Raw genomic sequence first — 53409 nt, 5'->3', positions numbered from 1 at the left:
ACTCTCCTACTTGTTAAAAATTTCATCCTGATAATTTTAAAATTATTAGGATGGATGTTTTTAAGGTTGTTAAACTCTTTTTAGATTGCAATCATTCTTTTAAAGTATTTTAAAAACTCAGCTAAGATTAACAATACAATCATTTTAAATTATTTTAATACAATTAAAAAGAAGTGAAGAGGATTGAAGATTAATACATTTGGTTGCGAAGGGGAGATTTGAACTCCCGACCTTCGGGTTATGAGCCCGACGAGCTAACCACTGCTCTACTTCGCGGCATATAAGATATTTGAAATATAAAATAAGAAGTGGATGGGGTAAAGGGATTCGAACCCCTGAATGACAGGACCAAAACCTGTTGCCTTACCGCTTGGCGATACCCCAATAAATATTTTTTAAAAGTGTAATTATAGTGAATTTTAATTTATTTGTCAAGCAATTTAAGTTATAATTTTAAAAATTTTAAGGAAATAAAGATGAAATTTGTTAACGTAGAACAAGCGATTAGGGATTTACAAGCAGGGAAAATGCTTGTAATGGTAGATGCAGAAGATAGAGAAAATGAAGGCGATTTAATCTTTCCTGCGCAATTTAGCACTCAAGAAAAAGTAAATTTCATGATAAAAGAAGCTCGTGGTGTGGTTTGCGTAGCTTTAGATGAAACTTTGGCAAAAAAATTTGAACTTCCTTTAATGGTGCCTAAAAATACTTCAAACCACGAAACCGCTTTTACCATAACCGTAGATGCAAAAGATGCTACAACGGGAGTTAGTGCTTATGAAAGAAATATGACTATACAAATTTTTGCTGATGATAATGCTAAAGCGAGTGATTTTGTAAGACCAGGACATATCAATCCTTTAATCGCAAAAAAAGGCGGAGTTTTAGAACGCACAGGTCATACAGAAGGTACGGTTGATCTTTGTAAATTAGCAGGATTAAAAGGTGCTTGTGTGATTTGTGAAATCGTAAAAGATGATGGAGATATGGCAAGAAGAGAAGATCTAGAATTTTTTTGCCAAAAGCATGATTTAAACATGATAGCCGTAAGTGATCTTATAGAATATCGCCTAAAACATGAAAGCCTTATTAAGCTTGAAGAAAAAAGTCAAAGTGTTTTAGCAGGCTTTAAAGCAGAAAAATTTATCTTTAGCGATCATAATCAAACCCAACATATAGCTTTTTGCTTTAAAGATATAAAAAAATGTGAAAATGTTAAATTTCATATCAGTGGTAGTGATTTTGAGCTTTTAACTTCAGATAAATTTTCAAAACTTTTAGAGCAAATCAAATTTCTTAGTGAAAATGGTGGCGTTATAGTTTTCATGCAAGGAGAAAAATCCAGTACCACTCAATACAAAAACTATGGTATAGGAGCACAGATTTTAAGATATTTTGGTATAGAAGAAATTAAACTTTTATCTCAAAGTTGTGATAAAGACTATATAGGCTTAGAAGGTTTTGGTTTAAATCTTAAAGCTTGTAATTTTAACTAAAAAGGAAAAAAATGACTTTAAAAGAACAAATTTTAAACGATATCAAAGAGGCAATGAAACAAAAAGATGATTTTAAAAGAGATAGTTTAAGAACTCTAAATGCAGCTTTTAAGCAAATAGAAGTGGATGAAAGAATAGAATTAGATAATGAAAGAATTTATAAAATCATTGCAAGTGAAATCAAAAAACGCAAAGACGCAATCGAACTTTATCTTAAGGCAAATCGTGAAGATTTAGCACAAAAAGAACAAAATGAAATAAGTCTTTTTGAAATTTATCTGCCTAAACAACTAAGTGATGAGGAGTTAACTTTAGCCTTAAAACAACTTATAGAAGAATTGGGTGTAAGTTCACTAAAAGAACAAGGTTTGGTAATGAAAGAAGCTAAAATAAAATTAGGTGCGAGTGTTGATGGCAAAAGACTTAATTTAGCACTTAAAGAGCTTTTACAATAATTTTTTGGAGTGTTATTATGAAAGAGTTAAGCGGTTCAGCAATGATTTGCGAGGCTTTAAAAGAAGAAAATGTTAAAATTGTTTTTGGTTATCCTGGAGGCGCTGCGCTTAATATTTATGATGAAATTTACAATCAAAAGTATTTTAAACATATTTTAGTGCGTCATGAACAAGCGGCTTTGCATGCTGCTGATGCTTACGCAAGAATGAGTGGAGAAGTGGGTGTAGCCATAGTTACAAGTGGACCAGGTTTTACAAATACTATTACAGGCTTAGCTACGGCTTATAGTGATTCTATCCCTTTGGTGTTGATTTCAGGACAGGTGGCAAATTCTCTTATTGGTACAGATGCTTTTCAAGAAATTGATGCAGTAGGTATTTCAAGACCTTGTGTAAAGCATAATTATTTAGTTACTTGCATAGAAGAGTTTCCACGCATTTTAAAAGAGGCTTTTTATATAGCAAGAAGTGGTAGACCTGGGCCTGTGCATATAGATGTGCCAAAAGATATAAGTGCAACTTTGGGACTTTGGGAATATCCTAAAGAAATTTCTATGAAAACTTATAAGCCTGTTTATAAGGGTAACTCAAAGCAAATTAAAAAATTTGCAGAGCTTTTAAAAGAAGCAAAAAGACCTTTATTTTACTTGGGTGGAGGTTGTATCAGTTCTAATGCAAGTGAGCAAATCAGAGAGCTTGTAAAATTTACAAAAATTCCAGCAGTTGAAACCTTGATGGCGCTTGGAACTTTAAGAAGTGATGATGTTTTTAATCTCAAAATGGCAGGCATGCATGGAAGCTATGTCGCTAATATGGCTTTAAGTGAGTGTGATTTGCTTGTGAGTGTAGGAGCGAGATTTGATGATAGGATTACAGGAAAAACAAGTGAATTTGCCAAACATGCGACTATAGTTCATGTTGATATTGATCCTAGTTCTATTTCAAAGATTATCAATGCGCATTATCCTATAGTAGGAGATATTAAAGAAGTTCTTAAAGAGCTTTTAGAAGAGCTTAAAAAGGAAAATTTCAACACAACTTTTAAAGAATGGCACGAAACTTTAAAGCGTTATAATGAACTTTATCCACTTTCTTATGAAGATAGCAATGAAGTTTTAAAACCGCAATGGGTGATTGAAGAATGTGCGAAGATGGCTCCTGATGCAAGGATTATTACCGATGTGGGTCAGCATCAAATGTGGGTAGCACAGTTTTATCCTTTTAATTATCCAAGACAGCTTGCAACAAGTGGAGGGCAAGGAACTATGGGATATTCTTTGCCTGCTGCTTTGGGTGCAAAGCTTGCTGTGGATGAAGAAGTGGTGATTAATTTCGTAGGTGATGGATCGGTTTTAATGAATATCCAAGAGCTTATGACTGCTCGTGAGTATGGTATAAAAACTATAAATATTATTTTAAATAATGCCTTTTTAGGTATGGTAAGACAATGGCAAAGTATGTTTTATAAAGAGCATTTTTCACAAACAGATTTAAGCACTCAGCCTGATTTTATCAAAATTGCTCAAGGCTTTGGTTGCGAAGGTTATGAAATTTCAAGCAAAGAAGAATTCATTCAAGCTTTTAACCAAGCTTTAAAAAGTGATAAAACCTCTCTTTTAAATGTAAAAATTGATCGCTTTGAAGATGTTTTACCTATGGTGCCTGCAGGAAGTGCGATTTATAATATGATTTTACCAAAGGCAAAGGATAGACAATGAGAAGGGTTTTATCGGTAATTGTTTTAAATGAGCATGGGGTTTTATCTCGTATAGTAGGACTTTTTTCAGGAAGAGGTTATAATATTGACTCGCTCACAGTAGCACCTTTGGAAAATAAAGAATTTTCGCGTATTAATATAGTCACTTCAGGAAATGAAAGAACTTTTGAGCAGATAGTCAAACAACTTCATAAGCTTATTCCTACTTATAAAGTGATAGAAAGTGAAGAATTTATTGACAAAGAAATGGCTTTGGTGAAAATTCCTTTAAATGAAAATTTAGGTGGACTTGATGCCGTTTTGAAAGCTTATAATGGTACTATTGCAAATAGTAATGAGAATTTTTTGTTTTTAATGGTTGCTGATGATGCAAATCGCATTGATAATTTTTTAAAAACAATTAAAAAATACAATCCTAGTGATATAGTTCGCAGTGGATCTGTTTTGATGGAGATTAAATGAAATTAAGTGAAATAGCAGAATTTTTAAGCTTGGAGTATAAAGGTGAGGATATAGAAATCAGTGCTTTAAATTCTTTATTGAAAGCAAATTTTACAGAGCTTACTTATTGTGATGGTGAGAAAAATACCAAAGATATACCTCACACAGGAGCTGCTGCTATTTTAGTATCTAAAGAATATGAAAATTTAGTACCTAAAGATACTAAAGCTTTGATTACTCAAAATCCACATTTGAATTTTGCTTTTTTAAGCAAGCTTTTTGCTAAGCCTTTGATAAGCACAGTTAAAGAAAAAATACAAAATATCGCAAAAAGCGCAAGAATCATGCCTAATGTTTATATAGGTGATAATGTAAATATAGGTGAAAATGTAATCATTATGGCAGGAGCTTATATAGGCGATAATGTCAGCATTGGTGATGAGAGTATTATCCATCCTAATGTAGTGATTTATAATGACACTAAAATTGGTAAAAAATGTCATTTGCTTGCTAATTGTGTAATAGGAAGCGATGGTTTTGGTTATGCGCACAATAAAAACGGCGAACATTATAAAATTTATCATAATGGCAATGTGATTTTAGAAGATTTTGTAGAAGTGGGGGCTTGTACAACTATAGATAGAGCAGTTTTTGATAGTACTATTATCAAAGCAGGTACTAAGGTAGACAATCTAGTTCAAATCGGACATAATTGCAATATAGGTCAAAATTGTATCATTGTAGCACAAACTGGAATTTCAGGTTCAAGTGAGTTAGGACGCAATGTTATTATGGGTGGTCAAAGTGCAACGAGTGGACATTTAAAAATAGGCGATTTTAGTACTATAGCTGCAAGAGGCGGTGTGAGTAAAAATTTAGAAGGCGGGCGCGTTTATGGTGGTTTTCCTATCATGCTTCAAAAAGATTGGCTAAAACTTCAAGCTAAAATAGCAATAAATTTTAAAGAAAAATCACAAGATTAGCATCGCATCGCCATAAGAGTAAAAGCGATATTTTTCTTTTATGGCAAGTTCATAAAGTTTTAAACACTGTTCTCTACCGATAAAAGCTGAAACTAGCATGATAAGAGTAGATTTTGGTAAATGAAAATTGGTCAAAAGATGATTTTGTCTTATAGGTGGATTTTGCGGGTGTAAAAAAAGATCACAAAAACCATTTTTTGTTTTAGTTCTTACGTAATATTCTATAGTTCTTGTTACCGTTGTTCCTATGCCTAAAATAGCTTGTTTTGAATCTATAATTTCACATGCTTGCTGCGGAATGTTAAAAAATTCGCTATGCATTTTATGCTCTTGTATATTTTCACATTCTACGCTTTTAAAGGTTCCAGCTCCTACATGTAAGGTTAAATGGTAAATTTCGTGTTTTTTTCTTAAATTTTCAAGCATAGTCTCACTAAAATGTAAACTTGCAGTCGGAGCAGCCACTGCGCCTAAATTTTTTGCAAAGATACTTTGATAATCTTTCAAATCACTTTTTTCATCCTCCCTTTTAATATAAGGAGGCAAGGGTATATGTCCTATCTTGTCAAGCAGGTTGTAAAGATTTGAGGTGTCTAAGGTTTTATCATTTTGAAAAAATTGAACTTTTCGAAGACCATCATCTAAAAGTTCTACAACGTGCGCTTTTAAATCCTCTCTAAAATATAAGATTTCATCTTTTTTAACACGCCCTTTAATTTGAGCTAGAAAAAGTGGATTGTGAGAATTTAAAAAAGGTTGATGCAAGAAAAGCTCTATTTTTCCTCCGCTTGCTTTATTGCCATAAATTCTTGCTTTAATAACTTTAGTATCATTGAAAAAAATCGCGCAGTTGGGTAAAAAGTCTTGTAAATTTTTAAAAGTAGTGTGAAAAATTTCTTTGTTTTTGCGATCAAAAACCAAAAGCCTAGCATTTTCTTTTGGATTTGCAGGATAGTTAGCTATGAGTTCATTAGCTAGAGTGTAATCATAGCTTGAAAGAAGTAAGTCTTTATTCATCACTTTCTTTATCTTTTGGGGCAGGATTTACCTTTTGAACAATTAAAATAGAAAGTCCATAAAGTCCGCAAAGTGGTCCTGCCATTAAAAATTGAGATAAAACATCAGGTGGAGTCATAAAGGCTGAAAAAACAAAAATAACTAAAACAGCTATGCGAAAATGGCGTTTTAAAAAACTATCATCTATAAGCCCGATTTTAGCAAAGAAAAAGGCAATTACAGGCATTTCAAAAGCTAAACCAAAAGCCACAACAACTTTTGTAAAAAAATCTACATAAGTTCCTATGGTAATCACAGGATTAAAATCTTCATTTAAACCAAAATTAATCAAAAATTTAAAAGCCAAAGGCACTACAACAAAATAGCAAAAACAAGCCCCTAAGGCGAACATAATGCTTGCAAAGCTAACAAAAGGCACCACAAGGCGTTTTTCATTATCATAAAGTCCTGGAGCTACAAATTTCCAAAATTGCCAAAAAATTACAGGTAAAGAAAAGATAAAGGCTGCAAAAAAACTAACTTTCATTGCAGTAAATAAGGCTTCTTGTACTTCAATTACATTCACATGTTTGGCTACTTCGGGCAAAACAGCTATAAGTGGAGCTTTTAGAATATCTAAGATATAGCTTCGTAGAGCAAAACATACAATAAACATAACTACAATGCAAGCAACGCTTATAAAAAGGCGTTTTCTAAGTTCTATTAAATGAGGTCTTAATTCTTCAAACATTTATTTTTCCGTTTTATCTTGTGTTTCTAATTTGCTAAGATTTGGTTTTTCTTCTGTATTTAAATTTTGTCCGCTAAGGTTATTTTTTGTGTTATCATCTCTGCTATCAAAGGTTAAATCTACCTTTGTTTTATCTAAAATATCTCTTTTAAGGTCATCAAATTCTTCAAAACTGAGTTTTTTGCGTATGTTTTCATTAGTGCTTGAAAATTCATCTTTGTATTTCTTAGCTTCTTCTTTTAAGTCATTGATGCGTATTTCTTTTTCTATGCTTGATTTTGCATCATCTATGTTGCGTTTTACAGCCTTTAGAATTTTTGCTATTTGTACTATAGCTTCTGGAAGTTTATCAGGCCCTAAGACTAAAATCGCTACAACTAAAATAACTATAATTTCACCAAAACTCATTAATCATTACTCTTTGATTTGATATTTTAAATAAATATTTTACTTAAAAAACTTAAATTTAAGATGAGAGATATAAAGCAAGTTCGTCGCTAATGAGAAAATTAGGATTAAAATATCTTTTATTTTTGTAAAAAAGTTTTTTTTCTTTTAATAATATATTTATTTTGTTTTTTTGCCATTGATTGAGTTTTGTTTCATCAATCCCTACTATACTTCTAAGTCCTAAAAATAGGTGTTCTAAATTCAAGTCTTTAGAACTTAGCTGCTCTATAGATCTAAAAGTGGGATTTTCTATGTAATTTTTTAAATTTTTTGCTGTATAAAAACGCTTGTTTTCATAAAATCCTACCGCACTTAATCCACAAGCTAGGTAGTTTTTTCCTTGCCAATAAGCAAGATTATGTTTGCAAATTTGGGCTTTGGTTTTTGAAAAATTACTGATTTCATATTGAAAAAAGTCAAGTTCTAGGAGTTGTTTGATGAAAAATTTCATTAAATTAGGAGCATTTTTTTTGAAATGTTCTTTTTTGGCAAAGGCTGTGTTTGATTCTATGGTTAAATTATAAGCACTAAGGTGTGTGATTAAAGCCTTGATTTGTTTTAAGTGTAAGAGTTCAAATTCAAGCATTTTTTTATTGTCTAATTTTGTATCATAAATAAGATCTAAATTGATATTTTTAAAACCTACTTTATTTGCGTTTTCTAATGCTTTGATAATCATTTCTTGATTATGAATTCTTCCAAGAAAGTGAAGTTTTTTAGGATGAAAACTTTGAGCTCCAAAAGAAATGCGATTAACTCCTAGATTTTTCATATTTTTAAGCCAATTTAATGTTGCTGAGTTGGGATTAGCTTCGCATGAAATTTCTACATTTTTATCTAGTAAAGGATATAAAATTTTAAAAATATCTTCATAATTATACGCATCAACACAACTTGGTGTTCCTCCGCCTATGAATAAGGTTTTAATTTGATTTGATTGAATGTTAAATTGTTTTAATTGAAAAATAATATCTTCTTTTAAAGCCTTAAAATAGGCTTTTTCATAATCATTTTTTTTCAAACTTGTAAAAGCACAATAATTACATTTGCTTTCACAAAATGGAATATGGATATAAAAATGCATAAAAACCCTAAAATATTTTATTAAATTTTTTAATGTATTTTAATAAAAATTTGATTTGATTTAGGTTAAAATTATTTCCTTTAAAATTAAGGAAAAATATTGTGGAAAACGAGAAAAATTATAGACCAAATGTTGCAGCTATTGTTTTATCAAGTTCTTATCCTTTTGAGTGTAAGATTTTTATAGCTAGAAGAAGTGATATGGATAATATTTGGCAATTTCCACAAGGAGGTATTGATAAGGGTGAAAGTGTCAAAAACGCTTTATTTAGAGAACTAAAAGAAGAAATAGGTACTGATGAGGTTGAAATCATTGCTGAGTATCCAGAATGGTTGAGTTATGATTTTCCGAGTAAAATTGTTAAAAAAATGTATCCTTATGATGGGCAGATTCAAAAATATTTTTTAGTGCGTTTAAAGCACGGTGCTACAATCAATATCAATACCAAGCATCCTGAATTTGATGATTATCAATTTGTGAGTGTTAAACAAATTTTTGAAATGATTAATCATTTCAAAAAAAATATTTATGTTAAAGTGATCAAATATTTTGAAGAGAAAGGTTATATCTAAAATGCTTATAGTTCAAAAATATGGTGGAACAAGCGTTGGAACACTTGAGCGTATCGAAGCAGTAGCCAATAGGGTTATTCAGAGTGCGCAACAGGGTAATCAACTTGTTGTTGTAGTATCTGCAATGAGTGGGGTGACAAATACTCTTATCGAGCAAGCTGAATATTTTAGTAAAACTCCTAATGGTAAAGATATGGATATGCTTTTAAGTAGCGGAGAGCGTGTAACAAGCGCTTTAGTTTCTATTGCTTTAAATGAAAAGGGTTATTCTGCTATATCATTTTCTGGGAGAAAAGCAGGAATTATTACAGATAGTGTTTTTACAAAGGCAAGAATTCATCATATTGATACAAAAGCGATAAAATCAGAACTTCAAAATGGTAAAATAGTCGTTATAGCGGGTTTTCAAGGTGTAGATGAGGAAGGTAATGTAACTACTTTAGGGCGTGGCGGAAGCGATTTAAGTGCTGTGGCAGTAGCAGGTGCCTTAAATGCGGATTTGTGTGAAATTTATACCGATGTTGATGGGGTCTATACAACAGATCCAAGAATTGAACCAAAGGCAAAGAAATTGGATAAAATTTCTTATGAAGAAATGCTTGAACTTGCAAGTTTGGGTGCAAAAGTTTTGCAAAATCGTTCTGTAGAGCTTGCAAAAAAATTAAATGTTAACTTAGTAACCAGAAGTAGTTTTAACAATAACGAAGGAACAATGATAACAAAGGAAGATGGAATGGAACAAGCTTTAGTAAGTGGTATTGCTTTAGATAAAAATCAAGCAAGAGTGACTTTAAGAAATGTAGAAGATAAACCTGGAATCGCAGCTGAAATTTTTTCTGTTTTAGCAAATGAAAATATTAATGTAGATATGATTATACAAAATGTTGGAGTTGATGGTGCTACAAATTTAGGTTTTACAGTTCCTCAAAATGAACTTGAATTAGTCAAAAATGCTATGCAAAAAATTTTAAGTCCAAAAACAACCATAGAAAGCGATAGCGCTGTGGTAAAAGTTTCCATAGTGGGTGTAGGTATGAAATCACATTCAGGAGTGGCAAGTAAAGCTTTTAAAGCTTTAGCTGATGAGGGGATTAATATCGGTATGATTTCTACTAGCGAAATTAAAATTTCGATGATAGTTCATGAAAAATACGGAGAACTTGCAGTTAGAGCACTACATGAGTGCTATGGACTTGATAAATAAATGAGTGATTTTTTAAGTTTTACTCTTGAAAATATCCGCAATGGCGGAGCTTTTATGGCATGGTTGGAGTCGCGTCGTTTAGAATGGGCTCCTTTGATGGCTGCAAGACTTAAATATCTTTTAGAAGGACGCACTTTTGTCTTAATGTGTGATGAACAAAGATCTTGGTATGAAGAGTATTTTTTAAAAAATATAAATTCAAAAGCCGCTCGTCCTATGCTTCCTTTTGTGTCGTTAAATTCTTTATGCAAGAAGAAAGTACAAAGTTCAGAAGATATAGCTTTACTTAATGACTTGCTTGACATTTCTTTTCCTAATGGTTATGTGTATTTTTATGTAGGAAGTGCTTCTGATAATAAATCTTTAATCGCTAAATCAAGAGATGATAGTTTATTGTGGCTTTTTGATGAGCAGTTACAAGATAGTTTTTATTTAAATTCTAAAGATAAAGACTTGGATATCAAGCTTATTAGTTTATATCAACTTTTTGATGTAAGTTTGGATGCAATATTATTTTCCAAGGTGCAATTAGGATAAATATTTTGTTTATTAGTAAGATTATTATCAGTGAAGATTTTTTAGGTATTAAAGAAGAAATGATTAATAATTTTGGTATTAAAAAATTAAGATTTTTTATGCCACAAAATGAATTTTTACTTGATGATGCAAGAGCAGTTGAAAAAGAAAGCTATATCGCAGAAACCGAAGAAAAAATTATTGTTTTAATGGCGGATTCTTATAGGATAGAAGCACAAAATTTTTTACTTAAACTTCTTGAAGAACCTCCAAAAAATATTAAATTTCTTATTGTGGTACCTTCTAAAAATTTACTTTTACCTACTATAAAATCACGTCTTATTTGTGAAAAAAGAAAAGTTGAAAAGGAAGTTAAAAAACTTGATTTAGATCTTAAAAGAATGGATTTAAGAATGCTTTTTGATTTTTTGCAAAAAAATGAAAATTTGGATAAAAATGAACTTATGGATCAAATCGCATTGCTTGCTAAAGAATGTGTGAAATATAAAGATTTTAACGCTGAAGAATTAGAGTTTTTTTATGAAAGTTATGAGCTTGCAAAATTAAATTCTAAAAGCGGGGTACTTTTGGCTACTCTTTTATTAAATTACTATACAAAGAAATAAAATGAAATTTTTTAAAATCAATCCAAATACCGATTTTAATTTACTTTGCTCTTTTATAAATCCTCATAAAATGGGACAAAAGATTATGAGTGAAAAAACAAAAATTCATTTTATTTTTATCAAAGATATTTCTACTCCTGCGGCAAATATTTTAAAACAAGATGCTTTAAGAGTAGGAGCTGAACTTATTACTCATAAAGAAGTAATTACTGCAAAAATCACTCATTCAAATGCGCTTTTAATGGCAAGTAAAGAGCAAATTCAAAAACTTATTGCTAAAGAAAAACTTCAAGATTTTGGACTTAAAAATTTGGCTCTTTTTTTGCAAAAAGATTTTTTAAAAACAAAAAAAGCTGAGCTTATGGCAGTGATTAATGTTAATGAAGACAGTTTTAATGCAAAAAGTCGTGTGAGTGAAGAAGACTTTGAAAAAAGGCTTAATGACTTTCTTGCTTTAAGGCCTGAGTATATCGATATAGGTGCGGTTAGTTCAAGACCTGGGAGTGAGTATTGTGGCAAGGAAGAGGAATTTAAAAGACTAAAAAAAGTACTTGACTTAATTTATGAGAAAAATTATCATGAAAAAGCGATTTTTAGTTTAGATAGTTTTGATGAATATTGTCTAGAATATGCTTTAAATAAGGGTTTTAAACTTATAAATGATATTACAAGTTTAAGAAATCTTAATCTGGCTAAACTTGCAAGTAAATATGAGGCAAAATATTGCTTAATGCACATGCAAAACAATCCAAATAACATGCAAGATAATCCTTTTTATGAAGATTTACTCGATGAGATGACTTTGTTTTTTAAAGAAAAACTTGAACTTTTAGAAAGTTTTGGAGTAAAAGAAAGTATTTTAGATGTAGGTATTGGTTTTGGAAAGAGTGCGGAGCATAATATGATTTTAATCAAACACTTAGAACATTTTTTGCAATTTAATAAACCTTTACTTATAGGTGCGAGTCGCAAAAGTGTGATTAATGCGTATTTTCAAAGCGAGATTAAAGATCGTTTAGCAGGAACTTTGTATTTGCATTTAAAGGCTTTTGAAAATGGTGCTAGTATTATAAGAGTGCATGATTTATACGAGCACAAACAACTTTTTGCTTTAGCACAGGCAATGGACAATATAGGAGTTTAGATGAAAAAAGAAGAGTATTTAGAAAAAGTTGCTTTAGCAAATTTGTGGATGAGGGCATATTATGAAAAAGATGAACCCTTGGCTAGCGATGAAGAATACGATGCTTTAATCAGAGAATTAAGAGTTTTTGAAGAACAAAATAAAGATGAAATTTCAAAAGACTCTCCAACGCAAAAAATAGCTCCTACTATACAAAGCGAGTTTAAAAAAATAGCTCATTTAAAGCGTATGTGGTCGATGGAAGATGTGTTTGATGAGAGTGAGCTTAGGGCTTGGGCAAAACGCACAAAATGTGAAAAAAACTTTTTTATAGAGCCTAAATTTGACGGAGCGAGTTTAAATTTACTTTATGAAAATGGTAAATTAGTAAGCGGTGCCACTAGAGGTGATGGCGAAGTGGGCGAGGATATAACACTTAATGTTTTTGAGATAGAAAATATACCTAAAAATATAGCCTATAAAGAAAGGATAGAAATTCGTGGAGAAGTGGTGATTTTAAAAGATGATTTTGAGAAAATCAACGAAAAAAGAGCTCTTTTAAATCAAAGTTTATTTGCTAATCCACGCAATGCTGCAAGCGGGAGTTTAAGGCAGCTTGATACAAGCATCACTAAAGAAAGAAATTTGAAATTTTATCCTTGGGGAGTAGGGGAAAATACCTTAAATTTTACTAAACACAGCGAGGTGATGCAATTTATCAGAGAGCTTGGTTTTTTAAAGGATGATTTTGTAAGACTTTGCGCTAATTTAGATGAGGTTTTAAAAGCTTATGATGAGCTTTTAGCTTTAAGAGAAAAAAAGTCTATGATGATGGATGGAATGGTGGTAAGAGTTGATGATCTTGCGCTTTGTGAAGAATTAGGCTATACGGTAAAATTTCCAAAATTTATGGCAGCTTTTAAATTTCCTGCACTTGAAAAAACCACGCGTTTAATAGGGGTAAATTTACAAGTAGGAAGAAGTGGGGTGATCACTCCTGTGGCGGTTTTAGAGCCTGTAAATTTAGATGGGGTTGTAGTAAAATCAGCCACCCTTCATAATTTTGATGAGATTGCAAGACTTGATGTTAAAATCAATGATTTTGTAAGCGTGATAAGAAGTGGCGATGTTATCCCTAAAATTACTAAGGTTTTTAAAGAGCGTAGAGAAGGTTTAGAGATGGAAATTTTACGCCCTAAACTTTGTCCTACTTGCCAAAGTGAGCTTTTAGATGAAGGAACTTTAATAAAATGTCAAAATATAGACTGTGAAGATAGACTTGTAAATTCTATCATTCATTTTGTTTCTAAAAAATGTCTTAATATCGACGGACTTGGAGAAAATATAGTAGAACTTTTATATAAACACAAAAAAATCACTACACTTGAGAGTATTTTTCATTTAAAATTTAGTGATTTTGAAGGTTTGGAAGGCTTTAAAGAAAAGAAAATCAACAATCTTTTAAATGCTATAGAACAAGCAAGAGAATGTGAGCTTTTTCGTTTTATCACAGCTTTAGGGATAGATCATATTGGCGAGGTTGCGGCTAAAAAATTAAGCTTAAGTTTTGGTAAAGAGTGGCACAAGCAAAGCTTTGAAGCTTATGCCAATTTAGAAGGTTTTGGGGAGCAAATGGCTTTAAGTCTTTGCGAATTTACGCGTGTTAATCATACAAGAATTGATGAGTTTTACAGGCTTTTAAATTTGAAAATAGAAAAACTTGAAATCAAAAGCGATGGTGTGATTTTTGGTAAAACTTTTGTGATTACAGGAACTCTTTCACGACCAAGAGATGAGTTTAAGGCTTTAATAGAAAAGCTTGGAGGTAAGGTAAGTGGTTCGGTTTCTAAAAAGACTGACTATGTGCTTTTTGGAGAAGAGGCAGGTTCTAAGCTGAGTAAGGCTAAAGAGCTTGAAGTAAAATGTATAGATGAAAGTGCTTTTAATGAACTTGTTAAAGAATAGTTCTTATATTTTAACACTTTTAAGCCTTTTTGGATTTTTGCTAACTTGGCAAAGGAGTGCTTTTTCTCTGTTTTTTTTAATTCCTATTTTCTTAACACTTTTTTGGGAATTCTTTTTATTTTTAAAGCTTAGAAAAAATATTATAAAAGAAGCTACTTTGATTAAGGGAAGTTTGTTTTATCGTATTAGTATGGGGGATTTTTATCTTTATATTTTTAGTTTTTTCTTGGCGATTTTTGGACTTGTTTCTTTATTTTTAAATTTTTTAAATCTTGAAAAAATTGATTTAGTTTTTATATTTATAATTTTGCCTTTATTGATGATATTTTTAAAAAAAGAATTGCATTTGCAATTTGTAAATAATGCTTATAATGATTTTAGAATAGTTGTTATCGCTAGTTTTTTTACCGCTTTATTTTATGCATTTTATGGGCTTTTTTTTACTTACAATGAGCTTTTAAATTTAGAACTTTTTTCTAGGAAAATCATTGCTTATAAGAGTGCTTCTTTTGTTTATTTTGATTTTTTATCTGAATTTTTGTATTTTGTTTCAAATTTAAAACTTTTTATTTTTTCTCATTTTGGATATTTGAGCTTTAGAGCTTTAAATTTTATTTTTGATTTTTTTAATTTTTTTATGTTTTGCTCTCTTTTGGCTTTTGTTTTTAATTTTGTTTTGAAAATAAACATAAAAATAATTGTTTTATTTTTATGTTTTATCATGGTTTTAGGAAGTTATTTTTTAAAAGAGCAAAGAAATAATGCCTTAAAATCTGAACAAGAACAAATACTTTTATGGATGAATAATTTTAATTTTTTAAAAGATAATAACTTAAGTTTAATTCAAAAAGAAAAAGATCTTTTTGAAAAAGATCTTAAAGATCTTAGAGAAATTTTTAAAAAAAATGCTTTTGAAATAGGAATTTGGTGGTTTTCTAAAGAAAAAGAAGACTTGGAAAAAAGAATAAATGAGAGTTTAAAATGAGATTTGATTTTTTTGTTTCAAAGCGTTTAAATATCAGTAGAAATAAAGCTTTAGAGCTTATAGAAAATGAAGAGATTTTACTTAATGGTAAAAGTTTTAAAGCTTCTTTTGATGTGAAAAATTTTTTAGAAAATTTAAAAAAAACGCAAGATTTAAATCTTGAAGATATACTTTTAGCCAATGAGTTAAAATTGGATCTTTTAAGTGAAATTTATGTTTCAAGAGCAGCTTTGAAATTAAAAAATTTTTTAGAAGAAAATGATATTGAAATAAAACATAAAAATTGTCTTGATATAGGATCTAGCACGGGCGGTTTTGTGCAAATTTTACTTGAAAATCAGGCTTTAAAAATCACTACTCTTGATGTGGGTAGTAATCAACTCCATCCAAGTTTAAGAGCAAATGAAATAATTATCTTGCATGAAAATACAGATCTTAGAGCCTTTAAAAGTGAAGAAAAATTTGAACTTGTTACTTGTGATGTGAGTTTTATTTCTCTTATTAATTTACTTTATTATATCGATAATTTAGCTTTAAAGGAAATTATTTTACTTTTTAAACCTCAGTTTGAAGTGGGAAAAAATATCAAAAGAGATAAAAAAGGTGTTTTAAAAGATGACAAGGCAATCTTAAAGGCAAGAATGGATTTTGAAAAAGCATGTGCTAAGTTAGGTTGGCTTTTAAAAAATACGCAAAAATCAAGCATTAAAGGAAAGGAAGGTAATGTTGAATATTTTTACTACTATATCAAAAATTAATATTACTTCTTTAGCTATAGGTTGTTTTGATGGTATACATTTAGGGCATCTAAAACTTGTAAAATGTTTAGATGAGAATGGGGCTTTGTTGGTTATTAATAAATTTAAGGGTCAATTTCTTTGTTCAAATCGTCAAAAAGAAGAAATTTCAGGAAAAAAAGTTATAGAAGTGGATTTTGAAAGTATAAAATCTTTAGATGGTAAAGATTTTTTAAGCTTTTTGAAAAAAGAATTTATCAATTTGAAATTTATAGTAGTGGGATATGATTTTTCTTTCGGGAAAAATAGGGCTTATAGTGCTAAAGATATTGAGTCTTTAAGTGGGATAAAAACTATAATAGTTGATGAATTTAGTATAGGCGGAGTAGGTGTTCATGCAAGTTTAATTAAGGATTTTTTATCAAAAGCAAATTTACAAAAAGCAAAAGAATTTTTAGGAAGAGATTATAGTATTAAAGGAAAGTTGATTAAAGGACAAGGTTTGGGCTCTAAAGAACTTTTTGCGACTATAAATTTAGATTGTAAAGGCTATTTTTTGCCTCAAAATGGTGTTTATGCTACTTTGTTAAAAAGCCAAAAAAATATTTATAAAAGTGTGAGTTTTTTAGGTGTAAGATCAAGCGATGAAAATTTTGCCATAGAAAGTCATATTTTAGAGGAATTGGGTGAAAATTTCACACAAGGGGAGTTTTTCGAACTTGAGTTTATATCTTTTCTAAGAGAGAATCAGAAATTTCAAGATCTAAAAAAACTTAAAAATCAAATTGCCAAAGACATAGAACAAGCTAGAGAATTATTAAGGAAAAATGATGAAAGATGAACTTTTTAAACAAAGCCCTAAAAAACAATTTGAATTTGATAAAAGCGTGGCTAGTGTTTTTGATGATATGATTAATCGTTCTGTACCATTTTATAGGGAAAATTTAGAACTTTGTGCTAATTTATTGGCTAAAATTTTACTTGCAAATGCAAGTATTTGTGATTTGGGCTGTTCAAGTGCTAATTTTTTGATTTTGTTGGCAAATCTAAGAAAGGATTTTAAACTTTTTGGCGTGGATAATTCTGCTTCTATGCTTGAAGTTGCAAAGTCAAAAACTAAAGCTTATGGACTTGATATAAGTTTTTTTGAAGCTAATTTATGCGAATTTGATTTTTTTACTTGCGATGTTTTTGTGGCAAATTATACCATGCAGTTTATTCGTCCTCCTAAAAGACAGGAATTGCTTGATAAAATTTATAAAAATTTAAATCCTAAAGGCATTTTGATTATGAGTGAAAAAATCCTTTATGAAGATGCTTTTTTGTCTAAAAATATCATAGAACTTTATGCAGACTACAAAGAAAAACAAGGCTATTCTAAATTTGAAATTGCAGCTAAAAGAGAAGCCTTAGAAAATGTTTTAATTCCTTATAGTCAAAAAGAAAATTTAAACATGCTAGAAAAGGCAGGTTTTAAGAAAATAGAAAGTATTTTTAAATGGGCAAATTTTGAAACTTTTATAGCTTTTAAGGATTAGAGATATTTTCATTTTCCCATTCATCTTTTGGAAAACCTACCTTATACGCATTAACACAATCTTGACTGATGATAGCTTTGTGCCTGCATTCTAAACTTCTTTTTTTTGCTTCTTCAGGGTGATTTTGATAATATTCTACACTTTTGGTTTGTTCGCATGCTGCAAAAAATATACCAATAAGGCTTAAAAAAAGAGTTATTTTCATGGTAATTTTTCCTGTGTTATATTAATATCATCACTAAAGATAGAACTTTGATTGTTTTCTGTTGTTTTGGAAGGATAAATTTCAGAAGGTGTTTCTGCTATGGGCGGCATTATAATACTTTCATTATTTTCTGAACTTTGGTTAATATCTTTTGTGATTTTTTCTTTTTTTAAATCATTTTGCTTTAAAGCTTCTGATATCTGATTATCAGATTTTTTTGGTGTGTTTGGACTGTATTTACTCTCTTCATTTGTTGGCTTAATACCAACTTTTAATGCATTAATACAATCTTCGCTAAGAGTTCCGCTTTCTTTGCATTCTTTTGCTTTTTCTTTTGCTTCGCTAGGATGATTTTTGTAGTAATTTTCTGTTTTGCTATCGCAAGCTGTTATATTAATAATTATTAAAATTGTAAGTAAAATACTTAGTCTTTGCATTTATCAATCTCCTAAAATTTCTAATATCTTAGCAAACTTGCATAAAGCAACGATAAATTATTTTTCTTCATTGTAAGAAAAAATAGGTAAAGACCATTGATATTTGATAGCTAAAAGTCTTGCAATAACTCCTATAAAAAGAGTTAAAAGTGTGCAAACTAGAGCATTAAGCTCAAGCCAAATTATTAGAGAGTAATAGATTGTTCCTGCAATTATGGCGATTCCTGCATAAATTTCTTTTTGAAATACCAAAGGGATTCTCATACATAAAATATCTCTTAAAATTCCACCAAAAACACCCGTAATTACAGCAGCAGCAACGGCTATGATAAACCCATGATTTTGATCTATGGCTATTTGAGCTCCAAGTATGCTAAAAACAACAAGTCCTATAGCATCAAGAGTTAGAAATAAAGTTTCAAGCTTGGTTACTACACGTGGAATTTTTGTGGCTATAAGGGCGCAAAAACAGATTAAAATAATATATTCAGGATGTTTAACCCAAGTTAAAGGATAATGTCCTAAAAGCACATCTCGTATGCTTCCGCCTCCAATTGCTGTTACGAGAGCAATAAAAATAACTCCAAAAAGATCCATTTTATGGCGTCCTGCAGCTAAAGCCCCTGTCATTCCTTCTGCGGAAATACCTATGATATAAAGAGTGGTTATTGTAAGAGCATTTATCTCCATAATTTATACCTTAAAATTTATCACAATTTATTTGATACTGTTTAATATTTTCATCATTTACTTCGTGGTTTGGTACTTGATAGCATTCTTTAAATTTCGGAGTTTTAATAATTTTTACATAAAAACTTGGTATAGCAATACGGTTTTTAATGTATTGTGGTTCTTTATCGTAAAGTACTAAATTTAAAACTTCAATACTTTGAAATTTTAAAGCCAAATTTCTTTCTCTTTGTTCGATTTCATTCCAAATTTTATTATTTATTTGCGCATTTTGTGGGGTAATATTACTCATTAAAAATACTGAATTTTGAGCAGCTTTACTAAAGCTAAAAGAAGCATTGGGTGCAGTGTGTCCTCGCGTGTAGCCGCTGTTTTTATAATCACTCCAAGTAGTGCGGTATTTTTTAGGAATATTTGTATCATCTTCAAAGCGAGGGCGTTTTTTAATTTGTTTATTTTTTAAATTTGAAGCTTCTGCTTTATAAGCAATGGCTTTTGTACCTTTGAGTTTATAATCATAGCAATTTAGATAAAAAAACTTATCTAAGATTTGCGAGCAGTTTATGTTGTTAAAATAAGAAGAAAAAACAGCACTAGGCTTGTAAGATTCTAAGGCGAAAATATTAAGAAATATAGCGAGTAAAAAGATGAAAATTTTCATTTAAGTTCCTTATCTTTACTTTTGCAAAGATGATTTAAAAAACATTCTTTACATAAAGGTTTTTTAGCTTTACAAGTGTAGCGTCCAAAAAGAACCATGGCTTGATGAAGATAGTTAAGATTATCTTTAAATATGCGTGTTAAATCTTCTTCTGTAGCTTCTGGAGTTTTTGCTTTGCTAAGTCCTAAGCGGTGAGAAACTCTAAAAACATGAGTATCTACAGCCATGAAATTTGCTCCACACCATTCTATTAAAACCACATGGGCGGTTTTTTGTCCCACGCCTGCTAAGGATTTTAATTTCTCTTCTTCAAGGGGAATTTCTCCGTCAAAATTTTCACAAACTGATTTTGCCATTTTTATAAGATTTTGTGCTTTATTATTAAAAAATGAACAAGTTTGTATGTAGGTTTTAAGGCTTGATAAATTTGCATTTGCAAGAGATTTGATATCAGGATAAGCTTTAAAAAGATCAGGAGTGATGAGATTAACTCTTTTATCAGTGCATTGGGCTGAAAGCATCACACAGACTAATAGTTCGTATAAATTTGAAAATTTAAGTTCTGTTACAGGTTTCTCAAAATGTTTTAAAAAAAGCTCTTTGATTTCTAAATTTCTTTTCATTTTTTAATTTTAGTTAATTAGCTTTAAACCAAGTTTAGATATAATCGATTTTATATACATTTTATTAAAAAGGAAACCCAATGAAAAAAATTTCTTTAGTTGCAGCAGCTTTGATTGCAGGTGTAGCTTTAAATGTAAATGCAGCTACAGTAGCCACTGTTAATGGCAAGAGCATTAGTGATACAGAAGTAAGTGAATTTTTTGCCCCTATGCTTAGAGGACAGGATTTTAAAACTTTGCCAGATAATCAAAAAAAAGCTCTTATTCAGCAGTATATTATGCAAGACTTAATTTTACAAGATGCTAAAAAACAAAATTTAGAAAAAGATCCTTTATACACAAAAGAACTTGATCGTGCAAAAGATGCAATACTTGTTAATGTTTATCAAGAGAAAATTTTAAATACAATTAAAATTGATGCGGCTAAAGTTAAAGCTTTTTATGAACAAAATAAAGACAAATATGTAAAACCTGCAAGAGTGCAAGCAAAACATATCTTAGTAGCGACAGAAAAAGAAGCTAAGGATATTATTAACGAACTTAAAGGTTTAAAAGGTAAAGAGCTAGATGCTAAATTTAGTGAGCTTGCTAAAGAGAAATCAATTGATCCAGGTTCAAAAAACCAAGGTGGTGAGCTTGGTTGGTTTGATCAATCAACTATGGTAAAGCCTTTTACAGATGCTGCTTTCGCACTTAAAAATGGTACTATTACTACAACTCCGATAAAAACGAATTTTGGCTATCATGTAATCTTAAAAGAAAATTCGCAGGCTAAAGGTCAAATCAAATTTGATGAAGTGAAACAAGGTATTGAAAACGGACTTAAATTTGAAGAATTTAAAAAAGTTATCAATCAAAAAGGCCAAGATCTTTTAAATAGTGCTAAAGTGGAATATAAATAATGGGTGTTTTAGACATTGTAAAAGCAGGAGTGATTAGCGGAGATGAGCTTAATAAAGTTTATGACTATGCTAAAGCAGAGGGTTTTGCTATTCCTGCTGTTAATGTTGTAGGAACTGATTCTATTAATGCAGTTTTAGAAGCTGCAAAAAAAGTTAACTCTCCAGTTATTATCCAGTTTTCAAATGGTGGGGCAAAATTTTATGCAGGGAAAAATTGTCCTAATGGAGAAGTTTTAGGTGCAATTAGTGGGGCTAAACATGTACATTTACTTGCTAAAGCTTATGGTGTGCCTGTGATTTTACACACTGATCATGCCGCAAGAAAACTTTTACCTTGGATTGATGGGCTTATTGAGGCAAATGCACAATATAAAAAAACCCATGGACAAACTTTATTTAGTTCTCATATGCTTGATCTTAGCGAAGAAAGTTTAGAAGAAAATCTTAACACATGTGAAGTTTATCTTCAAAAACTTGATGCTTTAGGTGTCGCGCTTGAAATAGAACTAGGTTGTACAGGTGGCGAAGAAGATGGAGTGGATAATACAGGTATTGATAATTCTAAGCTTTATACCCAACCAGAAGATGTAGCACTTGCATATGAAAGACTTGGAAAAATTAGTGATAAATTTTCAATTGCAGCAAGCTTTGGAAATGTACATGGAGTTTACAAACCAGGAAATGTTAGCTTACAACCTGAAATTTTAAAAAATTCGCAAAAATTTGTCAAAGATAAATTTGCTTTAAAAAATGATAAGCCTATAAATTTTGTATTTCATGGTGGTAGCGGTAGCGAGCTAAAAGATATTAAAAATGCAGTAAGTTATGGCGTAATTAAGATGAATATTGACACAGATACCCAGTGGGCTTTTTGGGATGGGGTACGTGAATATGAACTTAAAAATAGGGCTTATTTGCAAGGACAAATTGGAAATCCAGAAGGTGATGACAAGCCAAATAAAAAATACTATGATCCGCGTGTTTGGTTAAGGAGTGGTGAAGAAAGCATGATAAAGCGTCTTGAAGTCGCTTTTGAAGATTTAAACTGTATAAACAAAAACTAAGCATTTTAAAGGCTTAGTTTTATTTTGTTTTAAAAATTTTTATCAAATTAAGTAGCAATCTTTAAAATAAAATTTTTATTGAGGTATTGGTTTCATGGAGATTAAATCAGATGAAATTTCAGAACTTGTTTTGCCTGAAGGCAAAGATGCAAGAGGTTCTTTGGTTTATTTTAAAATTATTTTTATTCCAGCTTTTCTTTATATTTTGATTTTATTAGGTTATTTTAATGTAATTGACTTTAAGGTTGAATTACATACGGTTATTATGACAGGTGTGATTTTTTTTACAGCATTGATTTTTGCTAGACATAGTGCTGAGTATGCGTATAGTATTTTTGAACAACAAAAAGATGAATTTAAACAGGCTTTAAAAAGACATATTATGAGGCATTTTCTTGCCATAGGGAAAGACACGAAATCAAATGCCAATTTTGATGACTTTGCTTATACATATATTAAAGGTGCAAGAAATGAGAATTTTGCTAGTATAGGTTCGGCAATTTTTCCAATGATGGGAATTTTAGGAACTTTTATCAGCATAGCTTTTTCAATGCCAAATTTTAGTTCTAGTGATACAGCCGCTTTAGAACAAGAAATTGCAGATTTGTTAAGTGGAGTAGGAACTGCTTTTTATGTTTCAATTTATGGAATTTTTCTTGCATTATGGTGGATGTTTTTTGAAAAATATGGTAAAAGTAAAATAGATCGTTTACTAAATCGTCAAAAAAACGCTACAAGTGGATTTTTTTGGACAAAAGAAGAGCTTGATCAAAGATATTTAACTGAGAGTTTGCAACATTTTGAAAAAATTGGAGCAATTTTTAAACAAGTTAGCAATGATGATTTTTTTGCAGAGCTTGATCATGCTATTGATAGAAAATTTGGCATTTTTCAAGATATGCTAAATGTAGAAGAAAAAGCTATTAGATTAAGTAGTGAACACATCAAACAAACCATGAGTGAGCTTAGTAAAGCACAAAGAGATCAACGCGATCTTGGAAAGCTTTATAGTGAAATGTTAAATGGCATAGGTTTGCTCAATCAAAATTTGAAAGAAATCAATACAAGAATGTCAGAACAATATAATCGCTTGCTCGATATCAGTAGTGATAAAATTCATCATCTTGATAAGACGCTAAGTGCATTCGATGAAAAAGTAGAGCGTTTTGGCAAAAATTTTGAACTTTATGAAAAAGCAATGTTGGAAAGTCAAGAAAAGGTTTTTGAGGGATTTAAAGCAAGCTTGTTTGAAGGTATGCATAAATTTAAGGAAGTATATGAAGAAGAAAAAAGTATCGATGCTAAAATCAAAATGATGGATGAGCTTAAAAAAGAAATGAAAGCACTTGATGAAGAAACAAGTCAAATGATGAGTAAGCTTTCTGGGGATGGAAATCAAAATAAAGAAAATGAAACCAAACAAATAGAAGATTTTTCAGAGTCTAAGACTGAAGAAAATCAAGATGAAATTCAAGCAGAAATATCTAAGCAAGAAAGCAATGATGAGTTAAAAAATGAAGATAAAGAAAATAAATGAAAAATGAGTCAAAAGAAGATAGCAATTTTTGGATAGCTTATGCTGATTTAATGGCAGGATTGCTGTTTGTTTTTATTTTGCTAATAGGTGCTATTGTTGTAAAATATGTTTTAACTCAAAGTGATTTAAAAGAAATTAAAGACAATCTCAATAAACAAGAGGCACGCTTAGAGGAGAGCAAAGAAGAGCTTAGAAATAAAGAAGCTATAGTGTTTAAACTAAGTTCTGATTTAAACAATGCTTCTAGTGCTTTAAATCTTGCTAATTCTCAAAAAGCAGAATTAGAGGCTAATATTACAAATTACAAGCAGTTAAGTAAAGATTTGAACTCAACTTTAGATAATAAAGATAAGCAAATTTTGATTTTACTAGGTCAATTAGAGAAAAAAGATGAAGAGCTTAAAAATTTACAAGAAGATTTTCAAAAAGCTAAAGAAAAGGTGCAAAATCTTGGTTTGATTCGTGAAAATTTAAGCAAGGAATTGCAAAGCAAACTTGATAATAATATCACTATAGATGAAAAGACAGGATCTATTTCTTTGCCTGCTGAAGTACTTTTTGATAAAGATTCTTATGTGTTAAAAAATGAAGCAAAGGCAAGTTTGAGAAAAATCTTAAGCGAATATTTTGATGCTATTCTTGAAGATCCAAAAATTTTTTCTAACATTGAAAATATCATTATTGAAGGACATACTGATAGTGATGGATCTTATATTTATAATTTAGATTTGTCGCAAAAAAGAGCTTATGAGGTGATGAATTTTATCTATACTTTTTATAAGAGTGATAAGCTTCAAAAGCTTTTAATGGCAAGTGGACGTTCTTTTTCAGATCCTGTGTTTGTCAACGGAGTTGAAGATAAGGATAAGAGTCGTCGCATAGAGATAAAATTTAGCATTAAAAATGATAATGCTTTAAAAGATGTAGAAAAATTCTTTGAATTTCATTAAAACAATTAGTCCTATACAAAAAATCAATTTTAACGGATTTGAATTTTATATTAAAAGAGATGATTTATTAGGAGAAATTAATGGAAATAAAGCTAGGAAACTTGCTTTTTATATCCATCAAAGATATCCTAAAAATCAATCTTTTATAAGTTATGGAGGAAGCCAAAGTAATGCTTTGGCGGCATTAAGTATTTTTGCTAAACAAAGATCATATAAGCTTGTTTTTGCTTGTGAAAAAATTTCTACTTTTCTTAAGAATAATCCTTGTGGAAACTATGCTTTAGCTTTAGAAAATGGTGTTGATTTTGTAGAAAATATCCATTCTTTATCCTTAAAGCAATTTGCCTTGTCTTTGTGTAAAAAAGATGATATTTTTATAGAACAAGGCATGGCTAATTTAGAAGCTCAATATGGCTATATGGAGCTTGCTCAAGAAATTCAAATGCAAAGTCAAAGTTTAAAGCTTGATTTTGATATTTTTTTACCTTCGGGTACAGGCACTTCGGCAGCTTTTTTGGCAAAGTATTCTAAATTTAAAGTATTTACTTGCGCTTGTGTAGGTGATATTAAATATCTTAAAAAACAAATTTTAACATTAGATCCAAGCTATGATTTTTCAAATTTAGAATTTTTAACAAGTGATAAAAAATATCACTTTGCTAGACCGTATAAAGAATTTTATGAGCTTTACATGGATTTAAAGTTAAAGTGCAATATAGAATTTGACTTGTTGTATGATATTTTAGGATTAAGTATAGCATTAAAACAAGAGTGGAAAAAACCATTGCTTTATATACATCAAGGTGGAATTTTAGGAAATTCCACTATGTTAGAGAGATATAAATTTAAAAAATTAGTTTAAAATTCCATAGATAAAAATGATTAAAATAATCAAAGGTACTATATATTTTACATAATAAAACCAAATTCCAAACCATGAACTTTTAAGTGTATTGTTATTGCTAAGTTCTTTTAGACTTTCTTGTTTGCCTAAAATCCAACCTACATAAATGCAGCAAAAAAATGCAGTTAAAACAAACAAAATATTTCCACTAATGAAATCAAAACTATCAAAAATGTTTTTTCCTTTGATGATAACAATATCACGCCAAGGCCCATAAGTTAGAATACAAGGAAGATTGCCAAGTATGAAGATAAACCCTAGAGTTAGGTTAATAGAAAGATTTTTAGAATATTTAAATTTTTCTTCTAATACGCTAATAATAACTTGATAAATTGGCAAGCTTGTGGTTAAAGCTGCAATCAAGAGTAAGACAAAAAATAAAATACACACAATGGTACCAAAATGGATATGAGAAAATGCTATAGGTAAAGTTTCAAAAACCAAAGAAGGCCCGCTATCTGGAGCAAGTCCTGCTGAGAAAAGTGCTGGAAAAATCATAAAACCAGCCAAAACAGCTATAATGGTATTTAAAACCCCTGTATAAATAGCGGTTTTTGCCATATTTTCATTTTTATTAAGATGAGATGAAAGTGTTATCATCACCCCAAAACCTAGGGATAAAGCAAAAAAGACTTGCCCTAAAACATCGATTAAAAGTTTTGATGATAAAATTTTACTAAAATCAGGTTCAAGATAAAATTTAACTCCAGCTATAGCTCCATCAAGGGTTAAATTGCGTCCCACAACAACAATAAGACAGATAAATAATAAGGGCATTAAAAATTTGACGGATTTTTCTATACCATCTATAATGCCTCTTTTTAAAATAATATAATTAATAATTACAAAAACAGTGGTAAAAATACCAACTCCTAAAGGATTGAAGGCTATTTTGTCGTTAAAAAACTGATGAGTAAATTCTTTGCTTACTACATTGGCAAGACTAAAATTCCCTAGGGTTAATTCCCAAATATAAACTAAAACCCATCCTCCAAGTACCATGTAGTAAGCCATTATGCCAAAGCTTCCTAAAAGTCCCATATATCCAATACTTTGCCATTTTTGTTTGAAAGCATCTACGCTATTTGTCATCGCTTTTCTGCCTATGACATTTTCAACTAAAATAACAGGAATGCCTATGATAATCATAGCTATACAAAAAACTAATACATAAGCACCGCCACCATTTTCTCCTACAAGATAGGGAAAACGCCAAGTTGCTCCAAATCCTATGGTTGCTCCAGCAACTGTTAGAATATAAGTTAGTGTGCTACTCCATGTTTGTCTTTGCATGATTATCCTTTCGAAAAAGAATTATTTTACCTAAAAATAACTTTAAAAACTTATAAGCTATCCATATAGCTTATATCGTAAGTATTTTTTAAGCGTTTGTGTATCGTTTCGTGCCAATTTTGAGATATGAGAGAGTTTAATTTTTCTAATTTATCTAATAAATTCAGATTTTGCTTAAGAATTTGATGCGGGGAGTAAAAAAGTTGATTGAGTTCAAATACACTAAGTGAAGTAGAATTTTTTTCTAAAATTTTAATATTTTCATGCTTTTGTATTTGTCCAACTTGTAAAACTTTATAATACCATCCACTCAAGCCCGTTTTAAAAATTTCATGTGTAAAATTTGGATTATTGTGAATTTTAGAAATTTTTACACAAGGTTTTCTAGGTTCGCTTACTTGCAGTATTGCATTTGAAATTTGATGTATATCACCTATGCAAACATTTTGTTCACAAAGCCCATCGATGCTCAAATTTTCACCCATTGAGCCAAAATTTAGCTTTTTATTAAGAAATCTTTCCCATATAGGATAGTTTTGACAAGAGTTGGCAAAAATAGCCTTATGGTAGCCTCCATGATGAATTTTATCAGCTATTTGATCATCTAAAATACCTAGAAAATCAATTTGTGTTTCTTCTAGGTAAGTATCTTTAATAAATGCGCTTTGGAAATTTTTATAGTTTTTAATTTTCCCTATTTGCAAACTTTGAATTTTCATGGTTCTAGTTTTTTTAATAAATCATCAGCACTGATAAAACCCGTGATTTTTAATTTTTCTTTTCCATTTTCAAAGAAAATTAAAACAGGTGGGCCAAAAACATTAAATTCTTTCATGGTTTTAATTTGTTCATTATTATTTTCGCTTACATCAACTTTGATAAGTTTGTAATTTTGCATTTTTTGTATGATTCTTTCATCGCTAAAGGTCAATTCATCTAAAAGTTTGCAATTTTCACACCAAGATGCAGTAAAATCAAGCATTATGGGCTTTGTATTTGTTTGTATTTCTTGCTTTAATTGTTCAAAATTGTTGATATAATCATAGCTTAAAGCAGGTTTTGAGGCAGATATAGTATTGAAATTTAAAGGATTTAAGAAATTTTTAGCCCCAAAAAGTCCCCCTAGGAAAATACTTAGAGAATAAGCTAAAATAAGAATTAAAATACTTTTTTTAATTTTAGAAATTATTGTAAAACTTTTTTCAAAAATTCCCATAAAAACACTAAAAAATACACCTAAAATTCCATAGGCAATTAAAATGTAATTTTCTTCAATAATTCTAGAAAGTATCCAAATAGCCATAGCCAACATAACAAAAGCAAAGAAAATTTTTACTTTTTCCATCCAAAAACTAGGTTTAATAAAACCTAATCCTAAGCCTATGAAAAGCAAAGGTATACCCATGCCAAAACTCATGATAAAAAGCGCACTACCACCTAATAAAGCATTGCCTGTATTGGCTATATAAATTAAAGCACCTGCTAAAGGGGCTGCTACGCAAGGACCTACTATTAAAGCAGATAAAAATCCCATAATAGCTATACCTACAACTCCCTTTCCTTTTTCGCTTTTTTTATGTATAAAGGTTTGAAATCTTAATGGTAATTCGAAACGAAAAGCTCCAAACATAGCAAAAGCAAAAGCTATGAAAATTAGAGCAAAAAGAATTAAAATAATAGGTTTTTGTAAAATTCCTTGAATACTTGCTCCTAGAAAACTTGCTATAACTCCAGCAATAGCGTAGGCTAAAGACATGAAAAAAACATAGATAAAAGAGAGAAAAAAACTATGTTTTTTTGAAAATTTAGCATTACTTTTTGCTATGATAAGAGAAGATAAAATCGGAATCATAGGTAAAATACAAGGTGTTAAGGAGAGTAAAAGTCCATAGCCAAAAAAACTTAGTAAAATCCAAAAAAAGTTATCTGTTGCTAAAAAATTTGCTATAGAGCTTTCTTCAGATTCAATTTTAGTTTTTTTATCTGTTTTTTGAGCTTTATAAGGTTTTGAAATTTCAAAAGTATCTTTTTTAGAAATGAGATCAAAGTACCAAGTTTGAGGATTATAACACAAGCCTTGTTCAGAACAACCTTGAAATTCGAGTTTGATTAAATTTGTAGTATTTTTTGCAAAGTGCTCTAGTAGTAAATTTGGCAAAGCTAAATTTAATTTTTGATAATAAACATTTTCATTGCCTCTTGTAGAGCTTTGAGGTAGATTAATCAAAGAACTTATATCTTTTTCATTTATATATAATTTAAGTTTATTAGAATAAAGATAAATATCTTTTCCAAGTTCAATATCAATTGAGATAGAACTATTATAAGAGTTTGATTTTACATTAAAAGCTTCATTTAAAGACAATATAGAAGCAAAACATAAGCAAAAACTTAATAAAATAATACCAAAAATACGCATAAATTTCCTAAAAACTTATTTTTCCTTTATCTTTAGCTTCAATTATAATTTATTATGATAAATTTACTTTAAATACTTTATAAAGGTTTGAAAATGCAAGAAAATAATTCTTCAAAAACACAAGGGGCTGTTAAAAAGAATGAAATTTATATTTCTGTTAAAAGAAAGAAAAGTACAATAGAATATGAAAAAGATTTAAAGAATTTGCAAATTGAGCTTTTGAAATTTCAAAATCATGTTAAAGCCAAGGGTTTAAAGGTTCTTATACTTATAGAAGGACGCGATGCAGCTGGAAAAGGTGGGGCGATTAAACGTTTGATTGAGCATTTAAACCCGCGTGGTTGCCGCGTTGTGGCTCTTGAAAAACCTAGTGATGTGGAAAAAACACAGTGGTATTTTCAGCGTTATATAGCACATTTGCCCTCGGCCGGTGAGATTGTGATTTTTGACAGATCTTGGTATAATCGTGCAGGAGTAGAACCGGTTATGGGTTTTTGTACACCGCAACAACATAAAGATTTTTTAAGAGAAGTGTCTTTGTTTGAAAATATGATTTCAAATAGTGATATTATTTTTTTTAAATTTTATTTTTCAGTATCAAAAGACGAGCAAAAAAAACGTTTTGAAAAACGCCGAAGTGATCCACTTAAACAATATAAATTATCTCCTGTAGATCAAAAATCACAAGAATTATGGGATAAATATACTTTAGCTAAATACTCTATGCTTTTAGCATCTAATACTCCAACTTGTCCTTGGACTATTATTTCTTCAGATGATAAGAAAAAAGCAAGATTAAATTTATTGCGTTTTATACTTTCTAAGGTAGAATATCCAAATAAAAAAACTGGAGATTTTTCCAAAATTGATGCAAAATTAGTGCGTAGTGGAGAAGAAGAAATACGAAAAATGGAGGCGAATTTGGAAAAACTTGACAGTAAAAAAGCAGATGAGAAAATAAAAGATTTAGATTAAGGAAAAGAATGCATAAGCTGGTTGAAAATTTAGCACTAAAGTACTATGATAAAGTAGTTGATTTAAGACATCAAATTCATATGCATCCTGAGCTTGAATTTGAAGAAGAAAATACAGCTCATTTAGTGTGTAAAATTTTAGATGAGTTTGGCATTAAATATCAAAAAAATATTGCAAAAACAGGAATTTTAGCTATTATAGAAGGAAAAAAGAAGAGTCAGAAAAAACCAAAATGCGTTCTTTTAAGAGCGGATATGGATGCTTTGCCTGTACAAGAAAAAACTAATCTAAGTTATGCTTCAAAAATTGATGGTAAGATGCACGCATGTGGACATGATGGACATACAGCAGGACTTTTGGGAGCTGCTTTGATATTAAATGAGCTCAAAGATGAATTTTGTGGCACGATTAAGTTTATGTTTCAGCCCGCAGAAGAGGGAAGCGGTGGAGCTAAACCTATGATAGAATCAGGTGTATTGGAAAATCCTTATGTTGATGCGGTTTTTGGTTGTCATTTATGGGGGTCTTTGCTTGAAAATACTGCTCAAATTGTAAGTGGTGAAATGATGGCTGGAACGGATATTTTTGATTTGGAATTTATTGGCAGAGGAGGGCATGGAGCTCATCCGCACACTTGTATAGATCCTATAATTATGGCAACGCAATTTGTAAATAATATACAAAGTGTTGTTTCTAGGCGTTTAGCCCCTTATGAAGCAGGGGTGATTACCGTAGGTCAAATTTGTGCAGGAACTACTTATAATGTTATTCCTGCAAATGCTTATTTAAAAGGAACTGTGCGCTTTTTAAATGATAAAACACAAGATATTTTAAAAAGTTCTCTAGAAGAAGTAGCTGCTGCTACAGCAAAATCTAATGGTGGAGATTATAAGCTTAAATATACTAAAGAATTTCCTCCATTGATTAATGATGAAAAAGCTGCTTTAATAGCAAGAAAAGCTTTTGCAAAGGTCTTAGGAGAAGAAAATATCATTGTTTCTTCTAAACCTGACATGGGGGCTGAAGATTTTGCTTTTTTAACACGAGAAAGAATGGGAGCTTATGTATTTGTTGGAATTTCAAAGGATTTAAATCATCCAGCTTTGCACCATAGTTCTACTTTTTGTTGGGATGATGAAAATTTAAAAGTTTTAATGCAGGGTGATGTGATGATGGCTTTAGAATTTTTAAATTTATAAAATAGAATTAAAAATTCACAAAAAATTCACAAAAAATGAGTAAAATTTAATCTTGATTTTTCTTTAGGATTTGTTATTATGAAAAAGAAGATTGTTTTAATCATTTTAATTGCAATACTTGGAAGTGTTGGGGCTTATTTTATTTTTTTTAATAATGATGAAAAAATCAGCTATTTAACTCAAAAAATACAAAAAAAAGATATATCTCAAACCATAGAGGCAGTAGGAAAGGTATATGCCAAAGATCAAGTCGATGTAGGTGCTCAAGTTAGCGGACAAATTATAAAACTTTATGTCGATGTGGGAACTCATGTAAAGCAAGGTGATTTGATCGCTCAAATTGACAAAGATAAACAACAAAACGATTTAGATATTACAAAAGCTCAGCTTGAAAGCGCTAAGGCTAATTTAGAGAGTAAAAAAGTTGCTCTTGAGATTGCAAGTAAGCAATATCAAAGAGAGCAAAAACTTTATGCAGCTAAAGCAAGTTCTCTTGAAAATTTAGAAACTCAAAAAAATAATTATTATACTTTAAAAGCCAATGTTGCAGAGCTTAATGCTCAAGTAGTTCAGCTTGAAATCACTCTTAAAAATGCACAAAAAGATTTAGGTTATACAACCATTACTGCTCCTATGGATGGTGTTGTGATTAATGTAGCTGTAGATGAAGGACAAACAGTTAATGCTAATCAAAACACTCCTACTATAGTCCGTATAGCTAATTTAGATGAAATGGAAGTAAGGATGGAAATAGCAGAGGCTGATGTGAGTAAGATAAAAGTAGGAACAGAGCTTGATTTTTCTTTGCTTAATGATCCTCAAAAAACTTATCATGCTAAGATTGCAAGTATAGATCCAGCTGATACTGAAGTGAGTGATTCTAGTACAAGCTCAAGCTCATCAAGTTCGAGTTCTTCAAGCTCAAGCTCATCAAATGCTATTTATTATTACGCAAAATTTTATGTAGCCAATAAAGATGATTTTTTGCGTATTGGTATGAGTATACAAAATGAAATTGTTGTAGCAAGTGCAAAGGCTGTTTTAGCAGTGCCAACTTATGCAATTAAAAGTGATCCAAAAGGCTATTATGTTGAAATTTTAGAAAATCAAAAAGCTGTTAAAAAATATGTTAAACTTGGTATTAAAGATTCTATCAATACTCAAATTTTAGAAGGTGTAAATGAAAATGAAGAATTGATAGTAAGCTCAAGTGCTGATGGCTTAGCTCCTAAAATGAAGTTGAGATTTTAATGATTTTTCTTAAAAATATTTGCAAAAATATAGGCGAAAATGCCATTTTAAAAAATGTAAGTTTAAGTATAGAAAAAGGTGAATTTGTTGCTATTATAGGACAAAGTGGAAGTGGTAAAACTTCACTTTTGAATATCATAGGAACATTAGATACGCCAAGTAGTGGAACTTATGTTTTTGATGAGTATGAAGTCACTAAACTTAATAACGATGAAAAAGCAAGATTAAGGCGTGAAAAAATAGGCTTTATATTTCAAAGATATAATCTTTTAAGCTTGCTTAGCGCTAAAGAAAATGTTTCTTTACCTGCAGTTTATGCGGGAAAAAATTTACAAGAAAGAAGTCAAAACGCTAAAAAACTTTTAAATGATTTAGAATTAGCTCACAAGTTAGATTCTAAACCGAATGAATTAAGCGGAGGGCAGCAACAACGCGTTTCTATAGCAAGAGCTTTAATCAATGGTGGAGAGCTTATTTTGGCTGATGAGCCAACGGGAGCTTTGGATAGTAAAAGCGGTATTATGGTGCTTGAAATTTTACAAAAACTTAACGCGCAAGGTCATACTATAGTCTTAGTAACTCATGATCCAAAAATTGCAGCACAAGCTAAAAGGGTTATAGAAATTAAAGATGGAGAAATTTTAAGCGATACTAAAAAGGAAAAAGCTCAAGAAAAACTCACTTTAAAAACAATGTCTAAAGAGAAAAAAACACTTACTTTGCTTAAAAATCAAGCCTTTGAGTGTTTTAAGATAGCTTATTCTTCCATACTTGCACACAAACTTCGTTCTATTTTAACTATGCTTGGAATCATCATAGGTATTGCTTCTGTAGTTTGTGTTGTAGCTTTGGGGTTGGGCTCTCAAGCTAAGGTGCTTGAATCCATTGCAAGACTTGGAACAAATACTATTGAAATTCGTCCTGGAAAAGGATTTGGGGATTTGCGTTCGGGTAAAACAAGGCTTAATTTTAGTGATTTAGAAACGCTAAGATCTTTAGAATATTTAGAAGCAGTTGATGCTCACTCAAATACTTCAGGTGTAGCAACTTATACCAATATTTCTTTAAGTGCAAGAGCTGAAGGAGTGGGGGTAAATAATTTTGCCATAGAAGGTTTAAGGATAGATGCGGGAAGAATTTTAAATAATGATGATGTAAAAAATAGTACCAATGTTGCTGTGTTAGATTTTAACGCTAAAAAAAATCTTTTTCCTGATGAAAAAAGTGAAAATATTTTAGGTCGTGTGGTACTTTTTAATTCTCAACCTTTTAAGATCATAGGAGTTTTGCAAAAAGATACAGACAAGCCTATAGAAGATAATGTAGTGCGTCTTTATATACCCTATACAACACTGATGAATAAGCTTACAGGAGATAGAAATTTGCGTGAAATCATAGTTAAGGTTAAAGATGATGTGAGTTCAACTTTGGCTGAAAATGCTATCATAAGAATTTTAGAAATTAAACGCGGACAAAAGGATTTTTTTACTTTTAATTCTGACACCTTTAAGCAAGCTATTACAGCAAATAAACGCACTACAACGATACTTACAGCTTGTGTGGCTGTGATTGCTTTGATTGTTGGGGGTATAGGAGTGATGAATATCATGCTTGTTTCTGTAAGTGAAAGAACAAGAGAAATAGGCATACGCATGGCTATAGGGGCTAGAAGAGAAGATATTATGATGCAGTTTTTAATCGAAGCGGTTATGATTTGTACTATAGGGGCGATTTTAGGTGTGATTTTATCGATTTTTGTTATTTTTGCTTTTAATACTTTAAGTACTGATTTTCCTATGATTTTAAATGCCTATTCTGTGCTTTTGGGACTTTTAAGTTCTATGTTTATCGGTGTGGTTTTTGGTTTTTTCCCTGCAAGAAATGCAGCAAATTTAAATCCTATTAGTGCATTATCAAAGGAATAAAGTGAAAATAATACTTAGCATTTTTTTAGCATTTTTCTTGAGCGCTTGTGGTGCAAAACTTAGCTTGCCTAAAGAAGTTGATTTAACTCAAGAACAAATGAAAGATTTAAATCTCACTTATGATTGGTATAGATCTTATGATAATGCAAAATTAAATGAATTTCTAAATTTTGTTTTATTAAATAATAGTGATATTAATATTGCTAGAAAAACTTTGCTTTCAGCTTTGGCTAGAGCCGATTTGATTAATTATGATTTATATCCGACTTTAAGTGGAAATTTGGGTTTTGGTGCGGATAAAGATTTAAATTCAGGCAAACAAAGTAAAAATTTCAATAATTCTTTAAATTTAAGCCATGAGCTTGATATTTATGGCAAATTAAGAGATAGCGCAAGTGCGAGTGAATTTAGTGCGAAAGCAAGTGCTTATGATCTTGAAAATTTAAAAATAAGCATGATCAATACAGCTTTAAATAATGTGTTTGAGCTGGCTTATTTTAACGATGTAGATAAATTGCTTCGAGTCTATCTTTCAAATTTAGAACAAATGAAAGAGCTTTATAGCTATAAATACAAACTTGGAAAAATAGAAGAATTAGATCTTTTAAACATAGAACAAAGTCTATTAAGAGCTAAACAAAATTTATTAAGCAATGATAAAAATCGTAATTTACTCATAAAAAATTTACAAGATTTATTGGCAAAGCAAGAAGGTTTTGCCTATATAGAGTATTTTAAAACTTTATCTTTAAATGATTTTAAAACCTTAAGTCCTGATTTTAACATACCTTTAAAAGCCTTAGCATACCGTGCAGATGTGAGGTCTAAACTTAATAGCTTAAAATCAGCTTTTAAGGATTATTCTTCCATACAAAAATCTATTTTGCCTAGCATTTCTTTAGGTGGAGCATTAAGTGGGAGTGATAAAAAAATTGATGATAGTTTTAAATTTGAAATTTTAAGTGGCAATGTTAAGATTTCTTTGCCTTTCTTAGATTATGGTAGAGTAAAGCAAAATATCAAAATTTCACAATTTGCTTATGAACAACTTTTAATTTCTTATGAGCAAGCTTTACAAAGTGCGATGAATGAATTTGCATTGAATTATAAAGACTATCAAAGCGACACCTTGCTTTTGCAAAATTTGCAAAATATTAACATTAAACAAGAGCTTATCGCTAAGGCGTATTATGAAAAATATATTTTAGGAAAAAGTGAATTAAAAGATTATTTGGATGCAAATAACACTTTAAATTCTACCCAGCAAGAATTTTTAAGAGCTAGATTTAATCTTTTAAAAACCATTAATTCTTACTATCAAATCACAGCTTTAAGTTTTAATGATGAAAACTTAGAATTTCCTAAGTATTAAATTTAATAATCGATGATATTTTTTAAATCCTCGAGTAACTTTTTAGCCATCAGCTCATAGCCTTTTATAGTAAGATGTACATCATTGAGCGAAAGCTTTTGTTCTATCCATTTGTTTTTTCCTCCGCTATCTTGCATAAACTGATGCATATCAAAGATAAGAGTTTTTTCTTCTTTAGCAACTTCATATAATGCTTTGCGTATGGTAAAAAAATCAGGAGCAAGCTTGTAGTTTTTACCTTGTTTTTGAACTACGGTTGGTGGAGAGATTAGCATGATAACAGCGTTTTTATTGTAAGTTTTTAAAATGCCAATCCATTTTTTTAAATTATTTTTGAATTTTTCTTTTTCAAACCCTTTAAAGAGTGCATCATTAGAACCATAAGCAAGAATAATTAAATCATTGTGTAAAAGTTCTAGTTCTTTTTTTACAACTGCTTGATTCCAAGAGAGCCATAAATCACTTTTAGAACCATTGATTGCAATGGTATCTAAGAAAACATTATTATCTTTATTTGTGATGAAATATCCTCCTAGCTCAGCATCCTTTTGTAAGGCTGAAATTTGTAAAGGAAGATCAAGTTCTAGTTCTTTATAAGACCATTTATTAATTTGCGTGGTTCTTAACTCATAGCTTTGGTTTTTTGCATCTTTGATGCTAAAAGCATTGGTATTTTGCTTGGTTTTAAATAAAAATCCTATCTTGAATTTTTTTTTATCTAAGGTTGTATCAAGGTTGATTTTTGCACCTTTGATTTTTGCTTTGGCTATTATCCCACCTAGTGGAAAATTATGTCCAGCATTAGTAGGATTTCTTGAGTTTAAAATTTCAAAGTTTTTATAAGAATAAACAAGATTAAGATTTTGTTGATATTTGGGCTGTAAAGGATAGGCAAAACCTATAGAGTTAGAGCGGATTAAATATCCTCTTATGACACGCGGAAAGAAATCAGCCGCCATATGAGAATCTCCATAAATTCTAATTCCTATGTTTTGATTTTTTTCTAATTTTTTTTCTAGATTTTTAAGATCTTTTTTTGATACATAATTTGCTAAAGCAGGGTGATTTTTGTTTTGATTGAGTATGGAATCTATTGTGTCATTTGTATTTAAATTTTGTGCATAAGAGCTAGTAAAAATAATAAAAAACAATAAGATAATTTTAAATTTATTTACTAGCATTTTCTTCCTTAAGTTTTATGTGTTCTAATAAAAGTTTAGACATTTCTCTTGCACCACTTGGGGTAAAGTGAATCCCATCATCTGTTCTTACTTTTATACTTCTATTGTTTTCATCTTTTATATAAGCTGAGTATTCATCATTGACACTAAAAAATAGTTTAGTGTTGATAAAAATTTCTTTATTTTTAAGAATTTCATTGCTGTAAATTTTATTGAGCACTTGTATTTTTTTGTTCAAATCTTCTTTTTTTACAGGAGGGATTTCAAACCAAAAAACTTTGGCTTTATGTTTTTTAGCGATTTTAATGATTTCATCTACACGATTTGTATAAATATCTATCCAAGAAGGGGAGCCAAAACGATGGTAATTTCCTCCTTTTTTAATATCCCAAGGATCATTAGCACCAAGAAGAACAACAAGATATTTAATATTTGAGTTTTTAACAAAAGCTTCATTGGTTGCTTTTGACCAGTTAAAATAGGATTTATAAGAAAGGCCTGTATTTTGTTTACTAAGATCGGTTACCTTAAGATTTAAATTTCTTAAATCTCTATTTAAGGCTATTGCAACACCTTGCATTAAAGAATCTCCGATAAATAAAAACTCATCTCCATTTTGTAGCTCTAATTTGGTATTGTCGATAAAACTAATATTTGCATCTTGGATTAAGGTTAGATTTGTTTCTTTATGAGAAGTGTTTTCATCATTTTCTAAAGTGTTTAAAACTTTATCTATTTTACTTAAGTTTTCATCTGTTGATTTACTTTCTTGATTTGTATCTTCTTCATTGGTTTGAGGCAAGGGTTCGTTGCTTAAAATTGCACGAATTTGTTCTAATTTAATTTTGAAGCCATTGGCTTCTTTTAAAAGATCATTATGGGGATAGAATGCAAAGTGATATTTTTGTTCTATATAAGAGCTAATGCTCTGATTCATAACTACAACAACCAAGCCAAGCACTATAATCAAAATGAAGAAAAATCTAACTGCACTCATCTAAAAACTCGAATAAATAAAATCAGGAATTCCATCTGGCATAAAAGCAAAAACCAAAAGTAAAATAAAAGCTATGATAAAAGGTTTTAGTAAAAATGGAGTAAGGTTTAAAATCTTAATGCAATATTCTTTAAAATTAATAAATAAAGGATAGATCATAAAAAGAACCCCAAAAGCAACCAACATATAAATATCATTATAAGATGGAATTTGGAAGAAATTATAATAACAAGCTTTAAAATATTCTATTGCATCTTCTAGATTTTTGCTATAGTAAAAGAAAATCCAAGTAAAACATATAAATTGAAAGGTTAAAAATCTTCCTAAAGCTGGAATTTTTTGTAAACTAAATTTGCTTAAAGCTAGCAAATGTATAAAAACTATGCCAATACCATGCAATAAACCCCAAACAATAAAAGCAAGTGTATTACCATGCCACATACCTGAAAGTATAAAAGCGATGAGTATATTAACTATAGTGCGTGGCATTCCTTTTCTATTGCCCCCTAAAGGTATATAGATATAATCTCTTATAAAGGTTGAAAGACTGATATGCCATCTAGCCCAAAAATCTTTTAGATTTTTTGCAAGATAAGGCATGTTAAAGTTAGGTGGAAGGGTAAAACCTAACATTAAAGCAAAAGCACAAACTAAATCAACATATCCGCTAAAATCGCAGTATATTTGAATCGCATAGGCGTAAATTGCGCTTAAAAGTTGTATGAAATTATAAGATTGTGGAAAGTCTAAAATACTTTTAGCATAAATTCCAAGGTAATTGGCTATTAAAACTTTTTTAACTATACCAAAAACAAGCAAGATGATGATTAAATTTGCATGTTTAAATTCGCGTTTTTGATAGGCTTGTTCAAAGAAAAAAGAACTTCGCATAATAGGCCCTGAAAGTAGTGTTGGAAAAAATGATAAGAAGGTTGCTAAATTTAAAAAGCTTTCTAAACGGCGTTTTTGGCAAACTTCTACAAGATAAGTGATAGAAGTAAAGGTATAAAAACTAATTCCTATTGGAAATACTAAATCAATATTTAAAAATTCTAAACCGAAAAAATCTAATATCTCATCAATACTTCCTTTGATGCTAGGAAAGTATTTAAAAAAACATAAATTTAAAACAATAAAAGCCATACAAGTAGCGAAAATATAACGCTTGCGACGCACAAAAATAAGCAAGGCAAAATAGTGTATAAAAAAGGTATATATAAATAAAACTAAGGCGAAATAAGGATTGATTAAAATATAAATAATATAAGAGAAAATTAAAATTAAAATATTTTGTATTTTATAATCATTTTTAAAAGTCCAATAAATAGCAAAAAAAGCTATCATTAAAATACTAAATTCTAGAGAAAAATAAGTCATACCTTCAATCCAAAGCGAGATTTGCCCATAATAGGGCAAAGATTATTTTTTTCTACTTAATGCAATATTTTTGATGTATTGATCAGCTAAATAAAGTCCATTTCCGTGTTCTCCGATTAATTTAATCTTGTCAACTATGCCGCGGAAAAGTGCTTCTTCTTCGTGTTGTTCGCTTACATACCATTGTAAGAAATTAAAAGTAGAATAGTCTTTATGTGTTAGCATGTGTTCAACTAAAGTATTGATTGACTTTGTGATAAATTGCTCATGTTCATAGGTTTTTTCAAAAACATCAAGTAAAGATTTGAAATTTTGTTCAGGCTGTTTTACTTCTTGAAGCTCTACATGAGAATCTGTTTCATTAAGATAAGTGATAAGCTTTTTAGCATGATCGCTTTCTTCGCTTGCATGTGCAAACAAGAAGGCTCCAGCTCCATCAAGACTGTTTTCATAACACCAAGAACTCATACTAAGATATAAGTTTGCTGCATACATTTCTTTGTTTATTTGTTCATTGAGTAATTTTATAACTTCTTTAGAAAGCATTCTTATCTCCTTATTAAAATTTAAAATGTTTTGTAATGATATATTATTTTTTTAAAAACAAGCTAAATTTTTTGATAGTTAAAAATTATATTTAAGAAAAACACAAAATAAAAAATGTTTCCAAAATGTTTCCAAGTTTTTTTAAACTTCCATTACTTTTTTTAAAGTTAAGGAGAAAAAATGAAAAAAATTCTATCTTTAAGTGTGGCAAGTCTTGCACTTTGTGGTGCTTTAAATGCAGCAGATTTAAAAATCGCAGGTTCATCGACTGTGTATCCTTTTACTTCTTTTGTAGCTGAAGAATATGCTTCGATCAAAAATACAAAAACTCCTATAGTAGAGAGCTTGGGAACAGGGGGTGGATTTAAGGTATTTTGTGAAGGAACTACTGATATTTCCAATGCTTCAAGACCTATGAAATTAAGTGAATTTGAAACTTGCAAAAAAGCAGGAGTAACTGATATAGTAGGGATTATGATAGGTTATGATGGTATAGTTTTAGCTCAAAATAAAACCAATGCTCCATTAAATATCACAAAAAAAGAACTTTTCTTAGCATTGGCAAAAGAAATTCCACAAAATGGAAAACTTATACCAAATCCTTATACAAACTGGAATCAAATCAATAAAAATTTACCAAATCGTAAAATTAGTGTTTATGGTCCACCATCAAGTTCAGGAACAAGAGATACTATAGAAGAGCTTGTTATGAGTGATGTGTCTAAAAAAATTCCTGAGTATAAAGGCGAGTATAAAACTTTGCGTCAAGATGGTGCTTATATCCCAAGCGGTGAAAATGATAATCTAATCGTTTCAAAACTTACTATTGATAAAGATGCTTTTGGAATTTTTGGTTATAGCTTTTTAGTGAGCAACTCAGATAAAATCAATGTCGCTACTATCGATGGTGTTACACCAAGTGAAGAAAATATTGCAGATGAAAAATACGAACTTGCAAGAAGCTTGTTTATTTATATCAATGCTAAGAAAAATCCAAAAGAAGCCTTTGATTTTGCAAAAATTTACATGAGTGATGATTTGGCAAAAAGTGGCGGAGAACTTGAAAAAATAGGACTTGTTCCTTTAAGCGATGATAAATTAAAAGCTTCTCAAAAACATATAGAAGATAGAAAAATTTTAAATGATGAGCTTGTAAAAGCTGGAAAAGTTTTTTAAGGAAAAACTTTGCTAAAAGAAAAAATAATCAAATTTGCACTTTTTTTATGTGCTTTTGTAAGCGTGATAGTAAGCTTTGCTATCATGCTTACAATTTTAATTGAAGCTTTAAAATTCTTTCAAAAAGAAAGTGTTGCTACCTTTTTATTCTCAAGTCAGTGGGCAGCTGATGCAGCTTTTATGAATGCAGATGGCACGAGCAAACAAGGTGTTTTTGGAGCGCTATCGCTTTTTTGGGGAACTTTTTATATTTCATTGATTGCTATGCTAACGGCTTTACCTTTAGGGGTTATGTGTGCTATATATTTAGGTGTTTTTGCTGGCAAAAAATCTAAAAATTACTTAAAACCTATTTTAGAAATCATTGCAGGGATTCCTACTGTTGTTTTTGGATTTTTTGCAGCTATAGTCGTAGCGCCTTTTATAGTGTGGTTTTTTTCTTTATTTGGCATACAAGCAAGTTTTCAAAGTGCTTTAGGCGCAGGTTTTATCATGGGGATCATGATAGTGCCTATAGTGGCTTCGTTATCTCAAGATTGCATTGAAGCAGTAAGCGAGAAAAGGATTAATGGCGCTTATGCTTTAGGTATGACAAAAAAAGAAGTGGTTTTTGCTGTGATTTTACCTGAGGCTATTCCTGGTATAGTTGCAGCTTGTCTTTTAGGACTTTCAAGAGCCTTAGGCGAAACTATGATAGTGGTAATGGCAGCTTCTTTGCGTCCAAATTTAACGATGAATTTTTTAGAAGATATGACAACAGTAACGGTAAAAATCGTAGAAGCTTTAAGCGGAGATCAAGCTTTTGATAGTTCTTTAGCTTTGAGTGCTTTTTCTTTAGGTTTGGTGCTTTTTATCATCACTTTAATCATCAATATGTTTAGCGTTTATCTCATTAATCGCTTTCACAAAAGGAAAAATTTATGAAAAAACTTTTTAAAAAAAGACAAAAAGCTTCAAAGTCTTTTAAAAGACTTTGTAAAATGGGGCTTTATATTAATTTAATTTTTCTTTGTATCTTTTTAGGAAGTGTGGGTTATCTTGGAATTGGAGCTTTTAAGCAAACTTATATTTTTGTAGAGGCTAATAGAAATTCTCCTGTTTATGATCTTTTATCTCGTGCTGAGCAAAGAAAAATAAGAACAGGGCAAATCACTGAAAAAACTTGGCTTTTGGCAAATTCAGAAGTGGATCAATATATGAAGCAAAAATATAATCGCCTTAGTGAAAAACAAAGAACTTTAGTCGATGATCTTGTGCAAAAAGGCGATATAGAGCTTAAATTTAATAGCAATTTCTTTTTAAATGGGGACTCAAAATCTCCTGAAAATTCAGGAATTTTATCTTCAGTTGTAGGGACTTTGCTTGTTATGCTTGTTTGTATGGTTGTGAGTGTTCCTATAGGCGTTGCAGCAGCAATTTATTTAGAAGAATTTGCGCCACAAAATATCCTTACACATTTTATAGAAGTGTGTATTAACAACCTTGCAAGTATTCCAAGTATCTTGTTTGGACTTTTAGGACTTGGAGTGTTTATCAATCTTTTTGGAATGCCTCGATCAAGTGCTTTAGTGGGTGGGCTTACTTTGGCGATCATGAGTTTACCTATTATCATTGTTTCAACCAAAGCGGCTTTAAAAAGTGTGGACATTAACATGAAAAATGCTGCTTATGCCTTAGGTATGACAAAGGTTCAAATGGTAAAAGGTATTATGTTGCCTTTGGCTATGCCTATGATTTTAACAGGTTCTATTTTGACTTTAGCTGGGGCTATAGGCGAGACTGCACCTTTGATGATTATCGGTATGATAGCATTTATCCCTGATGTAGCTAGTTCGATTTTTGATCCAACTAGCGTTTTGCCTGCTCAAATTTACTCATGGTCAGCTATGCCAGAGCGTGCATTTTTAGAAAGAACAGCAGCGGGTATTATTGTGCTTTTAGGACTTTTAGTCGTGTTAAATCTTAGTGCGATATTATTAAGAAAATATTTTCAAGGAAAATTAAAGTGATAGCAAAAACAACAAATTTAAATTTATTTTATGGAAAAAAACAAGCTTTATTTGATATCAATATGCAAATAGAGCAAAACAAAATTACCGCACTCATCGGTGCTTCAGGATGCGGTAAATCCACTTTTTTGCGTTGTTTTAACAGAATGAATGATAAAATCGCAAAAATCGATGGTTTGGTAGAAATTGAAGGAAAAGATGTTAAAAATCAAGATGTAGTAGCTTTGCGTAAAAATGTAGGCATGGTTTTTCAACAACCTAATGTTTTTGTAAAAAACATTTATGAAAATATCTCTTATGCACCAAAACTTCATGGTATGATTAAAAATAAAGATGAAGAAGAAGCTTTGGTGGTGGATTGTTTGCAAAAAGTAGGACTTTTTGAAGAGGTTAAAGATAAATTAAGGCAAAATGCTCTAGCTCTTTCAGGCGGACAACAACAACGCCTTTGTATCGCAAGAGCTTTAGCAATAAAACCTAAGCTCTTGCTTTTAGATGAGCCAACTTCCGCACTTGATCCTATTAGCTCAGGTGTTATAGAAGAGCTCTTAAAAGAGCTAAGTCATAATCTTTCTATGATCATGGTTACGCATAATATGCAACAAGGTAAACGCGTGGCTGATTATACTGCATTTTTTCACCTAGGTGAGCTTATAGAATTTGGTGAAAGTAAAGAATTTTTTGAAAATCCAAAACAAGAAAAAACCAAGGCTTATCTAAGCGGTGCTTTTGGATAATAAAGCCGCTTTTTAGCGGTTTTTTATTTTAAGAAAAATTTGTTAAAATTTGCCTTTTATCTTTGTAAGGCATTAATTATGGCAAAAAAACAACTCTCTTTAACAAGGCTTAGTTTTCCTATATTTTGGGACTTGCTTTCTAAGTATTTAACCGTGATTATCAATACCGCTATGGTGTCGCATTATTCTAATTTTCTTGTCGGTGCTATGGGGGCTGGAAATCAAATTTTAGATCTTTTTATCACTATTTTTTCATTTTTAAGTGTGGGTTGTAGTGTGGTGATAGCTCAGGCTATTGGTGCAAAAGATCATGTTTTAGCAAGAAAAGTGATTCATCAAAGTTTGTTTTTAAATGCACTTTTAGGCTTTGTGTGTGGCGCGCTTATTTTATGGCATGGGAAGTATTTGCTTTATCTTTTAAAAATCCCACAAGAATTGCTCAAAGATAGCGAAATTTACTTGCATATGCTTGCAATTTGTTTGTTTTTTGATGCCATAGGAATTGTTTTAGCTGCTATTGTAAGGGTTTATAATATGGCTTATTGGGTCATGCTTATAGGCTTTTTGATGGATATAGTGGTGATTTGTGGAAATTATTATGTTTTGCATTATACAAAATCAGAACTTTTTGGAGTAGGGCTTAGCAATATTTTTGCTCGTATTGTTGCTATAGCGGCTTTACTTGTGATACTTTTTTATAAGCTTAAAATCCATCTTAAAATCAAAGAAATGATAAAACTTGAAAAAGAGGTATTAAAAAAGGTTTTAAATATAGGTGGATTTTCAGCAGGGGAAAATCTTTTGTGGATAGTCCAATACACTATAGCTTTTGCTTTTGTAGCAAGCTTAGGCGAAGCAAGTTTGAGTGTGCAAACGATTTATTTTCAAATTTCAATGCTTATCATGCTTATAGGACAAGCTACAAGCATAGCTAATGAAATCATAGTAGGTAAATTAGTCGGTGCTAGATATGAAAATATCGCTTATAAACATGCTTGGCGTGCTTTGTATTTTAGTGTGGTGGCAAGTGCTTTAGTGGCACTTTTGAATTATCTTTGCCAAGATTTTACTATGCAAATTTTAGGACTTAAAGAAGAGTTAAAAAATTTAATGATACCTTTATTTGCCCTTTCAATCTTTCTTGAAATTTCACGAACTTTCAATATAGTCATGGTTAATTCCTTACGTGCAAGTGGCGATGCTAAGTTTCCATTTTTTAGCGGACTTGTTTTTATGATGGGGGTATCTTTGCCTGTGGGTTATGTGCTTTGTTTTCATTTTAATCTTGGAATTTTAGGGGTTTGGATAGGATTTTGTGCAGATGAGTTTTTGCGTGGAATGGTAAATTCATACAGATGGAAAAGTAAAAAATGGCAAGGCAAAGCTCTAGTTTAAAATCATTTACTTATAAAGATGAGTGTTATTTTTATTCTAAAAAACGCATAAAAACTTTAAGATTAAGGCTAAATGAAAGGGGTGAATTTGTTCTTAGCATTCCTTATTTTTGCACTTTTAAAAGTGTTTATGAGTTTTTAGATAAATCAAGTTCTTGGATAAATGAGGCAAAAAAAAGATTTGAAAAAAAAGTTTTAAAAGATGATGAATTAATCTTTTTAGCTAAAAAATATAAAATTATATTTGATGAAAATGCTAAAAAAACTTATTTTGATAAAGATAAAATTCTTTGTCAAAATAAAGCAAAATTAGATTTATTTTTAAGACAAAATGCCAAAAAGATTTTTACTTTTTATCTTAAAAAATGGAGCCAAAAAACAGGTTTATTTTACACGCATTTAAGTATTAAAAATATGAAAACGCGTTGGGGTTCATGTAATCACAATAAAGCTTATATTAACTTAAATTTAAAACTCATTCAAAAGAGTTTAAGGGCTATTGAATATGTGATTTTGCATGAAATAAGCCACTTAAAATTCCCCAATCACAGCAAAGAATTTTACTCTTTTATGGAGCATTTTATGAGTGATTTTAGACAAAGAGAGAAAGAATTTTTAAGTTAAAAATGTTATATTTATAGTTTATTTTTCAAAAAAGGCATAATATGACTTTGAATTTTGATTTTATTTATAATGCAGATAATAATATTTTTGAATATTTATTGCGTTTTTATGCGAAAAATTATAACTACACCCTTAGCAAAGAAGAAAATATTTATCATTTTTCTATTGATGCAGATGAAGAAAATTTAAAGACTTTTTGTGATTCTTTAAATTTCATGAGTCATAGTGTTTTTTTGAAAAAATTTGATGTAAAAGCGGGGCAGGATTTTAACCCTTGTATGCCAGAGGATAAAGAATTTTCAAGATTTTCTTATATTACTCATTTAAATTCTAATGCCTATCAAGAAAAAAAACTTTTAAACAAAAACGAGTGGGGCGTGTTTTGTGAGTGTGAATTTTCAAGCAATTTATCAGAATTTGAAAAAATCAATGAAGAAAATTTCAATACTTTTTTAAATCTTGCCTTTGATTTGTTAAGTCAAGAAAAAAAGATTTATTTAAAAGATAAAAATGGCATTTATGAATTTTCTTTGTTTAAGAACGAATTTATAGGAGATTTTTTACTTCCTTGTGATATTAAGGCTATAAATTCAGTTTTTGTTTGTTCAAATGAAAATTTAAAACTTCTTGCAAGTTTAGAAAAACCTTTGATGAAGCTAAGACTTAATGCCATGTTTAGAAAAAATCACAATCTTGATTTTAATGATTTTAAAATCAGACTTGCTAGAGATTTGTTTTGCTTTGCTTTAGGTTTAAAACTTTTTGAAAATGAATATAAATTTTTAAGCGTAAAAAAAATAGAAGAATATCAAAAAGATTTTTATATCAGTGCTTTAGATGAGCAAGTGGTGGTTTTGGAAGGCTTTGAATTTATCAATGCTAAGGCAAGAGAGCTTATTTTTTCTAAAGAAGATAAAAATATGGCAAGAATTTCTTATCTTGTAAGCCGTTATAAAGAAAAAGCTTTTATTTTAGAGCTTAGCAAAGATTATGAAGATATTTTGCTTATTAACAAAGAGCTTAATTTGCTTAAACTTTGCTTACCAAAACACAGCAAAGAACTTTATGAAGAGATTAAAAAAGATGAAATTGGTGCAAGGCTTTTAGAAAATTTTAGCAAGGAATTTCCTCTTTTAGATGAAAATTTTGAGCTTCAAAACAATTTTTATTCCTTGCTTGGCTTGGTAGGCAGAGTGCTAAATTTGGGTAAAAATTTACAAGAGAGTGCTAGTGAGCTTTTAAAAATTGCTGATGAATCAAAAATGCCTCGTGGAGTAAAGATTGATTATCGCTTGAAAGAAGATAAAAGTTTTGATTATACAAGAACTTTAAGATCTACTATGAGTTTTATGTTAGCAGGTGTGGATAGTGCTAATATCGCTTATGGAGCGGTTGAGAGTTTGGCTTATTTCTTACGTGATACTTATGATGAATTAAGAGAGAAAAAGCAAAGCGACTTAGCGCTTATAAGTGGCTCTTTGTTTGAACATAAATCTTTGCTTAAAAATACTTTAAAACATCTTAAAAATTGTCAGTTAAGCGATGTGCCACTTAGGGTATAAGATCAAAATTTCAGGCTTGGTGCAAGGGGTGGGTTTTCGCCCTTTAGTTTATGAACTAGCTTTGAAATCAAAGCTTTTTGGAGAGGTAAGAAATGATGGTTTTGGGGTAGAAATCATCCTTGCTTGTGCTCAAAAAGAATGTGAAAATTTCATAGAAAATTTAAAAAATCATCTTCCACCTTTAGCAAGAATAGATAAGCTTATAATGACGCAAATTTCTATTTCAAACTATGAGAATTTTAGCATTACTCCTTCTTTAGAGAATACAAAAAGCACGCCTATGTTAAGTGATTTTGCGCTTTGTAAGGAGTGTAAAAAAGAATTTTTTGATGAAAAAAATCCACGCTTTTTATATCCTTTTATCACTTGCACGCATTGTGGGCCACGCTTTAGTATTATAAAAAGTCTTCCTTATGATAGGATTAATACTTCCATGCAAGAATTATTGATGTGTGAGTTTTGTAAAAGCGAATACGAAGATCCTAAAAATAGGCGTTTTCATGCCCAGCCCATCAGTTGTCCTAAGTGTAAAATCAATGTTTTTCTTAAAAATCCAAAGGGTGAAATTTTAGCCAAAGATCAAGAAGCTTTTATGCAAAGTGCGAAGTTTTTAAAGGAAGGTAAAATTTTAGCCATTAAAGGCATGGGCGGTTTTCATCTCATGTGCGATGCTTTTAATGAAGAAGCTTTAAAAACTCTAAGACTTAGAAAAAATCGCCCTAAAAAACCCTTTGCTTTGATGTGTAAAGATTTACAAAGTGCTAAAGAACTTGCCTTTATAGATGAAAAAGAAGAGGCTTTGCTTGGTGGGGTTTTAGCTCCTATTGTGATTTTAAAGGCAAAAAAAGCCTTTTCTTTAATCGCACCTGATGTTGATAAAATCGGTATTATGCTAGCTTATACGCCTTTACATCTTTTGCTTTTTGAGTATTTTAAAGGAAGCCTTGTGGCAACAAGTGCAAATTTAAGCGGAGAAAGTATCATTAAAGATGAGTTTAATTTGTGTCAAAAACTTGATAAAGTTTTTGATTTTTATTTGGATTATGATAGAGAAATTATCAACGCAAGTGATGATAGCATAGCTCAAGTGGTAAATGGTAAAACTATGTTTTTGCGTACTTCAAGGGGTTTAAATCCTTTTTATTTGGAAAGAAATTTTAATAAAAAAGGCACTTTTTTAGCTTTGGGTGCGGAGCTTAAAAATGAATTTGTGATTTTTTATGAAAATAAACTTTTAATTTCTCCTTATATAGGGGATTTGAAAAGTCTTGATGTACATGAGAGATTTTTTAAACTTTTAGAATTTTTTAAACAAAATTATGATTTGAAATTTGATGCGATTTTGTGCGATAAACACCCGCATTTTAGCTATGCAAAAGAATTTGAAGAAAGGATTAAAATTTCTCATCATTATGCGCATTTTTGTGCGGCTTATTTTGAATACGAAGAAAATTTTGCAAAAGATGAAAAGGCTTTAGCTTTTATTTGTGATGGAACAGGTTATGGCGAAGATGGCAAAATTTGGGGTGGAGAAGTTTTTGTAGGAAATTTAAAAGAATATGAAAGAATTGCACATTTTGAAAATTTCACTCTTATAAATAGTGATATTAAAAATATACAAAATTTGGCTCTAAGTCTTATTTTTCATTATGATTTAGAAGATAAGGCTAAGGAGTTTTTAGCAAAAATTCCAAAAATTAAACTTGAAAATCTTAAAAAAATTTATTCACATTCTAACTTACAAACAAGCTCTTTAGGACGCATTATCGATGCTTTTGGAAGTATTGTTTTTAACTTAGAAAAAAGTTCTTATGAAGCCCAAGTTGGCTTAATGTGTGAAGCTTTTTATGATAAAAATCTTGATTTTTCTTACAAGCTTTTTGTAGAAAAAGGGCAGGTTAATTTTAAAAATTTAATTTTAGGGGCTTTGCAAGATGAAAAAACTAAAGCAATTACAGGTATGTTTAATGCCTTAGCAAATTTTATCATAGATTTTAGCAAAGATTATGATTTAAAAGTGCTTTTAAGTGGAGGAGTTTTTCAAAACAAAACCTTACTTGAAATTTTAAAAGCTAAAAATTTTGATTTTTTTGTACCTTTAAAATATCCTTGCAATGATAGCTCCATAGCCTTAGGACAAATGGTGCATTTTTTAAATTTAGAAAAATAAAGCAAATATTCTAAAAACTCATAATTTTTTAATGCTTTTAAGGTTAAAATGAAACAAAAAATATATAAGGAAAGAAAATGTGTAAAGATTGCGGCTGTTCTATAAATTCAAGCCATACGCACGATCATCATCATGATCACCACCATGAAAATCTAAGTTTAAAAGAAAGTAAAACCATAGAAGTGATTTCTAAAATTTTAAGCAAAAATGATGAAGAAGCTAAGCACAATAGGGCGCATTTTAATGAAGCTAACACGCTTTGTATTAATTTAATGAGTTCTCCAGGTAGTGGAAAAACTACGCTTTTAGAAAGTACGATCAAGGCTTTGAAAAATGAACTTAAAATCGCTGTGATTGAAGGGGATTTAGAAACCAATAATGATGCTCTAAGAGTAAAAAATGCCGGAGCTTTAGCGTATCAAATCACTACAGGACAAAGCTGTCATTTGGATGCTTTTATGGTGCATGAGGCTTTGCATCATTTGGCAATTGATGATGTGGATTTGCTTTTTATAGAAAATGTTGGAAATTTGGTTTGTCCTGCAAGTTATGATTTAGGAGAGCATTTAAATGTAGTTTTGCTTTCGGTAACTGAAGGAAGTGATAAACCGCAAAAATATCCTGTGATGTTTAAAAAGGCTGATATAGTTTTAATCACAAAGGCAGATTTGGCTCATCATTTTGATTTTGATGTTAAAGAGGCAATTAAGTTGATTAAAGAATTAAATCCTAGAGCAGATATTATCACTCTTGATGCAAAAAATGGTACTAATATGGAGCTTTGGTATAAGGTGCTTAAACTTAAAAAGGAGCTTTTTTAATGTGTTTATCTATACCTTCTGAAATTTTAGAAATCGATGAGTTAAACAATGCTTTAGTACAAACTTTAGGTGTGAAAAGAAAAGTTAATTTGGATTTGATTGATGAGCCTTTAAAACAAGGCGATTATGTCTTAATCCATGTAGGCGTTGCTATGGAAAAAATCGACAAAGAAGCTGCACTAGAAAGCATTAAAACCTATCAAGAAATAGTAGAAAAAATGAATAGCGGAGAGATAAAAAGCGATGAAGGAGATTTGGGTTTAAATGAATTTCATCGATGAATTTAGAGATAAAGAAAGCATTTTAGCTTTAAAAAAACTCATAGAACAAGAACTTAAAAATCCTATTAACATCATGGAAATTTGCGGTGGGCATACACATAGTATTATGAAATATGCCCTGCCTTCTATTTTGCCAAAGGAGATTAACTTTATCCATGGGCCAGGATGTCCTGTTTGTGTTATGCCAAGAGTTCGCATTGATACAGCTATCAAGTTAGCCTCTATGAAAGATACGATTTTTTGTACTTTAGGAGATCTTTTAAGAGTGCCTGGAAGTGAAATTTCTCTGCTTGATTTAAGAGCTAAAGGGGTTGATGTTAGAGCACTTTATTCTCCACTTGAAGTTTTGGAAATTGCTAAGCAAAATTTAAACAAAAATATCATCTTTTTTGCTATAGGTTTTGAAACTACTACGCCTATGAGTGCTTTACTTCTTCAAAAGGTTATAGAAGAAAAAATAAATAATGTCTTTTTTCATATCAATCATATCACAGTTCCAGCACCTGTAGAAGCGATCATGAATGATGAAAATGTAAAAATCAATGCTTTTTTAGGCCCTTCTCATGTGAGTGTGATAACAGGTTATGGTATTTATGAGCCTTTAGCAGCAAAGTTTAAAACCCCTATAGCAGTGAGTGGTTTTGAGCCAGTTGATATTTTAGAAAGTGTATTAAATATCATAAAACAAAGCAATGAAGGCACTTTTAAAGTGTATAATCAATACAAAAGAGCCGTAAGCAAAGAAGGCAATGTTAAAGCGCAAAATTTAGTAAAAAAATACTTTAGAGTGTGTGATTTTGAATTTCGTGGCTTAGGACTTATTAAAGATGGAGGCTTGGAGCTAAAAGAAGAATTTAGCGCCTATGATGCAAGTAGAAAATTTGATTGTGCGGTGCAAAGTAAAAATGAAAGCAAAGCCTGTATTTGTGGGCAAATTTTAAGAGGTTTGGCCAAGCCTTATGATTGTAAGGTTTTTGGTAAGGCTTGTACGCCAAGAAGTCCTATAGGAAGTTGTATGGTTTCTGGCGAGGGTGCTTGTGCGGCGTATTATAAATACTCAAAGGTGAATGCATGAAAAATATTTCCTTAGCCCACGGAGGTGGTGGAGAAGAGATGAATGAGCTTTTAACTAAGCTTTTTAAGATCTTTGATAATGAAATTTTAAACGCAAATAATGATGCGGCGATTTTGGGAAATTTGGCTTTAAGCACGGATTCTTTTGTTTTAAGTCCGATTTTTTTAGATGAAGAGGTTAATATAGGCAAACTTTGTGTTTGTGGTTCTATTAACGATGTTTTGATGGTGGGGGCTAAGCCAAAATATCTAAGCTTAGGACTTATCTTAGAAGAAGGTTTTGAGCTAGAAAAACTAGAACACATTTTAAAAAGCATTAAAGAAGAATGTGAAAAATGTGGAGTTACGTTAGTTTGTGGCGATACTAAAGTCGTTCCTAAGGGTAAGGCAGATGAAATTTATATCAACACTACGGCCTTAGGTGAAATTATTTCTAAAAAAGAAAGTAAAAATATCAAAGCAGGGCTTAGCATACTTCTTTCAGGCGATATAGGAAGGCATGGAGCTAGTGTTTTAATCAAAAGAAATGAGTTAGAAGCTGATATTAAAAGTGATTGTAAGGCTTTAGATAAAGAGGTTTTAGAGCTTTTAGAAAATGATATAAAGGTTGTAGCTATGAGAGATGCTACTCGCGGGGGGCTTAGTGCGGTTTTAAATGAGTGGGCAAAGCAAAGCGGAAATGATCTTTTGATCTTTGAAGAAAAAATCATCGTTCAAGATGAGGTTTTAGGACTTTGCGAGCTTTTTGGTTATGAAGCTTATGAGCTTGCAAATGAAGGCACTTTCATGCTTTGTGTGGAAAAAGAAGATGAATTAAAAGCCTTGGAAATTCTAAAAAAATACAATGTAAATGCGAGTATTATAGGAGAAGTTTTAGAAGAGAAAAAAGCACGCGTGATTTTACAAAACGCTTATGGGGCAAAACGCTTTTTAGAAAGCCCTAAAGGCGAACTTTTACCAAGAATTTGCTAATGCACGAATTAAGTATAGTAGAATCTTTAATCGAACTTTGCGAAGAAAATGCCTTAAACAATAAGGCTTGTAATGTGCAAGAAATTTATGTAAAAATCGGACGTTTAAGCGGTATAGAAGTGGATCTTTTTAAGCGTTGTTTTGAAACTTTTAAAGAAAACTCAAATATTTGTAAAAATGCCAAACTTTTTATAGAACTTGCTCCGCTTGAAATTTTATGCTTAAAATGCGATCAAACAAGCATTTTAGAAGAAAATGTTTTTAAGTGTCCCAAATGTGAAAGTATAGAATATAAAATCACAAAAGGTGAAGACTTGCATCTTATGCGACTTGTGATGAAATAATACATTGCGATGCTTGATTAAGTATGGTTAACCTATAGATAAAATATCTAAAAAATACAAAATCAAAAATTTTAAATTTTTATCCAAAATATAAAAAC

53 protein-coding genes, 2 tRNA genes and 1 pseudogene are annotated in these 53409 nt (G+C 30.4%); 38 read left to right on the top strand and 18 right to left on the bottom strand.

Annotated elements, in window-relative coordinates; genetic code table 11:
- Window positions 1-200 precede the first annotated feature (200 nt).
- Window positions 201-276, bottom strand: a tRNA-Met gene (locus tag AJN58_RS02665).
- A 33-nt stretch (window positions 277-309) separates the two neighbouring features.
- A tRNA-Gln gene (locus AJN58_RS02660) sits at window positions 310-384 on the bottom strand.
- Window positions 385-476: 92 nt separating this feature from the next.
- Between AJN58_RS02660 and AJN58_RS02655 the strand changes: the two genes are divergently transcribed.
- The 5 genes from AJN58_RS02655 to lpxD are packed head-to-tail and all read left to right on the top strand — an operon-like array spanning window position 477 to window position 5092.
- Window positions 477-1496: a bifunctional 3,4-dihydroxy-2-butanone 4-phosphate synthase/GTP cyclohydrolase II gene (locus tag AJN58_RS02655; protein WP_070233245.1), complete on the top strand. Its 1020-nt coding sequence runs from the start codon at window positions 477-479 to the stop codon at window positions 1494-1496.
- Window positions 1497-1507: 11 nt separating this feature from the next.
- A complete protein-coding gene (locus tag AJN58_RS02650) occupies window positions 1508-1951 on the top strand; it encodes a GatB/YqeY domain-containing protein (RefSeq protein ID WP_002852081.1) in 444 nt (147 codons plus the stop codon).
- 17 nt (window positions 1952-1968) lie between these two features.
- On the top strand, window positions 1969-3669 hold the full coding sequence (locus AJN58_RS02645; RefSeq protein ID WP_070233247.1) for an acetolactate synthase large subunit: 1701 nt from the start codon (window positions 1969-1971) through the stop codon (window positions 3667-3669).
- Window positions 3666-4130: an acetolactate synthase small subunit gene (gene ilvN, locus AJN58_RS02640; protein WP_002852211.1), complete on the top strand. Its 465-nt coding sequence runs from the start codon at window positions 3666-3668 to the stop codon at window positions 4128-4130. Before AJN58_RS02645 ends, ilvN begins: the two co-directional genes overlap by 4 nt.
- On the top strand, window positions 4127-5092 hold the full coding sequence (gene lpxD / locus AJN58_RS02635; protein WP_070233249.1) for a UDP-3-O-(3-hydroxymyristoyl)glucosamine N-acyltransferase: 966 nt from the start codon (window positions 4127-4129) through the stop codon (window positions 5090-5092). Before ilvN ends, lpxD begins: the two co-directional genes overlap by 4 nt.
- Here lpxD and queA read toward each other — a convergent pair.
- The 4 genes and pseudogenes from queA to hemW form a co-directional block, all read right to left on the bottom strand.
- Window positions 5081-6109 carry a tRNA preQ1(34) S-adenosylmethionine ribosyltransferase-isomerase QueA gene (gene queA, locus AJN58_RS02630; RefSeq protein WP_070233251.1) on the bottom strand — a complete coding sequence of 343 codons (1029 nt, stop codon included), beginning with the start codon at window positions 6107-6109 and terminating at the stop codon, window positions 5081-5083. The genes lpxD and queA overlap by 12 nt on opposite strands.
- On the bottom strand, window positions 6102-6839 hold the full coding sequence (gene tatC, locus AJN58_RS02625) for a twin-arginine translocase subunit TatC (RefSeq protein WP_002856930.1): 738 nt from the start codon (window positions 6837-6839) through the stop codon (window positions 6102-6104). Before tatC ends, queA begins: the two co-directional genes overlap by 8 nt.
- Window positions 6832-7247: pseudogene (gene tatB, locus AJN58_RS02620) on the bottom strand (Sec-independent protein translocase protein TatB). Before tatB ends, tatC begins: the two are co-directional and overlap by 8 nt.
- A gap of 58 nt (window positions 7248-7305) precedes the next feature.
- The gene (gene hemW, locus AJN58_RS02615; RefSeq protein ID WP_070233252.1) at window positions 7306-8373 is read right to left on the bottom strand and encodes a radical SAM family heme chaperone HemW; all 1068 of its coding nucleotides are present in this window, start codon (window positions 8371-8373) and stop codon (window positions 7306-7308) included.
- Window positions 8374-8474: 101 nt separating this feature from the next.
- Between hemW and AJN58_RS02610 the strand changes: the two genes are divergently transcribed.
- Genes AJN58_RS02610 through cmoA form a run of 10 tightly spaced genes read left to right on the top strand, consistent with a single transcriptional unit; the run spans window position 8475 to window position 17639 of the window.
- Window positions 8475-8945, top strand: a complete 471-nt coding sequence (locus AJN58_RS02610; protein WP_052817268.1) for an RNA pyrophosphohydrolase — start codon at window positions 8475-8477, stop codon at window positions 8943-8945.
- Window position 8946: 1 nt separating this feature from the next.
- On the top strand, window positions 8947-10149 hold the full coding sequence (locus AJN58_RS02605) for an aspartate kinase (protein ID WP_070233253.1): 1203 nt from the start codon (window positions 8947-8949) through the stop codon (window positions 10147-10149).
- On the top strand, window positions 10150-10686 hold the full coding sequence (locus tag AJN58_RS02600) for a HobA family DNA replication regulator (protein ID WP_070233254.1): 537 nt from the start codon (window positions 10150-10152) through the stop codon (window positions 10684-10686).
- 5 nt (window positions 10687-10691) lie between these two features.
- A complete protein-coding gene (locus AJN58_RS02595; RefSeq protein WP_002921223.1) occupies window positions 10692-11291 on the top strand; it encodes a DNA polymerase III subunit delta' in 600 nt (199 codons plus the stop codon).
- 1 nt (window position 11292) lies between these two features.
- Complete coding sequence (folP, locus tag AJN58_RS02590) at window positions 11293-12435, top strand: dihydropteroate synthase (RefSeq protein WP_044779340.1); 1143 nt, start codon at window positions 11293-11295, stop codon at window positions 12433-12435.
- A complete protein-coding gene (gene ligA, locus AJN58_RS02585) occupies window positions 12436-14379 on the top strand; it encodes an NAD-dependent DNA ligase LigA (protein WP_070233255.1) in 1944 nt (647 codons plus the stop codon).
- Window positions 14360-15364 (top strand): hypothetical protein, encoded by a 1005-nt coding sequence (locus AJN58_RS02580; protein WP_079264392.1) that lies wholly within the window; start codon window positions 14360-14362, stop codon window positions 15362-15364. The genes ligA and AJN58_RS02580 overlap by 20 nt, the downstream gene beginning before the upstream one ends.
- Window positions 15361-16122, top strand: coding sequence for a TlyA family RNA methyltransferase (locus AJN58_RS02575; RefSeq protein WP_002880301.1), 762 nt, complete (start codon window positions 15361-15363; stop codon window positions 16120-16122). Before AJN58_RS02580 ends, AJN58_RS02575 begins: the two co-directional genes overlap by 4 nt.
- Window positions 16088-16942, top strand: coding sequence for a bifunctional riboflavin kinase/FAD synthetase (locus AJN58_RS02570; RefSeq protein ID WP_070233256.1), 855 nt, complete (start codon window positions 16088-16090; stop codon window positions 16940-16942). The genes AJN58_RS02575 and AJN58_RS02570 overlap by 35 nt, the downstream gene beginning before the upstream one ends.
- Window positions 16929-17639 carry a carboxy-S-adenosyl-L-methionine synthase CmoA gene (cmoA, locus tag AJN58_RS02565; RefSeq protein WP_072225838.1) on the top strand — a complete coding sequence of 237 codons (711 nt, stop codon included), beginning with the start codon at window positions 16929-16931 and terminating at the stop codon, window positions 17637-17639. The genes AJN58_RS02570 and cmoA overlap by 14 nt, the downstream gene beginning before the upstream one ends.
- Here cmoA and AJN58_RS02560 read toward each other — a convergent pair.
- The 5 genes from AJN58_RS02560 to nth are packed head-to-tail and all read right to left on the bottom strand — an operon-like array spanning window position 17629 to window position 20255.
- Window positions 17629-17850, bottom strand: coding sequence for an EexN family lipoprotein (locus tag AJN58_RS02560; RefSeq protein WP_072225837.1), 222 nt, complete (start codon window positions 17848-17850; stop codon window positions 17629-17631). The genes cmoA and AJN58_RS02560 overlap by 11 nt on opposite strands.
- Entirely contained in the window at window positions 17841-18281 is a 441-nt protein-coding gene (locus AJN58_RS02555) for an EexN family lipoprotein (protein ID WP_070286399.1), read from the bottom strand. Before AJN58_RS02555 ends, AJN58_RS02560 begins: the two co-directional genes overlap by 10 nt.
- A gap of 57 nt (window positions 18282-18338) precedes the next feature.
- Window positions 18339-18971, bottom strand: a complete 633-nt coding sequence (locus tag AJN58_RS02550) for a trimeric intracellular cation channel family protein (protein ID WP_070286398.1) — start codon at window positions 18969-18971, stop codon at window positions 18339-18341.
- A 10-nt stretch (window positions 18972-18981) separates the two neighbouring features.
- Window positions 18982-19632 (bottom strand): DNA/RNA non-specific endonuclease, encoded by a 651-nt coding sequence (locus AJN58_RS02545; protein ID WP_070286397.1) that lies wholly within the window; start codon window positions 19630-19632, stop codon window positions 18982-18984.
- A complete protein-coding gene (gene nth / locus AJN58_RS02540; protein ID WP_044779333.1) occupies window positions 19629-20255 on the bottom strand; it encodes an endonuclease III in 627 nt (208 codons plus the stop codon). The genes AJN58_RS02545 and nth overlap by 4 nt, the downstream gene beginning before the upstream one ends.
- Window positions 20256-20335: 80 nt before the next feature.
- Here nth and peb4 point away from each other — a divergent pair, with 80 nt between their 5' ends.
- From peb4 to AJN58_RS02515, 5 genes are all read left to right on the top strand, one after another.
- The gene (peb4, locus tag AJN58_RS02535) at window positions 20336-21157 is read left to right on the top strand and encodes a peptidylprolyl isomerase PEB4 (RefSeq protein ID WP_070286396.1); all 822 of its coding nucleotides are present in this window, start codon (window positions 20336-20338) and stop codon (window positions 21155-21157) included.
- The gene (gene fbaA / locus AJN58_RS02530) at window positions 21157-22221 is read left to right on the top strand and encodes a class II fructose-bisphosphate aldolase (protein ID WP_070286395.1); all 1065 of its coding nucleotides are present in this window, start codon (window positions 21157-21159) and stop codon (window positions 22219-22221) included. Before peb4 ends, fbaA begins: the two co-directional genes overlap by 1 nt.
- Before the next feature lie 94 nt (window positions 22222-22315).
- The gene (locus AJN58_RS02525; protein WP_070286394.1) at window positions 22316-23758 is read left to right on the top strand and encodes a MotA/TolQ/ExbB proton channel family protein; all 1443 of its coding nucleotides are present in this window, start codon (window positions 22316-22318) and stop codon (window positions 23756-23758) included.
- A complete protein-coding gene (locus AJN58_RS02520; protein WP_002852313.1) occupies window positions 23755-24708 on the top strand; it encodes an OmpA family protein in 954 nt (317 codons plus the stop codon). The genes AJN58_RS02525 and AJN58_RS02520 overlap by 4 nt, the downstream gene beginning before the upstream one ends.
- The gene (locus AJN58_RS02515) at window positions 24695-25570 is read left to right on the top strand and encodes a 1-aminocyclopropane-1-carboxylate deaminase/D-cysteine desulfhydrase (protein WP_053872869.1); all 876 of its coding nucleotides are present in this window, start codon (window positions 24695-24697) and stop codon (window positions 25568-25570) included. Before AJN58_RS02520 ends, AJN58_RS02515 begins: the two co-directional genes overlap by 14 nt.
- Here the strand turns inward: AJN58_RS02515 and AJN58_RS02510 are convergent.
- Genes AJN58_RS02510 through AJN58_RS02500 form a run of 3 tightly spaced genes read right to left on the bottom strand, consistent with a single transcriptional unit; the run spans window position 25562 to window position 29324 of the window.
- The gene (locus AJN58_RS02510; RefSeq protein WP_070209852.1) at window positions 25562-26905 is read right to left on the bottom strand and encodes a sodium-dependent transporter; all 1344 of its coding nucleotides are present in this window, start codon (window positions 26903-26905) and stop codon (window positions 25562-25564) included. The genes AJN58_RS02515 and AJN58_RS02510 overlap by 9 nt on opposite strands.
- 50 nt (window positions 26906-26955) lie before the next feature.
- Window positions 26956-27624 (bottom strand): MOSC domain-containing protein, encoded by a 669-nt coding sequence (locus AJN58_RS02505; protein ID WP_070291936.1) that lies wholly within the window; start codon window positions 27622-27624, stop codon window positions 26956-26958.
- Entirely contained in the window at window positions 27621-29324 is a 1704-nt protein-coding gene (locus AJN58_RS02500) for a protein-disulfide reductase DsbD family protein (protein ID WP_070209854.1), read from the bottom strand. Before AJN58_RS02500 ends, AJN58_RS02505 begins: the two co-directional genes overlap by 4 nt.
- A 93-nt stretch (window positions 29325-29417) precedes the next feature.
- Between AJN58_RS02500 and ppk2 the strand changes: the two genes are divergently transcribed.
- The 5 genes from ppk2 to AJN58_RS02475 all read left to right on the top strand — a co-directional run bounded on the left by ppk2 (window position 29418) and on the right by AJN58_RS02475 (window position 36046).
- Window positions 29418-30299 (top strand): polyphosphate kinase 2, encoded by an 882-nt coding sequence (gene ppk2 / locus AJN58_RS02495; protein ID WP_053872584.1) that lies wholly within the window; start codon window positions 29418-29420, stop codon window positions 30297-30299.
- An 8-nt stretch (window positions 30300-30307) separates the two neighbouring features.
- Window positions 30308-31498: a M20 family metallopeptidase gene (locus AJN58_RS02490; RefSeq protein ID WP_070291934.1), complete on the top strand. Its 1191-nt coding sequence runs from the start codon at window positions 30308-30310 to the stop codon at window positions 31496-31498.
- 78 nt (window positions 31499-31576) lie between these two features.
- Window positions 31577-32749, top strand: a complete 1173-nt coding sequence (locus AJN58_RS02485) for an efflux RND transporter periplasmic adaptor subunit (protein ID WP_002871376.1) — start codon at window positions 31577-31579, stop codon at window positions 32747-32749.
- Complete coding sequence (locus AJN58_RS02480) at window positions 32749-34674, top strand: ABC transporter permease (protein ID WP_070277241.1); 1926 nt, start codon at window positions 32749-32751, stop codon at window positions 34672-34674. Before AJN58_RS02485 ends, AJN58_RS02480 begins: the two co-directional genes overlap by 1 nt.
- A gap of 1 nt (window position 34675) precedes the next feature.
- On the top strand, window positions 34676-36046 hold the full coding sequence (locus AJN58_RS02475; RefSeq protein WP_070277240.1) for a TolC family protein: 1371 nt from the start codon (window positions 34676-34678) through the stop codon (window positions 36044-36046).
- Between the two features lie 2 nt (window positions 36047-36048).
- Here AJN58_RS02475 and AJN58_RS02470 read toward each other — a convergent pair whose 3' ends face one another.
- The 4 genes from AJN58_RS02470 to ctf are packed head-to-tail and all read right to left on the bottom strand — an operon-like array spanning window position 36049 to window position 40147.
- Complete coding sequence (locus AJN58_RS02470; protein WP_070277239.1) at window positions 36049-37227, bottom strand: SGNH/GDSL hydrolase family protein; 1179 nt, start codon at window positions 37225-37227, stop codon at window positions 36049-36051.
- Window positions 37214-38224, bottom strand: coding sequence for a DUF459 domain-containing protein (locus AJN58_RS02465; protein ID WP_044780017.1), 1011 nt, complete (start codon window positions 38222-38224; stop codon window positions 37214-37216). Before AJN58_RS02465 ends, AJN58_RS02470 begins: the two co-directional genes overlap by 14 nt.
- Entirely contained in the window at window positions 38225-39601 is a 1377-nt protein-coding gene (locus tag AJN58_RS02460; protein WP_070286392.1) for an MBOAT family O-acyltransferase, read from the bottom strand.
- Between the two features lie 42 nt (window positions 39602-39643).
- Entirely contained in the window at window positions 39644-40147 is a 504-nt protein-coding gene (gene ctf / locus AJN58_RS02455) for a non-heme ferritin (protein ID WP_002825034.1), read from the bottom strand.
- A gap of 180 nt (window positions 40148-40327) precedes the next feature.
- Between ctf and AJN58_RS02450 the strand changes: the two genes are divergently transcribed.
- From AJN58_RS02450 to hypA, 13 genes are all read left to right on the top strand, one after another.
- Window positions 40328-41323: a substrate-binding domain-containing protein gene (locus tag AJN58_RS02450; protein WP_070209859.1), complete on the top strand. Its 996-nt coding sequence runs from the start codon at window positions 40328-40330 to the stop codon at window positions 41321-41323.
- A gap of 9 nt (window positions 41324-41332) precedes the next feature.
- Entirely contained in the window at window positions 41333-42247 is a 915-nt protein-coding gene (gene pstC, locus AJN58_RS02445) for a phosphate ABC transporter permease subunit PstC (RefSeq protein ID WP_053872560.1), read from the top strand.
- Window positions 42244-43332 (top strand): phosphate ABC transporter permease PstA, encoded by a 1089-nt coding sequence (gene pstA, locus AJN58_RS02440; RefSeq protein WP_044780021.1) that lies wholly within the window; start codon window positions 42244-42246, stop codon window positions 43330-43332. Before pstC ends, pstA begins: the two co-directional genes overlap by 4 nt.
- On the top strand, window positions 43329-44069 hold the full coding sequence (pstB, locus tag AJN58_RS02435) for a phosphate ABC transporter ATP-binding protein PstB (protein WP_053872559.1): 741 nt from the start codon (window positions 43329-43331) through the stop codon (window positions 44067-44069). The genes pstA and pstB overlap by 4 nt, the downstream gene beginning before the upstream one ends.
- Window positions 44070-44147: 78 nt before the next feature.
- Window positions 44148-45464, top strand: coding sequence for an MATE family efflux transporter (locus tag AJN58_RS02430; protein WP_053872558.1), 1317 nt, complete (start codon window positions 44148-44150; stop codon window positions 45462-45464).
- Entirely contained in the window at window positions 45440-46087 is a 648-nt protein-coding gene (locus AJN58_RS02425) for a M48 family metallopeptidase (protein ID WP_053872557.1), read from the top strand. Before AJN58_RS02430 ends, AJN58_RS02425 begins: the two co-directional genes overlap by 25 nt.
- Before the next feature lie 41 nt (window positions 46088-46128).
- A complete protein-coding gene (locus tag AJN58_RS02420; protein WP_070233275.1) occupies window positions 46129-47649 on the top strand; it encodes a hypothetical protein in 1521 nt (506 codons plus the stop codon).
- On the top strand, window positions 47630-49819 hold the full coding sequence (gene hypF, locus AJN58_RS02415) for a carbamoyltransferase HypF (RefSeq protein WP_070233276.1): 2190 nt from the start codon (window positions 47630-47632) through the stop codon (window positions 49817-49819). Before AJN58_RS02420 ends, hypF begins: the two co-directional genes overlap by 20 nt.
- Window positions 49820-49896: 77 nt before the next feature.
- Window positions 49897-50640: a hydrogenase nickel incorporation protein HypB gene (gene hypB, locus AJN58_RS02410; protein WP_070276054.1), complete on the top strand. Its 744-nt coding sequence runs from the start codon at window positions 49897-49899 to the stop codon at window positions 50638-50640.
- Complete coding sequence (locus AJN58_RS02405) at window positions 50640-50921, top strand: HypC/HybG/HupF family hydrogenase formation chaperone (RefSeq protein ID WP_002776342.1); 282 nt, start codon at window positions 50640-50642, stop codon at window positions 50919-50921. Before hypB ends, AJN58_RS02405 begins: the two co-directional genes overlap by 1 nt.
- Entirely contained in the window at window positions 50905-51996 is a 1092-nt protein-coding gene (hypD, locus tag AJN58_RS02400) for a hydrogenase formation protein HypD (protein WP_070233278.1), read from the top strand. Before AJN58_RS02405 ends, hypD begins: the two co-directional genes overlap by 17 nt.
- Window positions 51993-52967, top strand: a complete 975-nt coding sequence (gene hypE, locus AJN58_RS02395) for a hydrogenase expression/formation protein HypE (protein WP_070233279.1) — start codon at window positions 51993-51995, stop codon at window positions 52965-52967. The genes hypD and hypE overlap by 4 nt, the downstream gene beginning before the upstream one ends.
- The gene (gene hypA, locus AJN58_RS02390) at window positions 52967-53311 is read left to right on the top strand and encodes a hydrogenase maturation nickel metallochaperone HypA (RefSeq protein WP_070233280.1); all 345 of its coding nucleotides are present in this window, start codon (window positions 52967-52969) and stop codon (window positions 53309-53311) included. The genes hypE and hypA overlap by 1 nt, the downstream gene beginning before the upstream one ends.
- The last annotated feature ends 98 nt before the right edge of the window (window positions 53312-53409 follow it).

The organism is Campylobacter sp. BCW_4321 (genome assembly GCF_001763075.1).
Taxonomy (GTDB): domain Bacteria; phylum Campylobacterota; class Campylobacteria; order Campylobacterales; family Campylobacteraceae; genus Campylobacter_D; species Campylobacter_D jejuni.
The sequence above is the reverse complement of the archived record's forward strand: the minus strand, read 5'-3'. Positions and strand labels throughout refer to the sequence as shown.

Excerpts from the sequence above, each read along its gene's own strand:
- AJN58_RS02655 (WP_070233245.1), top strand. The coding sequence starts at position 477 with ATGAAATTTGTTAACGTAGAACAAGCGATTAGGGATTTACAAGCAGGG.
- AJN58_RS02650 (WP_002852081.1), top strand. The coding sequence starts at position 1,508 with ATGACTTTAAAAGAACAAATTTTAAACGATATCAAAGAGGCAATGAAA.
- AJN58_RS02645 (WP_070233247.1), top strand. The coding sequence starts at position 1,969 with ATGAAAGAGTTAAGCGGTTCAGCAATGATTTGCGAGGCTTTAAAAGAA.
- ilvN (WP_002852211.1), top strand. The coding sequence starts at position 3,666 with ATGAGAAGGGTTTTATCGGTAATTGTTTTAAATGAGCATGGGGTTTTA.
- lpxD (WP_070233249.1), top strand. The coding sequence starts at position 4,127 with ATGAAATTAAGTGAAATAGCAGAATTTTTAAGCTTGGAGTATAAAGGT.
- queA (WP_070233251.1), bottom strand. The coding sequence starts at position 6,109 with ATGAATAAAGACTTACTTCTTTCAAGCTATGATTACACTCTAGCTAAT.
- tatC (WP_002856930.1), bottom strand. The coding sequence starts at position 6,839 with ATGTTTGAAGAATTAAGACCTCATTTAATAGAACTTAGAAAACGCCTT.
- hemW (WP_070233252.1), bottom strand. The coding sequence starts at position 8,373 with ATGCATTTTTATATCCATATTCCATTTTGTGAAAGCAAATGTAATTAT.
- AJN58_RS02605 (WP_070233253.1), top strand. The coding sequence starts at position 8,947 with ATGCTTATAGTTCAAAAATATGGTGGAACAAGCGTTGGAACACTTGAG.
- AJN58_RS02600 (WP_070233254.1), top strand. The coding sequence starts at position 10,150 with ATGAGTGATTTTTTAAGTTTTACTCTTGAAAATATCCGCAATGGCGGA.
- folP (WP_044779340.1), top strand. The coding sequence starts at position 11,293 with ATGAAATTTTTTAAAATCAATCCAAATACCGATTTTAATTTACTTTGC.
- ligA (WP_070233255.1), top strand. The coding sequence starts at position 12,436 with ATGAAAAAAGAAGAGTATTTAGAAAAAGTTGCTTTAGCAAATTTGTGG.
- AJN58_RS02580 (WP_079264392.1), top strand. The coding sequence starts at position 14,360 with ATGAACTTGTTAAAGAATAGTTCTTATATTTTAACACTTTTAAGCCTT.
- AJN58_RS02575 (WP_002880301.1), top strand. The coding sequence starts at position 15,361 with ATGAGATTTGATTTTTTTGTTTCAAAGCGTTTAAATATCAGTAGAAAT.
- AJN58_RS02570 (WP_070233256.1), top strand. The coding sequence starts at position 16,088 with ATGTTGAATATTTTTACTACTATATCAAAAATTAATATTACTTCTTTA.
- cmoA (WP_072225838.1), top strand. The coding sequence starts at position 16,929 with ATGATGAAAGATGAACTTTTTAAACAAAGCCCTAAAAAACAATTTGAA.
- AJN58_RS02555 (WP_070286399.1), bottom strand. The coding sequence starts at position 18,281 with ATGCAAAGACTAAGTATTTTACTTACAATTTTAATAATTATTAATATA.
- AJN58_RS02550 (WP_070286398.1), bottom strand. The coding sequence starts at position 18,971 with ATGGAGATAAATGCTCTTACAATAACCACTCTTTATATCATAGGTATT.
- AJN58_RS02545 (WP_070286397.1), bottom strand. The coding sequence starts at position 19,632 with ATGAAAATTTTCATCTTTTTACTCGCTATATTTCTTAATATTTTCGCC.
- nth (WP_044779333.1), bottom strand. The coding sequence starts at position 20,255 with ATGAAAAGAAATTTAGAAATCAAAGAGCTTTTTTTAAAACATTTTGAG.
- peb4 (WP_070286396.1), top strand. The coding sequence starts at position 20,336 with ATGAAAAAAATTTCTTTAGTTGCAGCAGCTTTGATTGCAGGTGTAGCT.
- fbaA (WP_070286395.1), top strand. The coding sequence starts at position 21,157 with ATGGGTGTTTTAGACATTGTAAAAGCAGGAGTGATTAGCGGAGATGAG.
- AJN58_RS02525 (WP_070286394.1), top strand. The coding sequence starts at position 22,316 with ATGGAGATTAAATCAGATGAAATTTCAGAACTTGTTTTGCCTGAAGGC.
- AJN58_RS02520 (WP_002852313.1), top strand. The coding sequence starts at position 23,755 with ATGAAAAATGAGTCAAAAGAAGATAGCAATTTTTGGATAGCTTATGCT.
- AJN58_RS02510 (WP_070209852.1), bottom strand. The coding sequence starts at position 26,905 with ATGCAAAGACAAACATGGAGTAGCACACTAACTTATATTCTAACAGTT.
- AJN58_RS02505 (WP_070291936.1), bottom strand. The coding sequence starts at position 27,624 with ATGAAAATTCAAAGTTTGCAAATAGGGAAAATTAAAAACTATAAAAAT.
- AJN58_RS02500 (WP_070209854.1), bottom strand. The coding sequence starts at position 29,324 with ATGCGTATTTTTGGTATTATTTTATTAAGTTTTTGCTTATGTTTTGCT.
- ppk2 (WP_053872584.1), top strand. The coding sequence starts at position 29,418 with ATGCAAGAAAATAATTCTTCAAAAACACAAGGGGCTGTTAAAAAGAAT.
- AJN58_RS02490 (WP_070291934.1), top strand. The coding sequence starts at position 30,308 with ATGCATAAGCTGGTTGAAAATTTAGCACTAAAGTACTATGATAAAGTA.
- AJN58_RS02485 (WP_002871376.1), top strand. The coding sequence starts at position 31,577 with ATGAAAAAGAAGATTGTTTTAATCATTTTAATTGCAATACTTGGAAGT.
- AJN58_RS02480 (WP_070277241.1), top strand. The coding sequence starts at position 32,749 with ATGATTTTTCTTAAAAATATTTGCAAAAATATAGGCGAAAATGCCATT.
- AJN58_RS02470 (WP_070277239.1), bottom strand. The coding sequence starts at position 37,227 with ATGCTAGTAAATAAATTTAAAATTATCTTATTGTTTTTTATTATTTTT.
- AJN58_RS02465 (WP_044780017.1), bottom strand. The coding sequence starts at position 38,224 with ATGAGTGCAGTTAGATTTTTCTTCATTTTGATTATAGTGCTTGGCTTG.
- AJN58_RS02460 (WP_070286392.1), bottom strand. The coding sequence starts at position 39,601 with ATGACTTATTTTTCTCTAGAATTTAGTATTTTAATGATAGCTTTTTTT.
- ctf (WP_002825034.1), bottom strand. The coding sequence starts at position 40,147 with ATGCTTTCTAAAGAAGTTATAAAATTACTCAATGAACAAATAAACAAA.
- AJN58_RS02450 (WP_070209859.1), top strand. The coding sequence starts at position 40,328 with ATGAAAAAAATTCTATCTTTAAGTGTGGCAAGTCTTGCACTTTGTGGT.
- pstA (WP_044780021.1), top strand. The coding sequence starts at position 42,244 with ATGAAAAAACTTTTTAAAAAAAGACAAAAAGCTTCAAAGTCTTTTAAA.
- AJN58_RS02430 (WP_053872558.1), top strand. The coding sequence starts at position 44,148 with ATGGCAAAAAAACAACTCTCTTTAACAAGGCTTAGTTTTCCTATATTT.
- AJN58_RS02425 (WP_053872557.1), top strand. The coding sequence starts at position 45,440 with ATGGCAAGGCAAAGCTCTAGTTTAAAATCATTTACTTATAAAGATGAG.
- AJN58_RS02420 (WP_070233275.1), top strand. The coding sequence starts at position 46,129 with ATGACTTTGAATTTTGATTTTATTTATAATGCAGATAATAATATTTTT.
- hypF (WP_070233276.1), top strand. The coding sequence starts at position 47,630 with ATGTGCCACTTAGGGTATAAGATCAAAATTTCAGGCTTGGTGCAAGGG.
- hypB (WP_070276054.1), top strand. The coding sequence starts at position 49,897 with ATGTGTAAAGATTGCGGCTGTTCTATAAATTCAAGCCATACGCACGAT.
- AJN58_RS02405 (WP_002776342.1), top strand. The coding sequence starts at position 50,640 with ATGTGTTTATCTATACCTTCTGAAATTTTAGAAATCGATGAGTTAAAC.
- hypD (WP_070233278.1), top strand. The coding sequence starts at position 50,905 with ATGAATTTCATCGATGAATTTAGAGATAAAGAAAGCATTTTAGCTTTA.
- hypE (WP_070233279.1), top strand. The coding sequence starts at position 51,993 with ATGAAAAATATTTCCTTAGCCCACGGAGGTGGTGGAGAAGAGATGAAT.
- hypA (WP_070233280.1), top strand. The coding sequence starts at position 52,967 with ATGCACGAATTAAGTATAGTAGAATCTTTAATCGAACTTTGCGAAGAA.